The sequence below is a fragment of the Streptomyces sp. NPDC050703 genome (assembly GCF_040654435.1).
Lineage (GTDB): Bacteria > Actinomycetota > Actinomycetes > Streptomycetales > Streptomycetaceae > Streptomyces.
Map to the genome: position 1 here is coordinate 224,383 of NZ_JBFAHX010000001.1, position 57,245 is coordinate 281,627.

The 57,245-nt window shown below is 72.6% G+C and carries 52 protein-coding genes and 1 pseudogene (2 of these 53 only partly in view); 19 read left to right on the forward strand and 34 right to left on the reverse strand.

Annotated elements, in window-relative coordinates; all coding sequences use genetic code 11:
* Both gltB and AB0I16_RS01060 read right to left on the reverse strand, forming a co-directional pair.
* Positions 1–2,610: the 5' portion of a glutamate synthase large subunit gene (gltB, locus tag AB0I16_RS01055; RefSeq protein ID WP_363247160.1), read on the reverse strand. It extends 1,968 nt beyond the left edge of the window; 2,610 of the gene's 4,578 nt are visible here — the first part of the coding sequence; it begins with the start codon at positions 2,608–2,610; the stop codon falls past the left edge of the window.
* 342 nt (positions 2,611–2,952) lie between these two features.
* The gene (locus AB0I16_RS01060; RefSeq protein WP_363247161.1) at positions 2,953–3,684 is read right to left on the reverse strand and encodes a VIT1/CCC1 transporter family protein; all 732 of its coding nucleotides are present in this window, start codon (positions 3,682–3,684) and stop codon (positions 2,953–2,955) included.
* 248 nt (positions 3,685–3,932) lie between these two features.
* On the opposite strand from AB0I16_RS01060, the gene AB0I16_RS01065 reads away from it, so the two are divergent.
* Genes AB0I16_RS01065 through AB0I16_RS01095 form a run of 7 tightly spaced genes read left to right on the forward strand, consistent with a single transcriptional unit; the run spans position 3,933 to position 11,680 of the window.
* Positions 3,933–4,937 carry an ADP-ribosylglycohydrolase family protein gene (locus AB0I16_RS01065; protein ID WP_363247162.1) on the forward strand — a complete coding sequence of 335 codons (1,005 nt, stop codon included), beginning with the start codon at positions 3,933–3,935 and terminating at the stop codon, positions 4,935–4,937.
* Positions 4,934–6,154, forward strand: a complete 1,221-nt coding sequence (locus tag AB0I16_RS01070; RefSeq protein ID WP_363247163.1) for an ADP-ribosylglycohydrolase family protein — start codon at positions 4,934–4,936, stop codon at positions 6,152–6,154. The genes AB0I16_RS01065 and AB0I16_RS01070 overlap by 4 nt, the downstream gene beginning before the upstream one ends.
* A complete protein-coding gene (locus AB0I16_RS01075; RefSeq protein ID WP_363247164.1) occupies positions 6,138–7,340 on the forward strand; it encodes an ADP-ribosylglycohydrolase family protein in 1,203 nt (400 codons plus the stop codon). The genes AB0I16_RS01070 and AB0I16_RS01075 overlap by 17 nt, the downstream gene beginning before the upstream one ends.
* The gene (locus tag AB0I16_RS01080; RefSeq protein WP_363247165.1) at positions 7,337–8,701 is read left to right on the forward strand and encodes an ADP-ribosylglycohydrolase family protein; all 1,365 of its coding nucleotides are present in this window, start codon (positions 7,337–7,339) and stop codon (positions 8,699–8,701) included. Before AB0I16_RS01075 ends, AB0I16_RS01080 begins: the two co-directional genes overlap by 4 nt.
* Positions 8,698–9,624 carry a ribokinase gene (gene rbsK, locus AB0I16_RS01085; protein WP_363247166.1) on the forward strand — a complete coding sequence of 309 codons (927 nt, stop codon included), beginning with the start codon at positions 8,698–8,700 and terminating at the stop codon, positions 9,622–9,624. Before AB0I16_RS01080 ends, rbsK begins: the two co-directional genes overlap by 4 nt.
* Positions 9,621–10,838 carry a CoA transferase gene (locus AB0I16_RS01090; protein WP_363247167.1) on the forward strand — a complete coding sequence of 406 codons (1,218 nt, stop codon included), beginning with the start codon at positions 9,621–9,623 and terminating at the stop codon, positions 10,836–10,838. The genes rbsK and AB0I16_RS01090 overlap by 4 nt, the downstream gene beginning before the upstream one ends.
* Positions 10,835–11,680 carry a CoA ester lyase gene (locus AB0I16_RS01095; RefSeq protein WP_363247168.1) on the forward strand — a complete coding sequence of 282 codons (846 nt, stop codon included), beginning with the start codon at positions 10,835–10,837 and terminating at the stop codon, positions 11,678–11,680. Before AB0I16_RS01090 ends, AB0I16_RS01095 begins: the two co-directional genes overlap by 4 nt.
* 455 nt (positions 11,681–12,135) lie before the next feature.
* Here AB0I16_RS01095 and lgt read toward each other — a convergent pair.
* The 10 genes and pseudogenes from lgt to hisI all read right to left on the reverse strand — a co-directional run.
* Positions 12,136–12,945: pseudogene (gene lgt, locus AB0I16_RS01100) on the reverse strand (prolipoprotein diacylglyceryl transferase); the annotation flags it as partial.
* 81 nt (positions 12,946–13,026) lie between these two features.
* Complete coding sequence (locus AB0I16_RS01105) at positions 13,027–13,806, reverse strand: thioredoxin domain-containing protein (RefSeq protein WP_363247170.1); 780 nt, start codon at positions 13,804–13,806, stop codon at positions 13,027–13,029.
* 95 nt (positions 13,807–13,901) lie between these two features.
* Entirely contained in the window at positions 13,902–14,717 is an 816-nt protein-coding gene (gene trpA / locus AB0I16_RS01110) for a tryptophan synthase subunit alpha (RefSeq protein ID WP_363247171.1), read from the reverse strand.
* Entirely contained in the window at positions 14,714–15,997 is a 1,284-nt protein-coding gene (gene trpB / locus AB0I16_RS01115; protein ID WP_363247172.1) for a tryptophan synthase subunit beta, read from the reverse strand. Before trpB ends, trpA begins: the two co-directional genes overlap by 4 nt.
* Positions 15,998–16,294: 297 nt before the next feature.
* Positions 16,295–17,104, reverse strand: a complete 810-nt coding sequence (gene trpC, locus AB0I16_RS01120) for an indole-3-glycerol phosphate synthase TrpC (RefSeq protein ID WP_363247173.1) — start codon at positions 17,102–17,104, stop codon at positions 16,295–16,297.
* A 141-nt stretch (positions 17,105–17,245) separates the two neighbouring features.
* Entirely contained in the window at positions 17,246–17,704 is a 459-nt protein-coding gene (locus tag AB0I16_RS01125) for a DUF2752 domain-containing protein (RefSeq protein WP_363247311.1), read from the reverse strand.
* Positions 17,705–17,853: 149 nt separating this feature from the next.
* Entirely contained in the window at positions 17,854–18,087 is a 234-nt protein-coding gene (locus AB0I16_RS01130) for an HGxxPAAW family protein (RefSeq protein WP_363247174.1), read from the reverse strand.
* 106 nt (positions 18,088–18,193) lie between these two features.
* Entirely contained in the window at positions 18,194–18,844 is a 651-nt protein-coding gene (locus AB0I16_RS01135) for a TIGR02234 family membrane protein (RefSeq protein WP_363247175.1), read from the reverse strand.
* A gap of 7 nt (positions 18,845–18,851) precedes the next feature.
* A complete protein-coding gene (locus AB0I16_RS01140) occupies positions 18,852–20,360 on the reverse strand; it encodes an anthranilate synthase component I (RefSeq protein WP_363247176.1) in 1,509 nt (502 codons plus the stop codon).
* An 11-nt stretch (positions 20,361–20,371) separates the two neighbouring features.
* Positions 20,372–20,791: a phosphoribosyl-AMP cyclohydrolase gene (hisI, locus tag AB0I16_RS01145; RefSeq protein WP_363247177.1), complete on the reverse strand. Its 420-nt coding sequence runs from the start codon at positions 20,789–20,791 to the stop codon at positions 20,372–20,374.
* An 82-nt stretch (positions 20,792–20,873) separates the two neighbouring features.
* Between hisI and AB0I16_RS01150 the strand changes: the two genes are divergently transcribed.
* Positions 20,874–21,509, forward strand: coding sequence for a TIGR03085 family metal-binding protein (locus AB0I16_RS01150; protein ID WP_363247178.1), 636 nt, complete (start codon positions 20,874–20,876; stop codon positions 21,507–21,509).
* Between the two features lie 67 nt (positions 21,510–21,576).
* Here AB0I16_RS01150 and hisF read toward each other — a convergent pair whose 3' ends face one another.
* Genes hisF through hisD form a run of 8 tightly spaced genes read right to left on the reverse strand, consistent with a single transcriptional unit; the run spans position 21,577 to position 27,336 of the window.
* Complete coding sequence (gene hisF, locus AB0I16_RS01155) at positions 21,577–22,332, reverse strand: imidazole glycerol phosphate synthase subunit HisF (protein WP_363247179.1); 756 nt, start codon at positions 22,330–22,332, stop codon at positions 21,577–21,579.
* Positions 22,329–22,733 carry a RidA family protein gene (locus tag AB0I16_RS01160; protein WP_363247180.1) on the reverse strand — a complete coding sequence of 135 codons (405 nt, stop codon included), beginning with the start codon at positions 22,731–22,733 and terminating at the stop codon, positions 22,329–22,331. The genes hisF and AB0I16_RS01160 overlap by 4 nt, the downstream gene beginning before the upstream one ends.
* A complete protein-coding gene (gene priA, locus AB0I16_RS01165) occupies positions 22,730–23,458 on the reverse strand; it encodes a bifunctional 1-(5-phosphoribosyl)-5-((5-phosphoribosylamino)methylideneamino)imidazole-4-carboxamide isomerase/phosphoribosylanthranilate isomerase PriA (RefSeq protein ID WP_363247181.1) in 729 nt (242 codons plus the stop codon). The genes AB0I16_RS01160 and priA overlap by 4 nt, the downstream gene beginning before the upstream one ends.
* Complete coding sequence (gene hisH, locus AB0I16_RS01170) at positions 23,455–24,096, reverse strand: imidazole glycerol phosphate synthase subunit HisH (protein ID WP_363247182.1); 642 nt, start codon at positions 24,094–24,096, stop codon at positions 23,455–23,457. Before hisH ends, priA begins: the two co-directional genes overlap by 4 nt.
* Positions 24,097–24,112: 16 nt before the next feature.
* Positions 24,113–24,277: a hypothetical protein gene (locus AB0I16_RS01175; RefSeq protein WP_363247183.1), complete on the reverse strand. Its 165-nt coding sequence runs from the start codon at positions 24,275–24,277 to the stop codon at positions 24,113–24,115.
* 4 nt (positions 24,278–24,281) lie between these two features.
* Positions 24,282–24,875 (reverse strand): imidazoleglycerol-phosphate dehydratase HisB, encoded by a 594-nt coding sequence (gene hisB / locus AB0I16_RS01180; RefSeq protein WP_062781230.1) that lies wholly within the window; start codon positions 24,873–24,875, stop codon positions 24,282–24,284.
* Complete coding sequence (locus AB0I16_RS01185; RefSeq protein ID WP_363247184.1) at positions 24,872–26,005, reverse strand: histidinol-phosphate transaminase; 1,134 nt, start codon at positions 26,003–26,005, stop codon at positions 24,872–24,874. Before AB0I16_RS01185 ends, hisB begins: the two co-directional genes overlap by 4 nt.
* Complete coding sequence (gene hisD, locus AB0I16_RS01190; protein ID WP_363247185.1) at positions 26,002–27,336, reverse strand: histidinol dehydrogenase; 1,335 nt, start codon at positions 27,334–27,336, stop codon at positions 26,002–26,004. Before hisD ends, AB0I16_RS01185 begins: the two co-directional genes overlap by 4 nt.
* Positions 27,337–27,559: 223 nt before the next feature.
* On the opposite strand from hisD, the gene AB0I16_RS01195 reads away from it, so the two are divergent.
* The 4 genes from AB0I16_RS01195 to ybaK all read left to right on the forward strand — a co-directional run bounded on the left by AB0I16_RS01195 (position 27,560) and on the right by ybaK (position 31,536).
* Positions 27,560–29,074, forward strand: a complete 1,515-nt coding sequence (locus AB0I16_RS01195) for an oxidoreductase (protein ID WP_363247312.1) — start codon at positions 27,560–27,562, stop codon at positions 29,072–29,074.
* Positions 29,075–29,280: 206 nt separating this feature from the next.
* On the forward strand, positions 29,281–30,252 hold the full coding sequence (locus AB0I16_RS01200) for a hypothetical protein (RefSeq protein WP_363247313.1): 972 nt from the start codon (positions 29,281–29,283) through the stop codon (positions 30,250–30,252).
* A 2-nt stretch (positions 30,253–30,254) separates the two neighbouring features.
* Complete coding sequence (locus AB0I16_RS01205) at positions 30,255–31,001, forward strand: LON peptidase substrate-binding domain-containing protein (RefSeq protein ID WP_363247186.1); 747 nt, start codon at positions 30,255–30,257, stop codon at positions 30,999–31,001.
* Positions 31,002–31,029: 28 nt separating this feature from the next.
* Positions 31,030–31,536, forward strand: coding sequence for a Cys-tRNA(Pro) deacylase (gene ybaK / locus AB0I16_RS01210; protein ID WP_363247187.1), 507 nt, complete (start codon positions 31,030–31,032; stop codon positions 31,534–31,536).
* A 148-nt stretch (positions 31,537–31,684) separates the two neighbouring features.
* Here ybaK and AB0I16_RS01215 read toward each other — a convergent pair whose 3' ends face one another.
* The 4 genes from AB0I16_RS01215 to AB0I16_RS01230 form a co-directional block, all read right to left on the reverse strand.
* A complete protein-coding gene (locus AB0I16_RS01215) occupies positions 31,685–32,353 on the reverse strand; it encodes a DUF2567 domain-containing protein (RefSeq protein WP_363247188.1) in 669 nt (222 codons plus the stop codon).
* 34 nt (positions 32,354–32,387) lie between these two features.
* Positions 32,388–33,182: an ABC transporter permease gene (locus AB0I16_RS01220; RefSeq protein ID WP_363247314.1), complete on the reverse strand. Its 795-nt coding sequence runs from the start codon at positions 33,180–33,182 to the stop codon at positions 32,388–32,390.
* Between the two features lie 96 nt (positions 33,183–33,278).
* Complete coding sequence (locus AB0I16_RS01225) at positions 33,279–34,313, reverse strand: ABC transporter ATP-binding protein (protein ID WP_363247189.1); 1,035 nt, start codon at positions 34,311–34,313, stop codon at positions 33,279–33,281.
* Positions 34,314–34,376: 63 nt separating this feature from the next.
* Positions 34,377–35,618 carry an NYN domain-containing protein gene (locus AB0I16_RS01230; protein ID WP_363247190.1) on the reverse strand — a complete coding sequence of 414 codons (1,242 nt, stop codon included), beginning with the start codon at positions 35,616–35,618 and terminating at the stop codon, positions 34,377–34,379.
* 320 nt (positions 35,619–35,938) lie between these two features.
* Between AB0I16_RS01230 and AB0I16_RS01235 the strand changes: the two genes are divergently transcribed.
* Entirely contained in the window at positions 35,939–36,118 is a 180-nt protein-coding gene (locus tag AB0I16_RS01235; protein WP_363247191.1) for a hypothetical protein, read from the forward strand.
* An 87-nt stretch (positions 36,119–36,205) separates the two neighbouring features.
* Here AB0I16_RS01235 and dnaE read toward each other — a convergent pair whose 3' ends face one another.
* The gene (gene dnaE, locus AB0I16_RS01240) at positions 36,206–39,748 is read right to left on the reverse strand and encodes a DNA polymerase III subunit alpha (RefSeq protein ID WP_363247192.1); all 3,543 of its coding nucleotides are present in this window, start codon (positions 39,746–39,748) and stop codon (positions 36,206–36,208) included.
* A gap of 241 nt (positions 39,749–39,989) precedes the next feature.
* Between dnaE and AB0I16_RS01245 the strand changes: the two genes are divergently transcribed.
* The 4 genes from AB0I16_RS01245 (at position 39,990) to AB0I16_RS01260 (ending at position 44,769) form a co-directional block, all read left to right on the forward strand.
* Positions 39,990–41,318, forward strand: coding sequence for a DUF2252 domain-containing protein (locus AB0I16_RS01245; protein WP_363247193.1), 1,329 nt, complete (start codon positions 39,990–39,992; stop codon positions 41,316–41,318).
* A 115-nt stretch (positions 41,319–41,433) separates the two neighbouring features.
* Entirely contained in the window at positions 41,434–42,120 is a 687-nt protein-coding gene (locus tag AB0I16_RS01250; RefSeq protein WP_363247194.1) for a hypothetical protein, read from the forward strand.
* 42 nt (positions 42,121–42,162) lie between these two features.
* Positions 42,163–42,981, forward strand: coding sequence for a thioredoxin domain-containing protein (locus AB0I16_RS01255; protein ID WP_363247195.1), 819 nt, complete (start codon positions 42,163–42,165; stop codon positions 42,979–42,981).
* 108 nt (positions 42,982–43,089) lie between these two features.
* Complete coding sequence (locus tag AB0I16_RS01260) at positions 43,090–44,769, forward strand: alkaline phosphatase D family protein (protein ID WP_363247196.1); 1,680 nt, start codon at positions 43,090–43,092, stop codon at positions 44,767–44,769.
* A 36-nt stretch (positions 44,770–44,805) separates the two neighbouring features.
* Here AB0I16_RS01260 and AB0I16_RS01265 read toward each other — a convergent pair whose 3' ends face one another.
* Entirely contained in the window at positions 44,806–45,375 is a 570-nt protein-coding gene (locus tag AB0I16_RS01265) for a dienelactone hydrolase family protein (RefSeq protein WP_363247197.1), read from the reverse strand.
* A gap of 73 nt (positions 45,376–45,448) precedes the next feature.
* Between AB0I16_RS01265 and AB0I16_RS01270 the strand changes: the two genes are divergently transcribed.
* Positions 45,449–46,558 (forward strand): mechanosensitive ion channel domain-containing protein, encoded by a 1,110-nt coding sequence (locus AB0I16_RS01270; protein WP_363247198.1) that lies wholly within the window; start codon positions 45,449–45,451, stop codon positions 46,556–46,558.
* 33 nt (positions 46,559–46,591) lie between these two features.
* On the opposite strand, the gene AB0I16_RS01275 is transcribed toward AB0I16_RS01270, so the two are convergent.
* The 5 genes from AB0I16_RS01275 to AB0I16_RS01295 form a co-directional block, all read right to left on the reverse strand.
* Positions 46,592–48,178 (reverse strand): Na+/H+ antiporter, encoded by a 1,587-nt coding sequence (locus tag AB0I16_RS01275; RefSeq protein WP_363247200.1) that lies wholly within the window; start codon positions 48,176–48,178, stop codon positions 46,592–46,594.
* 122 nt (positions 48,179–48,300) lie between these two features.
* Positions 48,301–48,768 carry a GNAT family N-acetyltransferase gene (locus AB0I16_RS01280; protein ID WP_363247201.1) on the reverse strand — a complete coding sequence of 156 codons (468 nt, stop codon included), beginning with the start codon at positions 48,766–48,768 and terminating at the stop codon, positions 48,301–48,303.
* On the reverse strand, positions 48,765–49,706 hold the full coding sequence (locus AB0I16_RS01285) for an RluA family pseudouridine synthase (RefSeq protein ID WP_363247202.1): 942 nt from the start codon (positions 49,704–49,706) through the stop codon (positions 48,765–48,767). Before AB0I16_RS01285 ends, AB0I16_RS01280 begins: the two co-directional genes overlap by 4 nt.
* Positions 49,707–49,788: 82 nt before the next feature.
* Positions 49,789–50,454, reverse strand: a complete 666-nt coding sequence (gene lspA, locus AB0I16_RS01290) for a signal peptidase II (protein WP_363247203.1) — start codon at positions 50,452–50,454, stop codon at positions 49,789–49,791.
* A 79-nt stretch (positions 50,455–50,533) separates the two neighbouring features.
* Positions 50,534–51,688: a TraR/DksA C4-type zinc finger protein gene (locus tag AB0I16_RS01295; protein WP_363247204.1), complete on the reverse strand. Its 1,155-nt coding sequence runs from the start codon at positions 51,686–51,688 to the stop codon at positions 50,534–50,536.
* Positions 51,689–52,281: 593 nt separating this feature from the next.
* Between AB0I16_RS01295 and ileS the strand changes: the two genes are divergently transcribed.
* Positions 52,282–55,428: an isoleucine--tRNA ligase gene (gene ileS / locus AB0I16_RS01300; protein WP_363247205.1), complete on the forward strand. Its 3,147-nt coding sequence runs from the start codon at positions 52,282–52,284 to the stop codon at positions 55,426–55,428.
* A gap of 209 nt (positions 55,429–55,637) precedes the next feature.
* Here ileS and AB0I16_RS01305 read toward each other — a convergent pair whose 3' ends face one another.
* The 3 genes from AB0I16_RS01305 to sepF form a co-directional block, all read right to left on the reverse strand.
* Positions 55,638–56,720 (reverse strand): DivIVA domain-containing protein, encoded by a 1,083-nt coding sequence (locus AB0I16_RS01305; RefSeq protein ID WP_363247206.1) that lies wholly within the window; start codon positions 56,718–56,720, stop codon positions 55,638–55,640.
* A 55-nt stretch (positions 56,721–56,775) separates the two neighbouring features.
* A complete protein-coding gene (locus AB0I16_RS01310; protein WP_062781180.1) occupies positions 56,776–57,060 on the reverse strand; it encodes a YggT family protein in 285 nt (94 codons plus the stop codon).
* A gap of 82 nt (positions 57,061–57,142) precedes the next feature.
* Positions 57,143–57,245, reverse strand: the end of a protein-coding gene (sepF, locus tag AB0I16_RS01315) for a cell division protein SepF (RefSeq protein WP_363247207.1). The gene runs 524 nt beyond the window's last position; 103 of the gene's 627 nt are visible here — the last part of the coding sequence; its start codon lies off the right edge, out of view; the stop codon is at positions 57,143–57,145.

Consider the following 57,245-nt stretch of genomic DNA (forward strand, 5'->3'; position numbering starts at 1 on the left):
GATCGAGGGGCGGTTCGCCTTGAAGCCGAAGAGTCCGCGCAGGGTCATCAGCCGCTCGGACTGCTCGTTCACGCGGCCCGTGTACTGCTTGAAGATGTCGTAGCGGCGGCTGCGCGTGGAGTGCTGGAGGCGGAAGACCGTCTCGGGGTCGAACAGGTGCGGCTCGCCCTCGCGGCGCCACTGGTACTCGCCGCCGATGTCCAGGGCGCGGTGCGCCGAGGGGACGCCGGAGGCCGGGTACGCCTTGGCGTGCCGGGCGGCGACCTCCTGGGCGATGACGTCGAGTCCGGCGCCGCCGATCTTCGTCGTCGTCCCGCTGAAGTACCGCTCCACGAAGGACTGTTCGAGGCCGACGGCCTCGAAGACCTGGGCGCCGCGGTAGGAGGCGACGGTGGAGATGCCCATCTTGGACATGACCTTGAGGACGCCCTTGCCGAGGGCGTGGATGAGGTTGCGGATGGCCTGCTCGGCCCCGCCGTCGACGGCCTGCAGGAACGTGCCCGCGCGGACGAGGTCCTCGACGGACTCCATCGCCAGGTAGGGGTTGACCGCCGCGGCGCCGTAGCCGATGAGGAGGGCCACGTGGTGGACCTCGCGCACGTCGCCCGCCTCCACGAGCAGGCCCACCTGGGTGCGCTGCTTGGTCCGGATGAGGTGGTGGTGGACGGCCGCGGTGAGCAGCAGCGAGGGGATCGGCGCGTGCTCGGCGTCGGAGTGCCGGTCGGAGAGCACGATCAGGCGGGCGCCGGCCTCGATGGCGGCGTCGGCCTCGGCGCAGATCTCGTCGATGCGGGCGGCGAGGGCCCGGCCGCCGTCGCCGACGCGGTAGAGGCCCGAGAGCGTCGCGGCCTTCATGCCGGGCATGTCGCCGTCGGCGTTGATGTGGATGAGCTTGGCCAGCTCGTCGTTGTCGATCACCGGGAAGGGCAGCGTGACGCTGCGACAGGACGCGGCGGTCGGTTCGAGCAGGTTGCCCTGCGGGCCGAGCGAGCTGTGCAGGGAGGTGACGAGCTCTTCACGGATGGCGTCGAGCGGCGGGTTGGTGACCTGCGCGAAGAGCTGCGTGAAGTAGTCGAAGATCAGCCGGGGGCGCTCGGAGAGGGCCGCGATCGGGGTGTCCGTGCCCATGGAGCCGAGCGGCTCGCCGCCGGTCTTGGCCATGGGCGCGAGGATGATGCGCAGCTCTTCCTCGGTGTAGCCGAAGGTCTGCTGGCGGCGTGTGACGGAGGCGTGCGTGTGCACGATGTGCTCGCGCTCGGGCAGGTCGGACAGCTCGATCTCGCCGGCCTCCAGCCACTCCTGGTAGGGCTTCTCCGCGGCGAGGCCCGCCTTGATCTCGTCGTCCTCGACGATGCGGTGTTCGGCGGTGTCGACGAGGAACATGCGGCCGGGCTGGAGGCGGCCCTTGCGGACGACCTTCGCGGGGTCGATGTCGAGGACGCCGACCTCGGAGCCGAGGACGACGAGGCCGTCGTCGGTGACCCAGTAGCGGCCGGGGCGCAGACCGTTGCGGTCGAGCACGGCGCCGACCTGGGTGCCGTCGGTGAAGGTGACGCAGGCGGGGCCGTCCCAGGGCTCCATCATCGTGGAGTGGTACTGGTAGAAGGCGCGCCGTGCCGGGTCCATCGAGGCGTGGTTCTCCCAGGCCTCGGGGATCATCATCAGGACGGAGTGCGGGAGCGAGCGGCCGCCGAGGTGCAGGAGTTCGAGGACCTCGTCGAAGGACGCCGAGTCGGAGGCGTCGGGCGTGCAAATCGGGAAGACGCGGTCGAGGCTCTTGTCCGTGCCGAACAGGTCGGAGGCGAGCTGCGACTCGCGGGCCCGCATCCAGTTGCGGTTGCCCTTGACGGTGTTGATCTCGCCGTTGTGCGCGACGAAGCGGTACGGGTGTGCGAGCGGCCAGCTCGGGAACGTGTTCGTCGAGAAGCGGGAGTGGACGAGCGCGACGGCCGTGGCGAAGCGGCGGTCGGACAGGTCGGGGAAGAACGGCTCCAGCTGGCCGGTGGTCAGCATGCCCTTGTAGACGATCGTGCGGGCGGAGAGCGAGGGGAAGTAGGTGCCCGCCTCGCGCTCGGCGCGCTTGCGCAGCACGAACGCCTTGCGGTCGAGGGCCAGGCCGGTGTTCTCGCCGTCGGCCACGAAGATCTGCCGGAAGACGGGCATCGTCGAGCGGGCGGTGGCGCCGAGCAGCTCGGGGGCGACGGGGACCTCGCGCCAGCCGAGGACGGTCAGGCCCTCCTCCGAGGCGATCGTCTCGATCTGTGAGACGGCGGCGTCGGTGGTGCCGGCGGTGTCGACGGGCAGGAAGGCGATGCCTACCGCATAGGCACCGGCCGCGGGGAGTTCGAATCCGGCCACCTCGCGGAGGAACGCGTCAGGGACCTGGAGCAGGATGCCCGCGCCGTCGCCGGAGTCGGGCTCGGACCCGGTGGCGCCCCGGTGTTCGAGGTTGCGCAGTACCGTCAGCGCCTGTTCGACCAGCTCATGGCTGGCAACACCGGTGAGGGTGGCCACGAACCCGACACCGCAGGCGTCGTGCTCGTTACGGGGGTCGTACATGCCCTGGGGGGCGGGGCGACCATCCATGGGCGACCAGGCGTGGGTACGCATCGGCACTCCCGTCGTCGTCGTGGCTGGGAACCTCCCAGGCCGCTCGGGCTCTGGGGGTACGTGTGGCGAGGGACGACTTTGGCCCTGGCGAAATTTCGTGCAGGTTACATGATGGAACGCTTCTCGAAAAGCGGATACTTCATTCCAACATGTGGACACCGCCCGCGCAGCTGGGGCGGTGCGGAAGGGGCTCGGCGGACAGATCGGTGACCGGCGGCCCAGAGCGACACAGGCCTCATTGCCCGCAGCGCTTACGGCTCATGCCCACTGGCCACAGAGTCGAAACCGCTGATTAACGGTTACTTATGCGAGTGCTCGCATAGCCCTGCGGCGCGCGGCGGCTCATCCTACGGCCGTACCGAACAGTGTGCCCAGGGCGTACGTCACACCGGCCGCCGCACCGCCGAGCGCGAGCTGCCGCAGACCGCTGAACCACCAGGACCGCGCGGTCACCTTGGCGACCACGGCGCCACAGGCGAAGAGCCCGATCAGGGCGAGCAGCAGGGCGGGCCAGAGGGCGGTCGCGCCGAGCAGGTACGGCAGGACGGGAAGTAGGGCGCCGAGCGCGAAGGCGCCGAAGGAGGACACCGCGGCCACGGCCGGCGAGGGGAGGTCACCGGGGTCGATGCCGAGCTCCTCGCGGGCGTGGATCTCCAGGGCCCGCTCGGGGTCCGCGGAGAGCTGCCGGGCGACCTCGCGGGCGAGACCGGGCTCGACGCCGCGCGACTCGTACAGCGCGGCGAGCTCCTTCTCCTCGTCCTTGGGGTGCTTGCGCAGCTCCCTGCGCTCGACGTCCAGCTCGGCCTGGACCAGCTCGCGCTGGGAGGCGACGGAGGTGTACTCGCCCGCCGCCATCGAGAAGGCGCCGGCCGCGAGACCGGCGAGCCCGGTGATGACGATGGTCTGATGGGCGACGGAGCCGCCGGCGACACCGGTCATCAGCGCCAGGTTGGACACGAGCCCGTCCATCGCCCCGAAGACGGCGGGGCGCAGCCAGCCGCCGTTCACGTCCCGGTGCGTGTGGTTGTCGCGGTGCGCCTCGTGCAGCGTCGCTTCGGTCTCGATGATCGCCATGGTGGATGGACCCCCTCAATGTTTGGACAAGGTCGAACGTACGCTCCAAAAATCCCTCCCGCCAGCAAGGAAGGCCGTACTTACCTGCGAAAACGCGCCTCGGGCGGGGTCCGCGGGACCCCGTTCCGGAGGGGGTCCGGAGCACGGCGAAGGGGTGATCCGGGCCCGCTCGTGCTCGGGTGAGCGGCTTACGTGGCAAGCATGCAGGGACGCGCGGTCCATCCGTCCGCGCGACAGGGAGGCACGGCATGGCATCCAGCGCATGCGTCACGTCGGTCCCGGCGCCGGGCGGCGCCGCGGAGCTCCGCGAGCGGGCACGGGGCGCGCTCCTCGGCCTGGCGGTCGGTGACGCGCTCGGCGCGCCCGCGGAGAACATGAAGCCGTCCGAGATCCGCGCCCGCTGGGGGCGCATCACCGGTTACGTCGCCGAGCACCCGGCGGGCACCGACGACACCGAGTACGCGATCTTCTCGGGGCTACTGCTGGCCCGGCACGGGTCCGCGCTGACCGTCGCCCACGTCGAGGCGGCCTGGCACCAGTGGATCGCCGACCTGGACGTCCCCTTCCGGGGCGCGGGCTTCTCCGAGCGCGGCACGCTGGAGAACCTGCGGCGCGGGCTCGCCGCGCCCATCTCCGCCCAGCACCGGCACGCCTGGAGCGACGGGCTCGCGATGCGGGCCGCCCCCTTCGGCGTCTTCGCCGCGGGGCGCCCCGCGGAGGCGGCGCGGCTCATCGCCGTCGACGGCTCCGTCAGCCACGACGGCGAGGGCATCTACGGCGGCCAGGCGGTCGCCGCGGGGGTCGCGGCGGCGATGGGCGGCGCCCGGGTCGACGGCGTCGTGGCGGCGGCGCTCTCCGCTGTCCCCGAGGACAGCTGGACCTCGCGGTCGCTGCGGCGGGCGGTGGCCGTGGCGCACCGGGGCGAGCGCGCGGTCCGCTCGGCCGTGGTCGTCGGGGGGTACCCGTGGACCGACCTCGCCCCCGAGGCGGTGGGGCTCGCCTTCGGCGCGTACGCGGCGGCGCGCGGGGACTTCCGGTGCGCGGTGCTCTCCGCGGTGAACATGGGGCGGGACGCCGACACCACAGGGGCCGTGGCGGGGGCGCTGGCCGGGGCCACGTGCGGCGTCTCGGCCATCCCCGCCGCCTGGGCGTCCGCCGTCGGGGCGGCCCGCGGGAGCTGCCTGCCGTCCATGCGGGGGCACCACGTACTGGACGTGGCCGATCTGCTCGTACCGGAGGGGGAGGCGGCGTGAGCCCGGACGGGGCCGCCGCCGCGCGACCGGTCCCCGCCGCCGGTTTCGCCCCCCACGCCGGCCGCCGTCCCGGCCGGAGCCGGTCCCGCACCGAAGGGCTGCTCATCGGCCTCGCCGCGGGGGACGCCGCCGGGTGGCCCGCCGCCCGGCACCGCGCGGCCCGGATGCCGGAGTGGACCCGGCGGCTCACCCGCGAGCTGGACACCTTCGCCGAGCAGAACGCCACCACCACGCTCCCCGTCCCGATCGCCCTGAACCAGCCGCCCGAGCCGCTGCGCCTCGGCCCGTCGGACGACGCCGAATGGGCGGCGTTCACCGCCGAGTCCCTGCTGCGGGCCGCGGGCGGCGGGCCCGGCCAGGGGCCGCCTTCGGACCGCCGGGTCCGCGCGGCGCTCGACCTCGCCTGGTCGGCGCTGGCCGCCGAAGTGGCCGACGCGGCGGCCCGCGCCCCCGAGGTGGAGTCCGCCGTCCTGCCGCTGCGCGCCCGCATCTCCGTCCGCGCCGGACTCGGCAACCTCGCCGCGGGGCTGCGCCCGCCCGCCACCGGCCACGACAACCCGCACTTCTTCGACGACGCCGCCTGCGTACGGGCCTGCGTGCTCGCCCTGGTCCACCCCGGCGACCCCGAAAGGGCCGCCCGCCTCGCGGAGTTCGACGCCCGCTACACCCAGGACGGCGACGGCGTCCACGGCGCCCGCGCCATGGCCGCGGCCATCGCGGCGGCCCTCGGCGGCGCGGGCGTCACCGCGGCCGTGGACGCCGCGCTCGCCCGGCTCCCCGCGCACACGGAGATCGGCCGCAACGCCCGGCACGCGGTGAAGCTCGCCCAGGACGCCAGTTGCGCCTTCGACCTCGTACCGCTGCTCGAACACCAGATCGTCGACCACGTCTACAGCTACGGGATCGCCGCCGCCGAGACGGTCCCCGTGGCCCTCGCCCTGGCCACCGCCGCCCGGGGCCGCATCCGCGAGGCGGTGCCCGCCGCCGCATGCCTGTCCCGCGTCGCCGACTCGGCGCCCGCCCTGGCCGGTGCGCTGACCGGGGCGCTCGGCACGGCCGCCGCGATCCCCGAGGCGTGGCGCGACGCCTGCCGGACCCTCTCCGGGTGCGCGCTGCCCCGCCTCGCCGGCACCGACCTGGTGGAACTCGCCGGGCACCTGGCAGCCACGGAACGGGCCACTCCAGGTGGACAATCCCGACATGACGCCCACATCTAGCCGCCTCACGGCCGTTGCCCCGCCCGCCGGCTCCCCCGTACCCGGCACCCTCGCCGACCGCATCACCGGCAGCCTCGTCGGCGCGGCCGTCGGTGACGCGCTCGGCGGGCCCGTCGAGGGGTACTCCCCCGAACAGATCGGCGAGCGGCACGGCGGCCGCGTCGACGGCATCGTCGGCCCCTGGAACGGCGAGCGGTGGCGCACGGCCCGGCCCCTCGCGCCGTACCACAAGGGCGACGGGCACATCACCGACGACACCTTGATGACCCACGCGCTCGTCCGGGTCTACGCCACCGTCCGCGACCACCTCGACGCGTACGCGGTCGCCGACCACCTGGTGCCGGACCTGATGACGACCCCGCGCTGGATTCCGGAGCTGGAGGCCGAGGCGCTCCCCCTGCACCGGATCTTCCTCGCCGAGAAGTGGCTCGTCGCCCGCCTCCACTACGGGCACGTCGACCCGCGCGAGGCCGGTTCGGGCAACATCGTCAACTGCGGGGCCGCGATGTACATGGCGCCGGTCGGCCTGGTCAACGCGGCCGATCCCGCCCGCGCCTACGCCGAGGCCCTGGACATCGCGGGCGCCCACCAGTCCTCGTACGGCCGGGAGGCGGCGGGCGTGTTCGCGGCGGCGGTCGCCGCGGCCTGCGCGCCCGGCGCCACGGCGGCCTCGGTGGTCGAGACGTGCCTGGCCCTCGCGAAGGACGGCACGCGCGCGGCGATCGAGGCGGTCGCGGACGTGGCCGGGCGCCACCACGACACCGAGGCGGCCATCCGGCCGCTGCGCGCCGCCGTCACCCCCTTCGACACCGTGGGACCCGACTACCGCGCCCCCTCCCTCGGCGCCCGCCGCCCCTCCCGGCTGCACTCCGTCGAGGAGCTGCCCATCGCCCTCGGCATGCTCCTGGTGGGCGGCTCCGACTACCGCCGCACGGTCCTCGGTTCCGTCAACTACGGCCGTGACTGCGACTCCATCGCGACGATGAGCGGTGCCCTCGTGGGCGCGCTGCACGGCGAGGAGGCCGTCCCCGCCTCGTGGGCGGACGCGGTCTCCGAGGCGAGCCGCACCGACCTGCGCTCCCCCGGCGCGGTCCTCACGGAGGTCGCCAGGGAGGTCTTCGCGCGGGACGTACGCCGTCGCCGCGCCCACGAGGCGGCCTTCACGGCGCTGGCGGCCGCCCCGTGAACCGCGTGACCTGGGTCCAGCCCGAGGACCTGATCGGCCATGAGCTGCGCCAGGCCGACGAGGACGGCAGGGACGCCTCCGCCGTGCGCGCCCGCTGGCTCGCGGCGGGCGGCCACCCGGCCCCGGACCGGGCGGGCGCCTCCCCCGTCCCCGCGCCGCCGCCCCTGCGGGCCCTGGCCGAGCGGCTGCTCGACGAGCTGGCGTCGCTGCCCTGCCCCGACGGGGAGCAGGCTTCGGAAGCACCGGAGACCGCGGACGCCGGACCGCCGACGGCCGTCGCCCCCGGGCTGCGCGACCGGCTGCACGCCGCCTGGCTGGGCAGGGCCGCGGGCTGCGTGCTCGGCAAGCCGGTGGAGAAACTGCCCCTCGACGGCATCCGCGCGCTCGCCGCGGCGACCGGAAACTGGCCGCTGACCAGCTGGTTCACCGAGCGGGGCGTGCCGCACGCGCTGATGGCCGCGTACCCCTGGAACAGGCGCTCGGCGGCCACCTGCCTCGCCGAGAACATCGACGGGACGCCGGAGGACGACGACCTCGACCACCCGCTCATCGGCCTCCTCCTGCTCCAGCGCCACGGCAGGTCCTTCACCACCGGGGACGTGGCGCGGCTCTGGCTGGACGAGCTGCCCGCGGGCCGCACCTTCACCGCCGAACGCGTCGCGTACCGCAACCTCCTCCAGGGCATCGAGCCACCGCACACCGCCCGGCACCGCAACCCGTTCCGCGAGTGGATCGGCGCCCTGATCCGCGCCGACGTACACGGCTGGACCAACCCCGGCGACCCCGCGGCCGCCGCCCGGCAGGCCTGGCGTGACGCGCGGTTGAGCCATACGGTGAACGGCGTGTACGGCGCGATGTTCGCGGCGGCCACCATCGCCGCGGCGGCCGGCGGGCGCGCCGACGTCCACCAGTGCCTGCGGGCGGGCCTCGCCGCCGTACCGGCGCGCTCCCGCCTGGCCCGCGCGGTCCGCGACGCCGTCCGGCTCGCCTCCACCACCCGGCACTTCGACGACGTGGTGGACCTGCTGCACGCCGCCCACGGCCACCACCACTGGGTGCACGTCGTCCCCAACGCCGCCCTGCTCGCCGCCGCCCTCACCCACGCCGACGGGGACTTCCACGGCTCCATCACACGGGCGGTCTCCGGCGGCTGGGACACCGACTCCAACGGCGCGACCGCGGGCTCGGTCGCGGGCCTGCTCGCCGGGCACCCGGACGCGCTCCCCGAATGCTGGACGGCGCCCCTGAAGAACCGGCTCGCCACCACCGTCGCCGGCTTCGACGGCATCGGCTTCGACACCCTCGCGGACCTCACCGCCGCGCTCACCGCACCCACCGTCCCGGAGGCACCCCGCCCATGACGCACACCCCCCACATCGCCGTCCTCGGCAGCGCCAACATGGACCTCGTCACCTACGTCGCCAGGGCCCCGCGGCGCGGTGAGACCGTGACGGGCCGCGAGTTCCGTACGATCCCCGGCGGCAAGGGCGTCAACCAGGCCGTCTCGGCGGCCCGCGCGGGCGCGACCGTCTCGATGATCGGCGCGGTCGGCACCGACTCCTACGGCACCCAGATCCGCTGCGCCCTCGCGCAGTCCGGCGTCGACACGGACCTGCTGCGCACCGTCGACGCCCAGTCGGGCACCGCGCACATCGTCGTCGACGACGAGGGCGGCAACGCCATCGTCGTCATCCCCGGAGCCAACGGCACCGTCGACGAACTCTCCGCGGCGGACGAAGCCGTGATCGCCGCCGCCGACGCCCTGCTCCTCCAGCTGGAGATCCCGGTCGACGGGGTGCTCGCCGCCGCGCGGGCGGCCCGCGGCCACGGCGTCCGCACGATCCTCACCCCGGCCCCCGCCCAGCCGCTGCCGGAAGCGCTCCTCGCGGCGACCGACCTCCTGCTGCCCAACGAACACGAGGTCCGCACGCTCACCGGCATCTCCGACGACCCGCGCGCCGCCGCGCTCGCCCTGCTCCCGCACGTCCCCGAGGTCGTCGTCACCCTCGGCTCACGCGGCAGCCTCTACGCGGCACGGGGCGCCGAACCGGTCACGGTCCCCGCCCGCGCGACCACGGCGGTCGACACCACCGGCGCGGGCGACACCTTCGCCGGGGCCCTGGCCGTGGCGCTCGCCGAGGGCAGGCCGATGACCGACGCGCTCGGCTGGGCGTCGGCGGCGGCAGCGCTCTCCGTCCAGCGGCCCGGCGCCTCGGCCTCCATGCCGTACCGCAAGGAGATCGACGCCAGGACGTCCGGCGCGGCGGAGGGCTCCCCCTCATGACGGAGCCCCTGACGACCGGGCCGCCCACGACGAAGCCCCTCACCGGACTGCGCGTCCTCGACCTCGCGACCCTCTTCGCGGGGCCGCTCGCCGCCACGATGCTCGGCGACTTCGGCGCGGACGTCGTCAAGGTCGAGCACCCCACGCGCCCCGACCCCTCCCGCGGCCACGGCCCCTCGAAGGACGGCGTCGGCCTGTGGTGGAAGCTGCTCGGCCGCAACAAGCGGACGATGACACTGGACCTCTCGACGCCCGGCGGCGGCGAGACGCTCCTCCGCCTCGCCGCCACCGCCGACGTGGTCGTCGAGAACTTCCGCCCCGGCACCCTGGAGAAGTGGGACCTGGGGTGGGAGGAGCTGAGCGCGGCCAACCCCCGGCTCGTCCTCACCCGCGTCACCGGCTTCGGCCAGTTCGGCCCCTACGCCCGCCGCCCCGGCTTCGGCACCCTCGCCGAGGCGATGAGCGGCTTCGCCGCGATCACCGGCGATCCGCAGGGCCCGCCCACACTGCCGCCCTTCGGACTCGCCGACTCCATCGCCGGGCTCGCGACCGCGTACGCGGTGCTGACGGCGCTCGCCGCCCGCGACCGCACGGGGCGCGGACAGGTGGTGGACATGGCGATCATCGAACCGATCCTCACGGTCCTCGGTCCGCAGCCGCTCTGGTACGACCAGCTCGGCCACGTGCAGCCGCGCACCGGCAACCGCTCCACGAACAACGCGCCCCGCAACACCTACCGCACCGCCGACGGCGGCTGGGTCGCGGTCTCCACCTCCGCGCAGTCCATCGCCGAACGGGTGATGCGCCTGGTCGGCCGCCCCGAACTGACCGCCGAGCCGTGGTTCGGCACGGGCGCGGGCCGGGCCCGCCACGCGGACGTCCTCGACGGGGCGGTCGGCGCCTGGATCGCCCGGCACAGCCGCGCCGAGGTGATCGACGCCTTCGAGAAGGCGGAGGCGGCCGTCGCCCCCGTCCAGGACGTCACGGACGTGATGACCGACCCCCAGTACGCGGCCCTCGACACGATCACCACCGTCGACGACCCGGAGCTGGGCCCGCTGCGCATGCAGAACGTCCTCTTCCGGCTCTCGGAGACACCGGGCGGCATCGGCTGGGCGGGCCGCCCGCACGGCGCGGACACCGACGCCGTCCTCACCGAGCTGGGCCTGTCCCGGGCGGAGATCACCGCCCTGCGCAAGGAGGGCGCCCTGTGATCGCACCGCACCCCCACCCCCTGACCTGGCTGTACGTCCCCGGCGACCGGCCCGCGGTGGTGGCCAAGGCCCTGCGCGCGGGCGCCGACGTGGTGATCGTCGACCTGGAGGACGCGGTCGCCCCCGACCGCAAGGAGTACGCGCGCGCGGCCACCGCCGAACTCCTCTCCGAGCCCCGGCCGCACGGCGTGCCCGTCCACGTCCGGGTGAACGCCCTCGACGGCCCCTTCGCCGAGGCCGACCTCCGCACGATCGCCCCGCTCCCCGGCCTCGCGGGGCTGCGGCTGCCCAAGGTCACCTCGCGCGCCGAGGTCGTCCGGGTCGCGGACCGCGCCGTGCCGTCCGACGGCGGCGCCCCCATCCTGCACGCCCTGCTCGAATCGGCGCTCGGCCTGGAGCACGCCTTCGCCATCGCCTCCGCGCACCCGGCCCTGCACGGCATCTCCCTCGGCGAGGCCGACCTCCACGCGGACCTGGGCGTACGGGAGGACGCGGGCCTGGACTGGGCGCGCTCCCGCGTGGTGGTGGCGGCGCGCGCGGCGGGCCTCGCGCCGCCCGCCCAGTCGGTCCACCCGGACATCCGCGATCTGGCGGGCCTTGCCGCGTCCTGCGCCAGGGGCCGTTCGCTCGGCTTCCTCGGCCGCGCGGCGATCCACCCCCGGCAGCTCCCGGTGATCGAACGGGCCTATCTGCCGACCCCCGTCGAGATCGAACAGGCGGAAGAGATCATCGAGGCGGCGGCGGGCGAGGCGGGCGCCCAGGCCCTGCCGGGCGGCCGCTTCGTGGACAGAGCGGTGGTGGAGGGCGCCCAACGGGTCCTGGCGCTGGCCGAGCGTGCGTAAGCCTGCCCGAAGGCCTCGGGCGGCGGACCACGCGTGAGCCTCGGAAGCCGACCGCTCGCACGGCCTCCGGCCGCTTCCGGCCACCGCGGCACGTTTCCGCCGCGGCACGTTTCCGCCGCGGCGGCGGAAGGCCGAACACACCCTTTCGGCGGTGCCGAACTGCCGCGTCCCGCTCCTGCTCCCACCCCATACGAGACGGAGCCGTCGGATCAACCGATCCGGCGGCCCCGTCGACGTACGACCGGCAGACGTCAGCTCTTCTCGGCCGACTCGGGCTTCGTCTCCTGCTTCGGCTCCGACTTCGGCTTCGGCTCCGATGCCTTCGGCGCCTTCGCCTCCGGGACCGAGGCCGGCTCCGCCTCGCCATCCTTGCCCTTGGCGAGCTTCGAGGCCCCGTCACGCTGCTTCGCCTCCCCGGCAGGGGGCTCGTCACCGCCCGCCCCGCCGGAGGCGACGGGCTCGACGACCTCCTCGCGCCCCGGACGCATCCGGGCGGAGAGGACCAGGTAGACCACCGCGAGCACGAAGACCGCGATGGCGGTCCACACGTTCAGGCGCACGCCGAGCACGTGGTGGGCGTCGTCCACCCGCATGTACTCGATCCAGCCGCGCCCGGCGCAGTACGCGGCGACGTACAGCGCGAACGCCCGCCCGTGGCCGAGCTTGAAGCGGCGGTCGGCCCAGATGACGAGCACGGCGACACCGACGCACCACAGCGACTCGTACAGGAACGTCGGGTGGTAGGTGCCCGGGACCCGGCCGTCCTCCGCGGAGGTGATCTTCAGCGCCCAGGGCACGTCCGTGGCCTTGCCGTACAGCTCCTGGTTGAACCAGTTGCCCCAGCGGCCGATGGCCTGGGCGAGGACGATGCCGGGGGCCAGCGCGTCGGCCCAGGCGGGCAGCGGGATGCCCCGCCTGCGGCAGCCGATCCACGCGCCGACCGCGCCGAGCGCGATCGCGCCCCAGATGCCGAGGCCGCCCTCCCAGATCTTGAAGGCGTCCACCCAGTTCCGGCCCTCGCTGAAGTACAGCTGGTAGTCCGTGATCACGTGGTAGAGACGCCCGCCGACGAGGCCGAACGGCACGGCCCACACGGCGATGTCGGCCACGGTGCCGGGCTGGCCTCCGCGGGCGACCCACCGCTTGTTGCCGAGCCAGACGGCCACGAAGACGCCGATGATGATGCAGAACGCGTAGCCACGCAGCGGAATGGGGCCGAGTTCGACCACACCGCGCGAGGGACTGGGGATGAAGGCAAGGTCCATGGCAGGACCGACGCTACCGTGCCGGGCGGCGCGGACGGGAACCAGCCCGGCTACGGGTCCATAACAGGCGCCCCCCCGCCCCTAGGACTTGTCGGCGTCCAGCACCATCTGCCGCAGCTTCGCCGGGGTCAGCGGATTGCTCTGGTCTCCGAAGATGCTCTTGCCGTTGAGCTGCACGGTCGGCGTGCCCTGGAGCTTGGCGTCCTGGAAGGCCTGGTGGGACTTGGCGACCCACTTGTCGTGCTTGCCGTCGTTCACACACTTCTTGAACGTGTCCGTGGCGAGGCCGTCGACCTCACCGGCCAGCTCGATCAGCTTGTCGTTCTTCCCGAAGGCGTCGTCCGGCTCGGCGGGCTGGTTCTTGAAGAGCACGTCGTGGTACTCGGTGAACTTGCCCGCGTCCTGGGCGCAGCCCGCGGCATTGGCGGCGCGGAGGGAGCCGCTGCCGCCCATGTTCCCGTCGATGAGCGTGGCCAGGTGATACTCGACCTTGAGCCGGCCCTGGTCGGCCAGCTCGTGGATCGTCGAGCGATAGCTGTCCTCGAAGCCCTTGCAGGCCGGGCAGCGGAAGTCCTCCCAGATGGTGAGCGTCGACGTGGCGCTCTCCTTGCCCAGCGGGATCGTCAGCGAGTCCTTGCCCGTCGCCCCCTTGGGGACGCTCACCGGACCCGATGTGTCGCTCTTGTCGTCGCCGGAGCCGGCGGCGAGCAGACCCACCACGGCGGCGAGACCGAGGACGCCGACCACCGCGGCGCCCACGATCAGCGCACGGCGCCGCTTGTCGCGCGCCCTCTGCCGCTCTCGCTCCGCGGCCACCCGCTCGCGGGCCGTTCGCTTTCCCTCACTGTTCTTCTCACTCACACCCCGCCAACGAACCGGGGAGGCACGAGCGTGCCTCCCCGGTCCAGGTCCACCCGTACGAGTGAGGGCCCGCGGCGGGGCCCCGGCGCGGGCCCTTACGCCGTGCCGCGGACCCCGTCGGCGAGTTCGGCGGCGAGCGCGCGCACGGCGGCGAGCCCGGCGGCCTCGTCCTCGGCGTCCAGCATCCGCTGCACGAAGGCCGAGCCGACGATCACGCCGTCGGCGAAGCCCGCGACCTGTGCGGCCTGGCGCGCGTTGGAGACGCCGAGGCCGACGCAGACCGGCAGATCGGTGGTGGCCCTGGTGCGCCGCACCAGCTCCTGCGCCTGTTCGCCGACGGACTCGCGGGTGCCCGTGACGCCCATCAACGACGCCGCGTACACGAAGCCGGAGCCCGCCGCCGTGATCGTGGCGAGCCGCTCGTCCCTGCTGCTCGGCGCGACGACGAAGACGGTGGCGAGGCCGTGCTTCTCCGCGTGCTCACGCCACAAGCCTGACTCCTGGACCGGCAGGTCGGGCAGGATGCACCCGGCGCCGCCCGCCTCGGCGAGTTCGGCGGTGAAGCGCTCGACGCCGTAGCGGTCGATGGGGTTCCAGTACGTCATGACCAGCACCGGCTTGCCGGTCGCCGCGTACGCCTCGCGGACCGTGCGCAGCACGTCGCGGATCTTGAGGCCGCCGCGCAGGGCGATGTCGTCGGCGGTCTGGATGACCGGGCCGTCGAGCACCGGGTCGCTGTGCGGAAGGCCGACCTCGACCACGTCGGCGCCGCCGTCGAAGACCGCCTTGACCGCCGCGATGCCGCCGTCGACCGTCGGGAACCCCGCGGGCAGATAGGCGATGAGCGCGGAGCGTCCCTCGGCCTTCGCGGCGGCCAGGGTCTCGTCCAACAGCCGGATGTTGCCGCTCACTTGGCGTCCCCCTCGATCTCCGCGGTGGCCGCCGCGTCCGCCTCGACGGCGGCGTCCGTGTCGTACAGGCCGAAGTACCGCGCGGCCGTGTCCATGTCCTTGTCGCCGCGCCCGGAGAGGTTGACGACGATCAGCCCGTCCTCGCCGAGCTCCTCGCCGACCTCGATGGCGCCGGCGAGCGCGTGGGCGCTCTCGATGGCCGGGATGATGCCCTCGGTCCTGGAGAGCAGCCGCAGCGCCTGCATGGCCGCGTCGTCGGTGACCGCCCGGTACTCGCCGCGCCCGCTGTCCTTGAGGTAGGCGTGCTCGGGGCCGATGCCGGGGTAGTCGAGTCCGGCCGAGATCGAGTAGGGCTCGGTGATCTGGCCCTCCTCGTCCTGGAGGACGTAGCTGCGGGAGCCGTGCAGGATGCCCGGCTCGCCCGCGGTCAGCGTGGCCGCGTGCTCGCCCGTCTCGACGCCGTGCCCTGCGGGCTCGCAGCCGACGAGGCGGACACCGGCGTCCGGGATGAACGCGTGGAAGAGGCCGATGGCGTTGGAGCCGCCGCCCACGCAGGCGACGGCGGCGTCGGGCAGCCGCCCGGCGCGCTCCAGGATCTGCCGCCTGGCCTCCACACCGATCACGCGGTGGAAGTCGCGCACCATGGCGGGGAAGGGGTGCGGTCCCGCCACGGTCCCGAAGAGGTAATGGGTGCGGTCGACGTTGGCGACCCAGTCGCGGAACGCCTCGTTGATGGCGTCCTTGAGGGTGCGGCTGCCGGACTTCACGGCGATGACCTCGGCGCCGAGCATGCGCATCCGGGCCACGTTCAGGGCCTGGCGCTCGGTGTCGATCTCGCCCATGTAGATGGTGCATTCAAGGCCGAAGAGCGCGCAGGCGGTGGCGGTGGCGACGCCGTGCTGGCCCGCGCCGGTCTCGGCGATGACGCGGGTCTTGCCCATGCGCTTGGTGAGCAGGGCCTGGCCGAGCACGTTGTTGATCTTGTGCGAGCCGGTGTGGTTGAGGTCCTCGCGCTTGAGGAAGATCCGGGCGCCGCCCGCGTGCTCCGCGAAGCGGGGGACCTCGGTGAGGCTGCTGGGCCTCCCGGTGTAGTCGACCAGGAGGGCGTCCAGTTCGCGGGCGAACTCGGGGTCGCTCTTGGCCTTGTCGTACTCGACGGCGACCTCGTCCACGGCGGCGACGAGGGCCTCCGGGATGAACTTGCCGCCGAACGCGCCGAAGTAGCCTTCGGCGCTGGGGACCTGACCCTCGGGGTCCGGGATGAAGAACTCGCTGGGCATGGCTGATCCTTGTCAGAACTGGCGATGGCAACGGGGGCACTGGTGCGCCCCCTTCAGGGGCGCGGGGAACTGCGCGAGAAGCCCACGACGGGCCGCGGTCGCGACGAAACCCTGGCCGGCGACGGCGCGAGGGCCCTTCAGCTCAGGCGCCGCCGTGCCATCGCATCCCGGGGATCTGGCCCGGCTCCGAGCCGATGTGGTAGCGCACCCGCCTGCCCCGCACACGCCGCGCGGGCGCACGGCAGCCGCGGGGGCGGCAGCCGGGGGCGAGGCGGGCGGAGATCGGCATCGGGAGGGTCAGCTCCGTCCGTGGCGGAGGGCCGGGTGGGCGCCCGCCGCGACGAGGTCGGAGACCGCCGACTTCGGGTCGCGCCCGGTGACCAGGGACTCGCCCACGAGCACCGCGTCGGCGCCCGCGTTGGCGAAGGCGATCAGGTCGTGCGGCCCGCGGACACCGGACTCGGCGATCTTGACGACGCTGTCCGGCAGCTCGGGCGCGATGCGCTCGAAGGTGGAGCGGTCGACCTTGAGGGTCTTGAGGTCGCGGTTGTTGACGCCGATGACCCGGGCGCCCGCGTCGACGGCGCGCTCGGCCTCCTCCTCGTCGTGCACCTCGACGATCGGCGTGAGGCCGATCGACTCGGCGCGCTCGATGAGGGACTCCAGGGCGGGCTGCTCAAGCGCGGCCACGATGAGCAGCGCGACGTCGGCGCCGTACGCCCTGGCCTCCCACAGCTGGTAGGAGGTGACGATGAAGTCCTTGCGCAGGACGGGGACGTCGACCTTGGCGCGGACGGCCTCCAGGTCGGCGAGCGAGCCGCCGAAGCGGCGCTCCTCGGTGAGCACGGAGATGACGGCCGCGCCGCCCGCCTCGTAGTCCGCGGCGAGCCCGGCGGGGTCGGCGATCGCGGCGAGCGCGCCCTTGGAGGGGCTGGAGCGCTTCACCTCGCAGATGACCTTGACGCCGTCGCCGCGGAGGGCCGCCGCGCCGTCCCTGGCCGCGGGAGCCTTGGCCGCGCGCTCCTTGAGCTCGTCGAGGCTGACGCGCGCCTGCCGCTCAGCGAGGTCGGCACGGACTCCGTCGATGATCTCGTCGAGCACACTCACGCGAGCGGTCCCCTTCCCTGACGGTTGAAGCTGACGTTCAAGCTGGTCACTGCGATGGTATCCGCAGCAGGCCGAAGCCCCCGCATCCGGTTGACACCCGTCCCAGGACCTGGACACGCGCCACCCGCGCTGCCTGCGGTTTCAGGGATGCAGCCAGGAGCCGAACGGCAGGTTCCTCACGAGGGTGAAGACCGCGACCAGGGCGCCGAGGCCCCACAGCGGCACCGGGCCCCACGCGAGGCGCAGGGGTCGTCCGCGCACCGCGTGAATCACCCAGACGGACCAGAGGGCGGCGAAGGCGACGTAGCCGGCGACGGCGAGGGCGTTGGCGCCGAGGGCCGCGGTGAGGTCGCCGTGGGCGAAGGCGTGGGCGCTGCGCAGGCCGCCGCAGCCGGGGCAGTAGATGCCGGTGAGGCGCAGGAGCGGGCAGGCGGGGTAGTGGCCGGGTTCGTTCGGGTCGACGGCGCCGACGTAGGCGAAGGCCCCGGCGACCGCGGCGAGCAGACCGGCGGGGACGAGCAGCCGGCCGAGGACGCCGGCCTCCGGCCGCTCCCCGGAGGGGCCTGGCGCGGCGCCTCGCGGAAGGTCGCTCCCCTGCATGGCACTCACGCTCCCGGCTCCGGTGCCCGCGCTCTCGGTTTCGGCGGTCATCCGTGCATTCTGCCCCGCGGGCGGGCCCGCCGCCCGGGCCCCGGCATGCCGGGAGGCGGCCCCGGCGACCGCCGGACCGCCTCCGGGCGTACGGATGCTCAGGCTTCGGCGCGCCGGACCTCGCGCTGCGGGCGCTTCTCCTGGCCGAGACCCATGAGGCGCATGATGCCGCCCACGATGCCGCCGATCGCGATGACGGCCATGCCGGCCCAGAAGCCGGGCACGTTGGCCATCACCATGAAGGCGCCCGCGACGCAGAAACCGATGAAGGCGATGATGACACCGGTCCAGGCGGCCGGGGTGTGTCCGTGTCCGTGGCTGCTGCCCGCCATGACTTGCTCCTATTTGCTGTATGCGTGGTGATGGGTGGGAAGCCCACCGCGAGTCGGACGCTCGCCGACATTGTCCCGTACCCGTGCGTATCGCGTGAGGTCGGGGTCACGCTTCGCGCGTCGGGTCCTCGCCGCGGTCGAGGGCCTTCCACAGCTCCTCGGGCCGCTCCGGGTCCGGGGCGCGGCGCGCCTTGCGGGGGCTCGGTGAGCCGTCGCGTTCGTACCGGCCCGACATCGCGGGCCACGTACGGCCGTAGGTGAGCGCGAGGAGTCCCGCGAGCAGGATCAGGCCGCCCGCGGCCGCGGCGGCGTACGGCCATCCGGTGTGGGAGAGGCCGTCGATGGTGGTGGCGGCGTCGCCGGACGCCGTGGCGGCCTTCTCGTCGAGCGCGGAGGCGTCGTCGGCGCCGAGCAGGGCGGCGGCCACGATGCCCGCGCCGCTCAGCGTGAGCAGCAGGGAGACCAGGACGCGTCCGGCGCGGCGGACCGCGAAGACCGCGACCAGGGCGGCGAGGCCGACTATCGCGAGCGCCGCGGGGACGCCCGTGACGTCGCTGCCCTTGGCGGTCAGCGGGAGGGCGCCGCCCGCCACCGAGGCGGTCCCGTGGGCCCAGTCCTGGCGGGAGGCGAGGAGCGCGAGGGCCGCGCCGAGGGCGCCGAGCAGCAGCGCGGCGCCGACGGTGCGCCTGCTGCCGCGCTGGGCCGGGGTCTCGGCGGTCGGCGCGTCGGTACGGGGCGGTGGTACTGCGGAAGTCACCTGTCCACTATCCCTCACCGCTTCCGGCGGCGCGCAGGCGGTTCGCCGTGTGGATGGCGCGGAGCACCGCGGCGGCCTTGTTGCGGCACTCGGTGTCCTCGGCCACGGGGTCGGAGTCGGCGACGACACCGGCTCCGGCCTGCACGTACGCCGTGCCGTCGCGGAGCAGGGCAGTACGGATGGCGATGGCGGTGTCGGAATCGCCCGCGAAGTCGAGGTAGCCGACGCAGCCGCCGTAGAGCCCGCGGCGGGACGGTTCGAGCTCGTCGATGATCTGCATGGCGCGGGGCTTGGGGGCACCGGAGAGGGTGCCCGCGGGGAAGCAGGCGGTGAGCACGTCGAAGGCGGTGCGGCCCTGGGCGACCTGGCCGGTGACCGTGGAGACGATGTGCATGACGTGGGAGTACTTCTCGATGGACATGAAGTCGACCACCTCGACGGAGCCCGGTTCGCAGACCCGGCCCAGGTCGTTGCGGCCGAGGTCGACGAGCATCAGGTGCTCGGCGCGCTCCTTGGGGTCGGCGAGCAGCTCGTCGGCGAGCGCCTGGTCCTCTCGCGGGGTGGCGCCGCGGTGGCGGGTGCCCGCGATGGGGTGCAGCAGGGCCCGCCCGTCCTCGACCTTGACGAGGGCTTCGGGGCTGGAGCCGACCACGTCGAAGCCGTCGAGGCGGAGGAGGTACATGTACGGCGACGGGTTGGTGGCCCGCAGTACCCGGTAGACGTCGAGCGCGCTCGCCGTGCAGGGGGTCTCGAAGCGCTGCGAGGGCACGACCTGGAAGGCCTCGCCGGCGCGGATGCGCTCCTTGATGTCCTCGACGGCGTCCTGGTACTGCTCGCCGCCCCACAGCGCGGTGAACTCGGGCAGTTCGGAGGCGGGCAGCGCGGCCGGGGGCTGGGCGACGGGCCGGGAGAGGTCGGCCTCCATGGCGTCGAGGCGGGCGACGGCGTCGGCGTACGCCTCGTCGACACCGGAGTCGAGGTCGTTGTGGTTGATCGCGTTGGCGATCAGCAGGACGGAGCCGTCCCAGTGGTCGAGTACGGCGAGGTCGCTGGTGAGCAGCATGGTCAGCTCGGGGAGCCGCAGGTCGTCCCGCTCGCCGGGGCCGATCCTCTCCAGGCGGCGCACGATGTCGTAGCCGAGGTAGCCGACCATGCCGCCGGTGAAGGGCGGGAGCCCGGCGGCGCCGGCCACGTCGCGTGGGGTGTGCAGTATGGCGATGGTGGCGCGCAGCGCTTCGAGCGGGTCGCCGCTGGTGGGGACGCCGACGGGCGGGGTGCCGAGCCAGTGGGCGGCGCCGTCGCGGACGGTGAGGGTGGCGGCGCTGCGGACGCCGACGAAGGAGTACCGGGACCAGGACCTGCCGTTCTCGGCGGATTCGAGGAGGAACGTGCCGGGGCGTTCGGCGGCGAGCTTGCGGTAGAGGCCGACGGGGGTGTCGCCGTCCGCGAGGAGCTTGCGGCTGACGGGGATGACTCGGCGGTCGGACGCCAGCTTGCGGAAGGTCTTGAGGTCCATGGCAGCAGACCCTACTGACCTGCGGCCGTGTCGCCCGTCGTGTCCGGTGCGCCCGGCGCGGGGACGCCGGAGAGCGGGAGCACATCGGAGTCGAAGCAGGTGCGCGTGCCGGTGTGGCAGGCGGCGCCGACCTGGTCGACCTGGACGAGGACGGTGTCCGCGTCGCAGTCGAGGGCGACTTCCTTGACGTACTGGAAGTGCCCGGAGGTGTCGCCCTTGACCCAGTACTCCTGGCGGCTGCGGGACCAGTAGGTGCAGCGTCCCGTGGTGAGGGTGCGGTGGAGTGCCTCGTCGTCCATCCAGCCGAGCATCAGCACCTCGCCGGTGTCGTACTGCTGGGCGATGGCGGGGAGGAGTCCGTCGGGGCTGCGCTTGAGTCGCGCGGCGATCTCCGGGTCGAGGCCGCTGCTGGGCGGGGGCACGCTGGTCATGCGCCCATTGTGCCGCGCGCGGGGCGGGCTCAGGGCGCCCGTCCACTGTCCGGACCGGGTGCGCGGTCGTAGGCTTGGGCGTATGTCGACCCATGCGAAGCGTGAACGACTTCTCCTCGCCGACCTGTTGGAGGCGGAGGGCCCCGAGTCCCCGACGCTGTGCGAGGGCTGGAGGACCCGTGACCTCGCCGCCCATGTGGTGGTGCGCGAGCGCCGCGCGGACGCCGCGGGCGGACTTCTGATCAAGCAGCTCGCCCCGCGCCTGGAACGGGTGCAGGCCGAGTTCGCCGCGAAGCCGTACGAGGAACTGATCCAGTTGATCAGGACGGGCCCCCCGCGGTTCTCGCCCTTCTCCCTCAAGCAGGTCGACGAGGCCTCGAACGCCGTCGAGTTCTACATCCACACCGAGGACGTGCGCCGCGCGCGCGCCGACTGGGTGCCGCGCGAACTGGACCCGGTCTTCGCGGACGCCCTCTGGTCCCGCCTGGAGCGCACGGCCCGCCTGATCGGCCGCAAGGCCCCGGTGGGCCTGGTGCTGCGCCGCCCCGACGGCCGCACGGCGGTGGCCCACCGCGGCCTCCCGGTGGTGACGGCCACGGGCGAACCCTCCGAACTCCTCCTCTTCGCCTACGGCAGGCAGAGCGTCGCCGAGGTGGAGCTGGACGGCGACAAGTCGGCGATCGCCACCCTGCAGGAGACGAAGCAGCTGGGGTTGTAGGGACGGTCAGCGGGCCCCTGCCTCCCCTCGTGTGGGGAGGCAGGGGCCCGGAAAGCCGTGCCCGGGGCTATCGCACCGGGTGGCCGGTCTCCCGCAGGGTCTGCTTGACCTCTCCGATGCGGAGGTCGCCGAAGTGGAAGACCGAGGCGGCCAGGACCGCGTCGGCGCCCGCTTCGACGGCCGGGGGGAAGTGGGGCAGGGCGCCCGCGCCGCCGGAGGCGATGACGGGGACCGTGACGTGCCGGCGGACGGCGGAGATCATCTCGATGTCGTAGCCGTCCTTGGTGCCGTCGGCGTCCATCGAGTTCAGCAGGATCTCGCCGGCGCCCAGCTCGGCGGCCCGGTGGGCCCACTCCACGGCGTCGGTCCCCGCCGACCTGCGGCCGCCGTGGGTCGTCACCTCGAAGCCGCCGGACGGCGTGCGGCGGGCGTCCACCGAGAGGACGAGGACCTGGCGGCCGAAGCGCTCCGCGATCTCGCGGATCAGGTCGGGGCGGGCGATGGCCGCCGTGTTGACGCCCACCTTGTCGGCGCCCGCGCGAAGCAGCTTGTCGACGTCGTCGGCGGTGCGTACCCCGCCGCCGACCGTGAGCGGGATGAAGACCTGCTCGGCGGTGCGGCGGACCACGTCGTACGTCGTCTCGCGGTTGCCGGACGACGCGGTGATGTCCAGGAAGGTCAGCTCGTCGGCGCCCTCGGCGTCGTAGACCTTGGCCATCTCGACGGGGTCGCCCGCGTCCCGCAGGTTCTGGAAGTTGACGCCCTTGACGACGCGGCCGTTGTCCACGTCGAGGCAGGGGATGACACGTACGGCGAGGGTCATGCCGCACCTGCCCGCGGGCCGTAGGCCTCCACCTCGACCTCGACGACCAGGCTGGGGTCGATGAAGCCGGACACGATGAGCATGGACGCGGCCGGGCGGACGTCGTCGAACAGCTCCTTGTGGGCGCGGCCCACCTCGTCGACGTCCCGCGCGTGCGTGAGGTACATGCGCGTGCGGACCACGTGCTCGCGGCCGAGGCCGAGCTTCTTCAGGGCGTCGAAGGCCGTGGTGAAGGCGTTGACCGTCTGTTCGTAGGGGGTGCCCGCGTCTATGACGCCGTTCACCACGGACGTGCAGCCGGAGACCAGGACCAGGCCGTTCGGCAGCTCGACGGCGCGGGAGTAGCCGATGGCCTCCTCCCAGGGGCCGCCCGAGCTGACCCGGCGTACGGCGTCGCTCATGAGGACGCCACCGCGGCGAGCGCCTCTTCCAGCGTGAACGCCTTGGCGTACAGCGCCTTGCCGACGATCGCGCCCTCGACGCCGAGCGGGACCAGCTCGGAGATGGCGCGCAGGTCGTCCAGGGACGAGACGCCGCCGGAGGCGACGACGGGGCGGTCCGTGGCCGCGCAGACGTTGCGCAGGAGCTCCAGGTTCGGGCCCTGGAGGGTGCCGTCCTTGGCGATGTCCGTGACCACGTACCGCGCGCAGCCCTCGGCGTTCAGGCGCTCCAGGGTTTCGTAGAGGTCGCCGCCGTCGCGGGTCCAGCCGCGACCGCGCAGCGTGGTGCCGCGTACGTCGAGGCCGACCGCGATCTTGTCGCCGTGCTCGGCGATGACCTTGGCGACCCACTCGGGGGTCTCCAGGGCGGCGGTGCCGAGGTTGACGCGGGTGCAGCCCGTGGCGAGGGCGGCGGCGAGCGTGTCGTCGTCGCGGATGCCGCCGGAGAGTTCCACCTTGATGTCCATGGCGGCCGCGACCTCGGCGATCAGGGCGCGGTTGTCGCCGGTGCCGAACGCGGCGTCCAGGTCGACCAGGTGCAGCCACTCGGCGCCCGACCGCTGCCAGGCGAGGGCGGCCTCCAGCGGGGAGCCGTAGGAGGTCTCCGAGCCGGACTCGCCGTGGACGAGGCGTACGGCCTGGCCGTCGCGGACGTCGACGGCGGGGAGGAGTTCGAGGGAGCTCACAGTGTTCCGATCCAGTTGGTGAGGAGCTGGGCACCGGCGTCGCCGGACTTCTCGGGGTGGAACTGGGTGGCGCTCAGGGCGCCGTTCTCGACGGCCGCCACGAAGGGCTCGCCGTGCGTGGACCAGGTGACGTGCGGGGCGCGCATCGCCGGGTTCGCGACTTCGAGTGACCAGTCGTGCACCGCGTAGGAGTGCACGAAGTAGAAGCGGGCGTCGGCGTCGAGGCCGTCGAAGAGGGTGGAGCCGGCCGATGCCTGGACGGTGTTCCAGCCCATGTGCGGGACGACCTCGGCCTTCAGCGGCTCGACCGTGCCGGGCCACTCGTCGAGGCCCTCGGTCTCCACGCCGTGCTCGATGCCGCGCGAGAAGAGGATCTGCATGCCCACGCAGATGCCCATGACCGGGCGTCCGCCGGCGAGGCGGCGCCCGACGATCCAGTCGCCGCGCGCCTCCTTCAGGCCGCGCATGCAGGCGGCGAAGGCGCCGACGCCGGGCACGAGCAGGCCGTCGGCGGCCATGGCCGTGTCGTAGTCACGCGTGATCTCGACGTCCGCGCCCGCGCGCGCGAGGGCGCGCTCGGCGGAGCGGATGTTGCCGAAGCCGTAGTCGAAGACGACGACCTTCTTGGGAGTGCTCATGTCTCGTACGCCCCCGTCAGTTCCAGTAGTCGAGCCGCAGGATGCCCGCCGCCAGGCACATCACGGCGCCGATGGAGAGCAGCGTGATCAGGCCCTTGGGCATCCCCTGCTTGACGAAGGAGATGACGCCGCCGATCAGGAAGAGGCCGACGACGATGAGGATGGTGTTGAGGCCGGTCATGGCTCTACAGGGCGCCCTTCGTGGAGGGGAGGATTCCGGCGGCGCGCGGGTCTCGCTCCGATGCATACCGCAGCGCGCGGGCCAGGGCCTTGAACTGGCACTCCACGATGTGGTGCGCGTTGCGGCCGTAGGGCACGTGGACGTGCAGGGCGATCTGCGCCTGCGCGACGAAGGACTCCAGGATGTGCCGGGTCATCGTCGTGTCGTACGCGCCGATCATCGGCGCCATGTTCTCCGGCTCGGTGTGCACGAGGTAGGGGCGGCCGCTCAGGTCGACGGTCACCTGGGCCAGCGACTCGTCGAGCGGGACCGTGCAGTTGCCGAAGCGGTAGATGCCCACCTTGTCGCCGAGGGCCTGCTTGAAGGCGGCGCCGATGGCGAGCGCGGTGTCCTCGATCGTGTGGTGCGAGTCGATGTGCAGGTCGCCCTCGGTCTTGACGGTGAGGTCGAAGAGGCCGTGGCGGCCGAGCTGGTCGAGCATGTGGTCGTAGAAGCCGACGCCGGTCGACACGTCGACCTTTCCGGTGCCGTCGAGGTCGATCTCGACGACGACCGACGTCTCCTTCGTGGTGCGTTCGACCCGTCCTACGCGGCTCATGCGTGTCGCTCCTTCTTGAGTTCGCGTACCGCATCGAGGAACGCGTCGTTTTCGTCGGGGGTTCCCGCGGTGACCCGCAGCCACCCCGGTACGCCGTTGTCCCTGACCAGGACGCCCCGGTCGAGGATCTTCCGCCACACCTCGTGGGTGGCGCCTTCTCCCTCGAACCGTCCGAACTGCACGAAGTTGGCGTCGGACTCGGTCACCTCGTACCCCGCCGCGCGCAGCTCGGCGACGAGGCGGTCCCGCTCGGCCTTGAGCTGCTCCACGTACTTCAGGAGCGTGCCGGTGTGTTCGAGGGCGGCGAGCGCGGTGGCCTGGGTGACGGCCGAGAGGTGGTACGGCAGGCGCACGAGCTGCACGGCGTCGACGACCGCCGGGTCGGCGGCGAGGTAGCCGAGGCGCAGCCCGGCCGCGCCGAAGGCCTTGGACATGGTCCGTGAGACGACGAGGTTCTGCCGCCCCTCGATCAGGGGGAGCAGCGAAGCGCCGTGACTGAACTCGACGTAGGCCTCGTCGACCACGACCAGGGACGGCTTCGCGGCCTGCGCGGCGTCGTACAGCGCGCGGACCGTCTCGGCGGGGACCGCGGTGCCCGTGGGGTTGTTGGGCGTGGTGATGAAGACGACGTCGGGGCGGTGCTCGGCGAGGGCGCGCTTCGCGGCCTCGACGTCGATGGTGAAGTCGTCGTCGCGGGGGCCCGAGATCCAGCCGGTGCCGGTGCCGCGCGCGATCAGGCCGTGCATCGAGTACGAGGGCTCGAAGCCGATGGCCGTCCTGCCGGGCCCGCCGAAGGTCTGCAGGAGCTGCTGGATGACTTCGTTGGAGCCGTTGGCCGCCCACACGTGGGCGAGGGTGACCTCGTGGCCCGCGGTGTCGCTGAGGTAGCGCGCGAGGGCGGTGCGCAGCTCGACCGCGTCCCGGTCGGGGTAGCGGTTGAGGTCGCGGGCGGCCTCGCGCACCCGCTCGGCGATGCGCTCGACGAGCGGTTCGGGCAGCGGGTAGGGGTTCTCGTTGGTGTTCAGGCGTACGGGTACGTCGAGCTGGGGCGCGCCGTAGGGGGACTTGCCGCGCAGCTCGTCGCGGACGGGGAGTCCGTCCCGGGGCGGCGGGGAGGGGTTCTTCGTCACTTGGCTCCCGGCACCTTCCATCCGAACCTCGCCTTGATCGCCGCGCCGTGCGCCGGGAGGTCCTCGGCCTCGGCGAGCGTCACGACGTGGTGCGCAACGTCGGCGAGGGCCTCGCGGGTGTAGTCGACGATGTGGACGCCGCGCAGGAAGGACTGCACGGACAGGCCCGAGGAGTGGCAGGCGCAGCCGCCGGTGGGCAGGACGTGGTTGGAGCCCGCGCAGTAGTCGCCGAGGGAGACGGGCGACCAGGGGCCCACGAAGATCGCGCCCGCGTTCTTCACGCGGTCCGCGACGGCGGCGGCGTCGGCGGTCTGGATCTCCAGGTGCTCGGCGCCGTACGCGTCGACGACGCGCAGGCCCGCGTCGAGGCCGTCGACCAGGACGATCGCGGACTGGCGGCCCCTGAGCGCGGGCTCGATGCGGTCCTCGACGTGCTTGGTGGCCGCGACCTGCGGCTGGAGCTCCTTCTCCACCGCGTCCGCGAGGGCGGGCGAGTCGGTGACGAGCACGGCGGCGGCGAGCGGGTCGTGCTCGGCCTGGCTGATCAGGTCGGAGGCGACGTGCGCCGCGTCGGCGGTGTCGTCGGCGAGGACCGCGATCTCGGTCGGCCCGGCCTCGGTGTCGATGCCGATGCGGCCGGTGAAGTAGCGCTTGGCCGCGGCGACCCAGATGTTGCCCGGGCCGGTCACCATGTTGGCGGGGGCGCAGCTCTCGGTGCCGTACGCGAACATCGCGACGGCCTGGGCGCCGCCGACCGCGTACACCTCGTCGATGCCGAGGAGGGCGCAGGCGGCGAGGATCGTCGGGTGCGGCAGGCCGCCGAAGTCGGCCTGCGGCGGGGAGGCGAGCGCCATCGACTCGACGCCGGCCTCCTGAGCGGGCACCGCGTTCATGATCACGGAGGACGGGTAGACGGACCGGCCGCCCGGGGCGTAGAGCCCGACGCGCTCGACGGGCACCCACTTCTCGGTGACCGAGCCGCCGGGCACGACCTGGGTGGTGTGCGGGGCGCGGCGCTGCGCGCGGTGGACGGCGCGGGCGCGGCGGATCGACTCCTCCAGTGCCTCGCGCACGGCCGGGTCGAGACCGGCCAGGGCCTCGGTGAGCGCGGCGGCGGGCACCCGGACCTGGTCCAGGCGGACGCCGTCGAACTTCTCCGCGAACCCGATCAGCGCCGCGTCGCCACGATGATGCACGTCCTCGCAGATGGGCCGCACCTTCTCCAGGGCGGCCGCGACGTCGAAGTCGGCACGGGGCAGCAGGGCGCGAAGGGCGGACCCCGACGGAAATTCCGTGAGGGCGTCGCCGCGCAGATCGATTCGAGAGATCACATGGCCAATTCTCTCAGACCTTCTTTCGGTACCCGACGTCTGTATCACTGGCTGATATGGACCCCGGAAGGCGGTGTTCACCACTAGCGTTCAGCCGGTCACACAGCGGGCATGAAACAGGTGTACGAAGTGGTGCGCCGCGGGGACGGAGAGGACGACAGCAGTGGTGGACGACGCCGGTACCGGGGACCCGCCCGACGGGCTGACCGCCGCGGAGATCGGCATGTGGCAGGCCTTCCGCAACGGCACCGTCTACGACCTCAGGTCGGGCGACGCCGCGGCGGACGACCCGCACGGCGGGCACCCGTGGGGGCCCGAGCGCAGCGTGCGGGCGCGCATCGTGTGCTGGCTGCTCCTGGACGGCCCGCCGGCCCTCGCGGGCCGGGTCTCCTCGCTGAAGCTCGCGGGCGTGCAGATCACCGACGCCCTCGACCTGGCGGGCGGCACCGTCGCCCCGTACACCGAGCTGAAGCACTGCCGCTTCGAGAAGGAGGTGCTCCTGCCGGAGTCCCGCTTCGCCACGCTGCGCCTCGTCGACTGCTCGATCCCGCGCATCGAGGCGGCCCGGCTGCACACCGAGGGCGATCTGCACCTGCCGCGCTGCCGGGTGCACAACGGCATCCGCCTCACGGACGCCCAGATCGGCACCGACCTGCTGCTCAACCAGGCGGTGGTCTACCGCGACCGGCGCGGCCGCTCGATCACCGGCGACGGCCTCACCGTCGGCCAGGACCTCCAGGCCGAGATGATGGAGTCGCACGGCGAGCTGAGCATGCGCGGCGCGAAGATCGGCGTCTCGCTGAGCCTGCGCGGCAGCAGCCTGATCAACCAGTACGGCCGGTACGCGCTCAACGCCCCGCAGCTCACGGTCGAGCGCACGCTCTACCTGACCCCGGCCGCCGTCGGCAATCCCCCGCAGACGTCCGGCACCACCCCGGCGCGCGGCACGCGCGTGCAGCGCTTCGCGTGCGAGGGCGGCGTCCGGCTCGACGACGGCCGCTTCGGCGACGCCATCGACTTCGCGCAGGCCGCCTTCGCCCTCCAGAACGACCAGGAGATCTCGCTGCGCCGCGTCCAGACGCCCGAGCTGCGCTTCCTCGGCGAGGCGCCGCAGCGCGGCAAGGTCGTGCTGTCCGGCGCCAAGGTCGTCAACCTCATCGACAGGGCGACGAGCTGGCCGGGCCCCGGCGGCCTCCAGATGGGCGGCTTCACCTACGAGAACCTCGTGCCGCAGGGCAGCTTCACGCTGGAGCGGCGCCTCGCCTGGGTGGCGGCGGCGACCGCCGAGTACAACCCCGAGCCGTACGAGAAGCTGGCCGCCGTGCTGCGCAACGGGGGCGAGGACGCCGACGCCCGCGAGGTGCTCCTCGCCAAGCAGCGCAGGCGCCGCGAGACGCTGCCGCTCGCGGCGAAGCTGTGGGGCTACGCACAGGACTGGACGGTCGCGTACGGCTACCGGCCGGGCAGGGCCGCGGTCTGGATGGCCGTGCTGTGGGCGGTCAGCGCGGTCGCGTTCTCGCGCGCCTCCCATCCGCCCCTCAAGGAGGGCGAGCACCCGAACTGGAACCCCGCGCTCTTCGCCCTGGACCTGCTGCTGCCCGTCATCAACCTCGGCCAGGACACCTACTGGCAGCTCCGCGGCGGCTGGCAGTGGTTCTCCACGGCGCTGATCCTGCTCGGCTGGGTCCTCGCCACGACCGTCGCGGCGGGCGCGACCCGGCTCCTGCGCCGCAACTGAGGGCCCGCGTCACGGCCCGGCCGCCGCCCCTGCCTGCGGCTGAACCGTTATCCGCCCCCGCGCAACCTTCGCCGGCCCTGGACCGTCATCCCAGCGCAGGCAGACAATCGAGCAACCACGAAGGTGACCGGCGGGCCGCGCGAGCGCGCGCCGGTTGAGGCGCAAAGGAGGGCACGGTGCTGCGTGCCTTCATCCGTACCGCCCGCATGGTGCGGCACACCCCGCGCCTTGCCGTCGGTCTCCCGCCGGACGACGAGGTGCTCCTCGACGTACCCGACGAGCGGCTCGCCCCGGCCCTCGTCGCCGCGGGCCGCGGCGACCACGGCCCCGCGGCCAAGCTCCTCGCCATGACCCGCGAGGCCGCCGAGTGGGAGAACCGCGACCGCTACACCACCCGCCTCGCCGCCTTCGCCCGCTCCCGCCCCGAGTGGTTCGACGACTGGCTCTGCGCCTCCCCGCACGACCCCGACCTGCTGCTCCTCAAGGCCGAGCTGGCCGTCGTCCGCGGCTGGGAGTCACCGGCGCGGGCCGAGCTGCTGCGCGAGGTGAGCCCGCTGCTGACCGCCGCGGCCGAGGCCGACCCGCGCGACCCCGTGCCCTGGCGGATCGCCCTGGACCACGCGCGCGGCACCCACGCCCCGCACACGGTCTTCGAGCAGCTCTGGGAGCACGCGGTACGCCGCTCCTCGTACCACTACGGCTGCCACGCCTCGGCCCTGCAGTACCTCTCGGCCGCCTGGTACGGCTCGCACAGCGAGTGCTTCGACTTCGCCGAGCGCGCCGCCGCCGACGCGCTGCCGGGGTCGCTGATACAGGTCCTGCCGGCCCGCGCCGCCTTCGCCTACCTCACCAGTCCCACGGGCAAGGTGCCCCGTGAGCGCCTGGACGCGGCGGCCGACCTCGCCATCGGCCTCTCCCGCGACTACGACGCCGGGGACCCCTGGCCCGCCGAGGTCCGCAACCTCCTCACCTACGTCCTGGTCCGCCTGGAGCGGTGGGACGACGCCCTGGAGCAGCTGCGCCTGATCGGCCCGTACGCCACGTCCTTCCCCTGGGACCGGCTCTCCGACGATCCGCTGGGCCAGTTCCTCGAACTGCGCGACGGCGTGCGCATCGAAGTGGCGTCGATGACGCCGCTGCGCCCTCCGCGCGGACGCGGACGCTCCGACGACCATTAGGCTTGCCGGTCGTGACCATCCGGCTTCCGCTCTTCCCGCTCAACTCGGTGCTGTTCCCCGGCCTCATGCTGCCGCTGAACGTCTTCGAGGAGCGATATCGCGCCATGATGCGCGAGCTGCTCAAGACCCCCGAGGGGGAGCAGCGCCAGTTCGCCGTCGTCGCCATCCGCGACGGCTCGGAGGTGGCGCCGAGCGCGCCAGGGCTCCCCGACCAGACGGCCGTGCCCGTGCACGGCCCCGCCGCGGGCTTCGGCGACGACCCCGCCAGGGCCTTCCACGCCATGGGCTGCGTCGCGGACGCGACGACGATCAGGGAGCGGGAGGACGGCGGCTTCGAGGTCCTCGCCACGGGCACGTCCCGCGTCCGAATCCGTTCGGTCGACGCCTCGGGCGCCTTCCTCACCGCCGAGGTCGAGGAGGTGCCCGAGGAACCCGGCGAGGGGGCGGGCACGCTCGCCGAGGGCGTCCTGCGCGCCTTCAGGTCGTACCAGAAGCGCCTGGCCGGGGCGCGGGAGCGCTCGCTGACCACGGGGGCCGAGCTGCCGGACGAGCCGTCCGTGGTGTCGTACCTGGTCGCCGCGGCGGCCGTGCTCGACACCCCCACCAAGCAGCGGCTCCTGGAGGCGGCGGACACGGCGGCGCGGCTGCGGGACGAGCTGGCCCTGCTGCGCTCGGAGACGGCGATCATCCGCAATCTGCCGTCACTGCCCGCGCCGGAGCTGACCCGCGGGACCACCAGCCTGAACTGACGTACGAGGCGCGAGAGGGCGCGAGACTGTGGCGAAGAAGCAGAAGAAGCAGACGGGCGGCGCGGGCGGCACCCCGGCGACGGTCGCCCTCACCGCGGCGGGCACCGCCTTCACGGTGCACGCCTACGAGCACGACCCGTCCCACCCCTCGTACGGCGAGGAGGCCGCCGAGGCCATGGGCGTGTCCCCGGAGCGGGTCTTCAAGACGCTGGTCGCCGAGGTCGACGGCGAGCTGACCGTGGCCGTGGTGCCCGTCGCGGGCTCGCTCGACCTGAAGGCGCTGGCCGCCGCGGTCTCGGGCAAGCGCGCCGTGCTGGCCGACCCGGCGGCGGCCGAGCGGACCACCGGCTATGTGCGGGGCGGCATCTCCCCGCTCGGCCAGCGCAAGAGGCTGCGCACGGTCCTGGACGACTCCGCCGCGGGGCATCCCACGATCTGCGTCTCGGCGGGCCGCAGGGGCCTTGAGGTGGAGCTGGCACCGGGCGACCTGGCGGAACTCACCTCCGCGGTCCTCGCCCCGATCGGCCGCGCCTGACGGCCCTCCGGCCACCCGCCGCGTACGACGTGAAAGCGCCCTCGACAGGGCCGCGGGGCGCGACTAGTACCGAGGGCATGTCGAAGAAGACGCGGATGCGGAAGTGGCGGGCGAAGAAGCGCAGGGCCAACCACGGCAAGCGCCCCGCCTAGGGTCGGCCCTGCGGGCCCTGGGGGCGGGTGCCGTCGTCGAGGGGCTGCCCGTAGAAGTCCACCGGCGGGTACGGCTCGGGGTCGCGCGGTCCGAACAGCGCGGTGAGGCCGAGGTGCACGGCGAGCGCGGCCACCGGCCAGGCGAGGAGCGTGCCCTTGGCCTTGATCTCCAGCGGGGCGTCGAAGACGACGCCCTTGCCCGCGGCCTTGGCGTGCGCCACGACGTCCGTCTCGGGGCCGAGCCATATCCCGGCCCGCCACGCGAGCACGGCGCCCAGGAGGCTGCCGAGCGCGAGGCCGGCGACCAGCGGTATGCCGCCACGCCTGCGCAGCAGGAAGACGACGACGCCGCTGACGACGCCGAAACCGAGCGCGAGCAGCGTGAACGTTCCGTCGACACCGATGGCCTGCTCGCCCTCGGTGTCCTTCAGGTACACCGCCTCGCCGTCCGAGACGAGCGGCACGCGCGGCGCCAGCCACATCCACAGGAGGCCGAGGACCACTCCGCTGACCGCCACCACGGCCGCGATCACCGCGGCCTGCCGCACTTCCGTCTTCATGCCGGGCCCGTCCTCCTCGTGTCCGGAAGGAGCTGCGGCTCCCGACGGCTGCGCGGGGGCCTGCCAGGGATCGTGCGGGGGTTGCGGTGTCAGCGGTGCGGTCACCCACACATCGTGCCAGTAGTACCTGTGCGGCGCGTCACCGGACGGCCGCCCGGCGGTAGGCCCACGTGGCGACGGCGAGCGAGGCCACGCCGACGCCCGCGCAGACCGCCAGATCCAGGGCGACGAGCGCCCAGTCCGGGTCGGGTCCGAAGGTGTTGGCGAACGCCTCCACGCCGTACGTGGAGGGCAGCAGGTCGCGCGCGTACTGCAGCGGCGTCGGCATGCGGTCCGCCGGCAGGACGCCGAGCAGCAGCGCCGCCGACATGCCCAGCTGGCCGAGGAGCGTGGCCAGCTCGGGGCGCGGCGCGAGGAGCCCGAGGGCGGCGCCGAGCCCCGCGAGGGCGGCTCCGGCGAGCGGGATCACGGCGACGAGCACCCAGAGGTGGGTGAGCGGCAGCCCGAAGAGCCCGCAGCCCACGACCGCCGTGACGATGGTGCCCGGCACCGTGAACGAGGCGTACGCGGCGGCGGCGCCGAGGACCACGGCGGCGGGCGGCACGGGCAGCGTGGCGTAGTGGTCGAGGCCGCCGTCGGCGCGGAGCCGTCCGAAGTACTGGGCGAGCAGGTTGAGCGCGACGAACGCGACGACGAGCACGGAGGAGCCCGCGACCACGGCCCGCGCCTCACCGCCCCCGTCCACGACGCCCCGCATCAGGATCATGATGCCGACGGACTGGAAGGTCGCCACGAAGAGCAGCGGAATCCGCGCGACCCTGGCCCGCGAGAGCTGGGCCCGGTAGACGGCCGCGAGCGCGGGAAACAGCCGGGCGGGCGGCCCGAGGGCCGCGGGACCCGCGGGACGGGCCTCGGTGCGCCCCTCCTCCCGCACCACGGCATCAAGCGGAACGGCACTCACCGCAGAACCCCTCTGTAACTGTCCGTACTCTCCGTACGCGTACGACTCGACACGGGCAACCCGGCTCCCTCACCCCTTCACCAGTCCCCTGCCGCTGCCGCCCAGGGCGAGGTACACGTCCTCCAGGCTGGGCGTCGCCAGGGTGAAGTCGTCGAGGGCGGCGAACGCGGCCCCGCCGGTGACCGCGGCGACGGCGGCACGCGCCTCGTCCGGCGCCAGCCGCAGGGCCCACCGCCGTCCCGACTCCACCGCGGAGGACCGCAGCGCGGCGACCTCGGGGACGTCGAGCGGCGCCCGCTCCCGCCACACCAGCTCCACCCGCACCTCGTCCGCGACCTGCTCCTTGAGGCCGGCCGGGGTGTCGCAGGCGATGACCTTGCCCTCGTCGAGCACGGCGACCCGGTCGAGGACGGTCTCCGCCTCGATGACGTTGTGCGTGACGAGCACCACGGTCGTCCCGCGCTCGGCCCGCCGCGAGTCGATGGCGGTCCAGACGGCCCGCCGGGCCACGGGGTCCATTCCGGTGGTGGGCTCGTCGAGGACGAGCAGCGGCCGCTCCCCCACCAGCGCGGTGGCGAAGCAGGCGAGCCGCCGCTGTCCTCCGGAGAGCTTCTTGAGGGGGCGCGAGGCCAGCGGGGCGAGCCCCAGTTCGCCGAGGACGGCGTCCCGCTCGGCTCGCGCCCGGTGCACGTCGAGCCCGCGCAGCCGCCCGGTCGTCTCGACGGCGAGGGACACGGTCAGCTCGTCGAGGGCGGTGGAGTCCTGTCCGAGGTAGGCGAGGAGCCGCGCGGCCCGCTCGGGGTGGCGCACGATGTCGTGGCCGAGGATGTCGACCCCGCCGCCGTCGGGCCGCATCAGGCCGGTCAGCTGGCGTACGAGGGTGGACTTGCCGGCGCCGTTGGGCCCGAGCAGACCGAAGATCTCGCCGCGCCGCACCGTCAGGGTAATGCCGTCGGTGGCGCGGACCTCGGGGGTCGCGGGCCTGCCGCGCCTGCCACGGGCGGCGGGGTAGGTCTTGACCAGGTCGCGCACCGCGCAGACGGCGTCGATGCCGTGTTCCTTGCGGCTCTCCTGTCGGACTGCCGGTGCCGGGCGCGTACTCACGAAGGACGAGACTACGGGGTCCACGGGTGCGGGCGACGCCCGGGGCGCCCCGTACGCCCCGAATCAGTCTCCTGCCCGGTCCCCCGCGGTGGCGTGCTCGGCGGCCGTGCGCGCGTCGACCTCGCGCCAGAATCCCGCCCGGATCGCGTACCGGTCGTGCTCGTCGATCTGGTCGTCCTTGTGGGCGAGCAGGCCGAAGCGCGCCGCGTACCTGAGGAGCTCGCCGTCGACGCGGTGCGGGATGCGGGGGTACATCGCCGACAGCTTCTGGAGGTTGTGCTGCTCGGGGAGGCGCGCCATCCAGCGCCGCGCGAACACCTGTCCGACCTCGTAGGGGTCGCCGCCGACCGTGGTGATGTCCTCCTCGCGGTCGGCCCAGCGCTGCTCGGCCGTGGTGAGCTGGGCGAGGGTCGGCAGGGCCGCGGCCTCGGGGCCCTCGGGCGCGCCGCCGGGCCGCTCGACCCAGCCCTTGTCGGAGGACCAGCGCAGCGTCGCGCCCGCCGGGTGCTGCGCGGCCTGGGTGCCGGGGCCGCGCAGGGCGGCCAGGTCCTTGGGGGTGGGCACGGTCCTGCCCGCGGGGCCGCGGTGCTCGGCGGCCTCCTGTCCGTTGGCCCCGGTGTCGGGGGTGTGCCCGGCGGGGGTCTCCTCCTCGGTGCGCTGCGCGGCGGCGGCGAGGGCGGACTCCGGGAGCGGCGCGGAGAGGATGGCGGCGATCTCGGGGCGCGGCACGGGCGGCGGCGCGCAGACGCCGGTCAGCTCCTTGGGGCGCACGGCCTTGGTGATCCAGGCCCGGTCGAGCACCCGCCGCTCGTCGGCCTCGGCGACGAGGTCCTCGGACTGGTTGTAGTCGCCGTCGGCGGCCTGCACGGCCCAGAGGTGGACGGCGACGCCGTGCTCCTTGGCCGCCATCATGCCGGGCAGCAGATCGCCGTCGCCGGTGACGAGCACGACGTCGGAGCAGGCGCGGTTGCGGGCCAGCTCGGTCAGTTCGGCGTGCATGGCGGCGTCCACGCCCTTCTGCGCCCACCGTCCGTCGCTGCGGGTCAGGGCGCCGAGGCGGACCGTGACGCGGGGCATGACGCGCAGCCGCCGGTGCTCGGGCTGGGGCACGCGGTCGGGGGCTCCGTCGAACCAGTAGATGCGCAGGAGCGGGCGTTCGGTGTCGGCCTCCGCGCGCTCGCGCAGGCCCTGGACCAGGGCGGTGTGATCGACGGTGATCCGGGACCTGGACGGTTCTCCCGCGAGGAGACTCGCGGCCGCGCCCAGCAGATACCCGGCGTCCACCAGGACGATGCAGCGGTCCACGCGATCCACCCTCTTTCCCTGGCGTTCCCGGGAGTTCCTGAAAAGTGCCCGGAGGTTTCTGGACGTTCCCTCGAAGGCCCACGAACACACCCTGTGACGGCGACGAATCAGGGGTGCGGGTCCGCGTCGGGTTCTGCTTCGAGTCTGCCCGACCCGGCGGAGGTTAACGGGCGGAACTCGATCTTCGGCGTGGCGTATCCACGGTTCCCTCACCGACAGCCCTTATCACGCAGGGTAATTCTCTGAAATGCGGCGTTTGTCCGCCTATGCGAATCTGGACGCGTCATGGCCCCCGGATCCCCTTCAGGAGGAAGATCACCATGGCCAAGAACAAGAATCGCAAGCAGGGCGGCCAGCAGAGCCGTGCCTCATCGGCGGAGCAGGCCTCGGAGCAGGCCAAGTCGACCGCGGTCGAGGCCCAGTCGTCGATGCAGTCGCAGGCCCAGGGCAGTCCTGCTGATGTTGCCCGTAAGCACCAGCGTCGCTTCGGCCACAACTGACGGCCGTACAGGCACGCGTGAGGGGCGCACCCGGTCCGGGTGCGCCCCTCACGTCGTTCACGCGCTCGCGCCTCGCGGCGGCGCCTCTCAGCCCGCCAGGCAGGACGGGCCGAGCAGCACCTTCAGGTCGCCGAAGAGCGCGGGATCGGGCTTCACGCGGTGCCGGTCAAGCCGCAGGACCGTCGTCTTCTGCGCGCCCTGGAGCTTGATGCGCACCTCGCTGTTGCCCCGGTGGTGACTCAGGACCTCACCGAGACGGGTGACCATCGGCGGGCTGACCTTGACCGTCGGAATGGTGATCACCACGGGCGCGTTGGTGCCCGCGTTCGACAGGTCGGGGACCTGGAGCTCCATCGCGACCAGGCGGGGCACGTCCTCGCGCTTGTCGAGGCGGCCCTTGACGAACACCACGGCGTCCTCGACCAGTTGCGTCGACACCAGCTGGTAGGTGGCGGGGAAGAACATGCACTCGATGGAGCCCGCGAGGTCCTCGACGGTGGCGATGGCCCAGGCGTTGCCCTGCTTGGTCATCTTGCGCTGGAGGCCGGAGATGATGCCGCCGATGGTGACGACCGAGCCGTCGGAGAAGTCACCGCCGGTGAGCTGGCCGATGCCCGCGTCGGCCTTGTCGGAGAGCACGTGCTCCAGGCCGAAGAGCGGGTGGTCGGAGACGTACAGGCCGAGCATCTCGCGCTCCTGGGCGAGCAGGTAGGTCTTCTCCCACTCGTCCTCGGAGAACTCCACGTCGAGCCCGAATCCCGGCTCGTCGCCGCCGGTCTCGTCGCCCATGCCGCCGAAGAGGTCGAACTGCCCCTCGGCCTCCTTGCGCTTGACCGCGACCACGTTGTCGATCATCGGCTCGTACTGGGCGGTCAGGCCCTTCCGAGTGTGCCCCATCGTGTCGAAGGCGCCCGCCTTGATGAGCGACTCCGTGGTGCGCTTGTTGCAGGCGGTCGCCTCGACCTTGTCGAGGTAGTCGGGGAAGGAGGTGAACTTCCCCTTCGCCTTGCGCGAGCGGATGATCGACTCCACCACGTTCGTCCCGACGTTGCGCACGGCCTCCAGGCCGAAGAGGATCACGTCGTCGCCCTGGGCGGCGAAGTTGTGCACCGACTCGTTCACGTTCGGCGGGAGCACCTTGATGCCCATGCGGCGGCACTCGTTCAGATAGACGGCCGACTTGTCCTTGTCGTCCTTGACCGAGGTCAGCAGGGCGGCCATGTACTCGGCCGGGTAGTTCGCCTTGAGGTAGGCGGTCCAGTAGGTGACCAGGCCGTACGCGGAGGAGTGCGCCTTGTTGAACGCGTATCCGGCGAAGGGGACGAGGACGTCCCACAGGGCCTGGATCGCCTCGTCCGAGTAGCCGTTCTTCCTGGCGCCGGCCTGGAAGAGGACGAAGTTCTTCTCCAGCTCCTCGGGCTTCTTCTTGCCCATCACGCGGCGCAGGATGTCGGCCTCGCCGAGGGAGTAGCCCGCGACGATCTGGGCGGCCTTCTGCACCTGCTCCTGGTACACGATGAGGCCGTAGGTGAGGCCGAGCGTCTCCTTCAGGGGCTCTTCGAGCTCCGGGTGGATCGGCGTGATCTCCTGGCGGCCGTTCTTGCGCTCGGCGTAGTTCGTGTGCGAGTTCATGCCCATCGGGCCCGGCCGGTACAGGGCCGAGACGGCGGAGATGTCCTCGAAGTTGTCGGGCTGCATCTGGCGCAGCAGCGAGCGCATCGGGCCGCCGTCGAACTGGAAGACGCCGAGCGTGTCACCGCGGCAGAGCAGTTCGAAGGTCTTGGGGTCGTCGAGCGGGAGGGAGAGCATCTCCAGGTCGACGCCCTTGTTCGCCTTCACCATCTTGACGGCGTCGTCCATGATGGTGAGGTTGCGCAGGCCCAGGAAGTCCATCTTGAGCAGGCCGAGCGACTCGCACTGGGGGTAGTCCCACTGCGTGATGGTCACGCCGTCGGTGTGCCGCGTCCAGAGCGGGGCGTGGTCGACGATCGGCTCGCTGGACATGATCACGCCGGCCGCGTGCACGCCCATCTGCCGGACCAGGCCCTCCACGCCCTTGGCGGTGTCGATGACCTTCTTCACGTCCGGCTCGTTCTCGTACATCCCCCGGATCTCGCCCGCCTCGCTGTAGCGCGGGTGCTTGGGGTCGGTGATGCCGGAGAGGTCGATGCCCTTGCCGAGGACGTCGGCGGGCATGGCCTTGGTGAGGCGGTCGCCCATCGCGTACGGATATCCGAGCACGCGCGCGGAGTCCTTGATCGCGTTCTTCGCCTTGATCTTGCCGTACGTGCCGATCATGGCGACCTTGTCGGCGCCGTACTTCTCCGTCACGTACCTGATCACCTCGACGCGCCTGCGCTCGTCGAAGTCGATGTCGACGTCGGGCATGGAGACGCGCTCGGGGTTGAGGAACCGCTCGAAGATCAGGCCGTGCGTGATCGGGTCGAGGTCGGTGATGCCCATGGCGTACGCGACGATCGAACCCGCCGCGGAGCCTCGTCCCGGGCCGACCGCGATGCCGTTGTTCTTGGCCCACATGATGAAGTCGGCGACGACCAGGAAGTACCCCGGGAACCCCATCTGGATGATGATGTCCATCTCGTACTCGGCCTGCTTCTGCCGGTCGTCGGGGACACCGCCCGGGTAGCGGCGCTCCATGCCGCGGCGGACCTCCTCCTGGAACCAGGTGACCTCGGTGAAGCCCTCCGGGATGTCGAACTTCGGCATCAGGTCGCGCTTCTCGAACATGCCGGTGGTGTCGATCTGCTCGGCCACCAGGAGCGTGTTCCTGCAGCCCTCCTGCCACGCGTCGGAGGAGTCGATGGCGTACATCTCGTCCGTCGACTTCAGGTAGTAGCCGGTGCCGTCGAAGCGGAAGCGGTCCGGGTCGGAGAGGTTTTTGCCGGTCTGGATGCAGAGCAGGGCGTCGTGCGCGGTCGACTCGTGGGCGTAGGTGTAGTGCGAGTCGTTCGTCACCAGGGGCGGGATGCCGAGCTTCTTGCCGATCTCCAGGAGCCCGTCGCGGACGCGGCGCTCGATCTCGATGCCGTGGTCCATCAGCTCCAGGAAATACCGGTCCTTGCCGAAGATCTCCTGGTACTCTGCGGCCGACTTCAGCGCCTCGTCGAACTGGCCGAGGCGGAGCCGGGTCTGCAGCTCGCCCGAGGGGCAGCCGGTGGAGGCGATCAGCCCCTCCGACCACTGGGAGATCGTCTCCTTGTCCATGCGGGGCCACTTCTGCAGCCAGCCCTCCGCATAGGCGTCCGAGGAGAGCCGGAAGAGGTTGTGCAGACCCGTCTTGTTCGCCGCCCAGATCGTCTTGTGGGTGTAGCCACCCGAACCGGAGACGTCGTCGCGCTTCTGGTGCGGCTGGCCCCACTGGATCTTCCGCTTGTTCCTGCGGGACTCCGGCGCCACGTACGCCTCGATGCCGATGATCGGCGTCACGCCGGCCTTCTGCGCCGAGTGGAAGAAGTCGTACGCCCCGTGGAGGTTGCCGTGGTCGGACATGGCGATGTGCGTCATGCCCATTTCATTGGCCGCGTTGAACATGTCCTTGAGCCGCGCGGCACCGTCAAGCAGCGAGTACTGGGTGTGCACGTGCAGGTGCGTGAAGGGCGGCTTGGTCACGGCGGAAGGCCTCCGGGGAAACGGTGGACGACAGGCTGCGGGCAGTCTGGGGGGACAGCGACGAAGTCTAATCCGGGGTGCCGACAGCGGACGGGCACTCGGGAGTACGGTCGTGCGTTGAAAGGGCGGAAAGGCCGTGTCGCGGGGCGAGAAGAATCACGCGCCGCACGCGCTTCCGGCCCTTCCGCCGAAGACCCCTCTCCACCCCTTACCACCACCCCGTATCAGGAGGCACCCAGCGATGTCGGTCCCGCAGCCCACGGCTGAGCAGCGCGGCGAGGAGATCCTCGCCGTCTTCGGCACGGCGTTCGGCGAGCTGCTTGCCGCGGACCCCGCCGCGTTCCGGGTCAAGTTCCGGAAGATGGCCTCCTCCGCCTTCGCGTTCTACCGCGGCACGGCCTCCCTGTTCTACGCCGACCTGGAGCGCGAGCAGCACGGCGGGCCCTACCTCGACGACCGCACGGGCCGGGTGTGGATCCACGGCGACCTGCACGCCGAGAACTTCGGCACGTACATGGACGCCCAGGGCCGCCTGATCTTCAACGTGAACGACTTCGACGAGGCGTACGTCGGCCCCTTCACCTGGGACCTCAAGCGCTTCGCCGCCTCCGTGGCCCTGATCGGGTACTCGAAGGCGCTCAGCGACGAGCAGATCACCGACCTCGTGCGGATCTACGCCGCGGCCTACCGCGAGCGCATCCACGACCTCGCCACGGGCGCCAAGAGCGACGAGGTGCCGCCCTTCACGCTGGACACCGCCCAGGGGCCCCTCCTGGACGCCCTGCGCGACGCCCGCTCCCTGACCCGCTTCGGGCTGCTCGACTCGATGACGGAGATCCGCGACTTCGAGCGCCGCTTCGCCGCGGGCGGCGGCTCCATCGAGCTCGACGCCGCCACGCGGTACAAGGTGCTCGCCGCCTTCGACGGCTATCTGGAGACCCTGCCCGAGTCCTCCCTGACCCGCCCCGACTCCTACCGCGTCAAGGACGTCGTGGGCCGGCGCGGCATCGGCATCGGCTCCGCGGGCCTGCCGTCGTACAACATCCTCCTGGAGGGCAACAGCGACGCCCTGGAGAACGACGTCGTGATCTACCTCAAGCAGGCGCAGACCCCGGCGGTCTCGCGCCACATCACCGACCCGGCGGTCCGCGGCTACTTCCGGCACGAGGGGCACCGCACGGTCATCTCGCAGCGCGCGCTCCAGGCGCACGCCGACCCCTGGCTCGGCTGGACCGAGCTGGACGGCGCGGGCCAGCTCGTCGCCGAGGTCTCGCCGTACGCGGTGGACCTGGACTGGTCCGACATCGACGAGATCGAGGAGATCGCCTCCGTCATCGCGGACCTGGGCCGCGCCACCGCGACGATGCACGCCGCCGCGGACGACGAGAGCGGCCACTCCGACCTGGTGCCGTTCTCCACGGAGCGCGCCATCGACGCCGCCATCGCGGCCGACGAGGCGGGCTTCGGCGACCTGCTCGTGGACTTCGCGCACGCGTACGGCGCGCGGGCCCGGTCCGACCACCAGATCTTCGTCGACCTCTTCCGCAACGGGCGCATCCCGGGCCTGTGAGCCTCCGGAGGCGGTCTCCGGGGCTGGTCTCCGGGGGCGGTCTCCGGGGCCGTGCGGAATTCACAGGCCCCCTTTAAGGACCCCCTACGGGAACACGTGACACACTCCTGTCGCGATGGACATATCCGGGACCCAGCTACGAGCCGTGCGCGCGGCGCTCTTCACGGCGCTCGTCGTGACGCTCTCCGCCGCGTCCCACGTGCTGCTCTCCCGGGTCCCCCTGCCGCTGACGACGGTGGCGGCCATCGCCGCCGCCGTCTTCGTCCTCGCGTACGCGCTGGCGGGCCGCGAGCGGGGCTTCGGGCGGATCGCCGCCCTGCTGATCCCGCTGGAACTGGCCGCGGACACGGTGTTCACCGCGGGCCAGCACGTCTGCTACGGCGAGGCGGGCGGCCCCGTGGCGGGCCCCCTGCGCTCCGTCGGCTTCGACGTGCTGTGCGGCGGTACGCCGATCGGTACGCCGCTGGCGCGGATGACCGCCGAGGGGCACGGCGGCGCCGCGGCCCTCATCGCCGAGGCCGACCCGGGCGCCGCCTGGCTGCTCCTCGGGGCGCACGTCGGCGTGGGGCTCCTCGCGGCGGCCTGGCTGCGGCGCGGCGAGCGGGCGCTCGCCCAGCTGCTGGGCGCCGTCGCGGCGGCCACGTTCCGGCCGCTGCTGCTCGCGACCGCCACGGTGGCGGCGGCCGGGCCTCCCGCGCGGCGGCTGCCGCGCCCCGAGCGGCGGGCCCACGCCCTGCGTACGCGGCTGCTCGTGCACTTCGTGGGGCGGCGTGGACCGCCGTGCTCGGTCCGCACCGCCTGAGCACGTCACACCCCACGCAGTAACCACACGGAGAAACGCATCATGAGCAAGCGCAACAGCCAGGCCGCCAAGTCCGCCGCCCGCGAGCGCATCCGCGCCCAGCAGGAAGCCGAGCGCAAGCGCGAGAAGCGCAAGCGGGCGACGATCGTCGGCGTCTCGATCGTCGCGGTCCTCGCGATAGCCGGCGGCGTCGGCTACGCGGTCATGCAGTCCAACGAGCCGGGCGCGTGGGAGGCCGCCGAGGACGCCAAGCTGGTCAAGCCGGCGAACGCCACGGGCGAGAACGGCACGACCGTCGTGATCGGCAAGGACTCCGCGAAGAAGACCCTCAAGGTCTACGAGGACCCGCGCTGCCCGATCTGCGCCTCCTTCGAGCAGACCGTCGGCCCGACGGTCGAGAAGGACGTGAAGGACGGCAAGTACAAGATCCAGTTCATCGGTGCCACCTTCCTGGACCGCAACATCCCTGGCGAGGGTTCGCGCAACGCCCTCAGCGCGCTCGGCGCGGCGCTGAACGTCAGCGACGAGGCGTTCATGGAGTACAAGAAGACCCTCTTCTCCGCGGACTTCCACCCGGCGGAGCAGGACGACAAGTTCAAGGACGACGCCGTCCTCCTGAAGGCGGCCGCCGAGGTGCCCGCCCTGAAGAACAACGACAAGTTCGAGAAGGACGTCAAGGACGGCACCTTCGACCGCTGGGCCATCGAGATGTCGAAGGAGTTCGACGACAACAAGGACGGCGTCCAGGGCACGCCCTCGTTCGTCATGGACGGCAAGCCGGTGACCGCGCCGGGCTCGAAGAACGCCCCCAGCACGGTCGAGGACTACAAGACGGCGATCGACAAGGCCCTCAAGGGCTGACCCCGGGCGGACGGACCCCGCCTCCCGGCGGGGCGCGTGAGGAAAGAGCGGGCGAACTTCTCGGTTTCGCCCGCTCTTTGCGATTACCCCTGAGTAAGGTGATCGCCCGTGACCAGTCGAAACGATCTTTCTCAGCCGCTCGGCTCCACGGCGCCGAGCCGCCGTACCGTCGTCAAGGCCGCCGCCGCCACCGCCGCGCTCGGCGTCCCCCTCGCCGCGGCCCCCGCGCACGCCGTGGAGGGGCCCGCCTTCCACCACGGGGTCGCCTCCGGGGACCCGCTGCCCGACGGCGTCCTGCTGTGGACCCGGGTGACGCCCACCCCTGACGCCGTGCCCGGGTCGGGGAAGGGGCCCGACGTCACGGTGCGCTGGGAGATAGCCGAGGACAAGGGGTTCACCCGGGTCGTCGGCCGCGGCGGCACCACCGCGCGAGCGGCGTCGGACCACACCGTCAAGGCCGATGTCAGGGGCCTGCGCCCGGCGGCCACCTATTACTTCCGGTTCTCGGTGAGCGGCACGGGCGGCGACGCCGAGGAGGTCCGCTCCCCCGTCGGCCGCACCCGCACCACCCCCGCGCACGACGCCGCCGCGCCCGGCGTCCGCTTCGGCGTGGTCTCCTGCGCCAACTGGGAGGCCGGCTACTTCTCCGCCTACCGCCACCTCGCGGCCCGCACCGAACTCGACGCGGTCCTGCACCTCGGGGACTACCTCTACGAGTACAGGAGCGGCGAGTACCCCTCCGCCGAGAACGTCGTACGGCCGCACGAGCCTCGGCACGAGATCGTCACGCTCGCCGACTACCGCACCCGGCACGGCGCCCACAAGACCGACCCGGACGCGCGGGCCATGCACGCCACGCACCCGGTCATCGCGATGTGGGACGACCACGAGTTCGCCGACAACGCCTGGTCGGGCGGTGGCGTGAACCACTCGCCGGAGACCGAGGGCCCCTGGGAGCGGCGCATGGCGGCGGCCAAGCAGGCGTACTTCGAGTGGATGCCCGTACGCCCCTCCACCGAGGGCACCGTCTACCGCCGCGTCCGCTACGGCAGGCTCGCCGATCTGCACCTGCTCGACCTGCGGTCCTTCCGCTCCGAGCAGGCGGGCACCGGCAGCGGCGAGGTCGACGCCCCGGACCGTACGATCACGGGCCGCGCCCAGCTCGACTGGCTGAAGGCGGGCCTCGCCTCGTCCGACGCCGCCTGGAAGCTGGTCGGCACCTCGGTGATGATCTCGCCGGTCGCCTTCGGCTCGCTCCCCGCCCACCTCCTCGAACCGCTCGCGGAACTGCTCGGCCTGCCCAAGGAGGGCATCGCCGTCAACGTCGACCAGTGGGACGGCTACACCGACGACCGCAAGGAACTCATCTCCCACCTGCGGGACAACGACATCCGCAACACGGTCTTCCTGACCGGCGACATCCACATGGCGTGGGCCAACAACGTGCCCGTGAAGGCCGCCACGTACCCCCTGTCGCCCTCGGCCGCCACGGAGTTCGTGGTCACCTCGGTCACCTCCGACAACGTCGACGACATGCTGAACGTCGCCCCGCACACGGTCTCGCTGGTGGCGGTGGCCGCCGTCAAGGCCGCCAACCGCCATGTGAGGTGGCTGGACATGGACTCGCACGGCTACGGCGTCCTCGACGTCACCGCCGAGCGCTCGCAGATGGACTACTACGCCCTCTCCGACCGCACCGACCCCGACGCGACGTCCTCGTGGCTCCGCTCCTACCGCACGCTCAGCGGCACGCAGAGGGTCGAACGGGCGGACGCCCCGGTGCGCTGAGGCCCCGGGGTTCCGGCCGGCCCCGGGAGCCGGGGCTCAGAGCGTCTCCAGGAAGCCGAGTGCCGTGCGCCACGTCGCCTCCGCGGCCCGGGCGTCGTAGTCGTCCAGGCCGGGGTCGGTGTAGAGGTGCCCGGCGCCGGCGTAGCGGTAGATCTCCACGTCGGCTCCGGCCCGGCCCATCCGCAGGTACCAGGCGCTCAGCCAGTCGTCCGTCTCGAACGGGTCGGGCTCCGCCACGTGCAGCTGCACCGGCAGGTCGTCCGCCGAGGCGTTCTCCGCGATGTCGGAGGTGCCGTGCAGCAGGAGCAGGCCGCGCGCCTTGGCGTCACCGAGGGCCAGGGTCTGCGCGGTCGCGGCGCCGAGGGAGAAGCCCGCGTAGACGAGTCCGCGCTCGGAGTAGGGCGCGGCGGCGAGGATCGCCCGCTTCAGGAGCTCGTCCTTGCCGACCTCCGCGCTGTACGCCCTTCCCGACTCGACGTCGTCGAACGTGCGGCCCGCGAAGAGGTCGGGGGTCCACACCTCGTGGCCCGCGGCGCGCAGCCGGTCGGCGGCCGCGTGCACGGCGGGCCGCGGCCCGTACGTCGAGTGGAAAAGCATGATGTTCATGGGCCCATCGTGCCATCCGGGGCGGCCACCCTCCCCGACCAGGCTTCGCGCCGGTACCCCTACCCTCGGAGGCATGGAGAACGTACTGCGTCCGTTGATCGTGATCGGCGGCTCGGTCGTGCTCACGGTGGTCGTCGGCTGGCTGGCCGACGTGCTGCTGCGCCGAGCCGACCAGCGGCACCACGACACCCCGCTCTGGGGGCTGCTGCGCCGCTGCCGCGTCCCCCTTCACCTCACCCTGTGCACCGCCCTGCTGCGAGGCTCCTACGACCAGGCCGATCTCACCCACAGGCACTCGACGGCCGTGGGCCAGATCCTGAGCCTCGTCCTCATCGGCTCCGCCGCCTGGCTGGTGATACGTATCTCCGCCGCGGTCGTCGAATCCTCGTACGCCCGTTACGCGGCGGCCCACCGCGACCCGGCGCGGGTCCGCCGGGTGCGTACGCAGGTCACGCTCATCCAGCGCGTGGTCGCGGCCATCGTCGGGACCGTGGCCGTCGGCGCGATGCTGCTGACCTTCCCCGCGATGAAGGCGGCGGGCACCTCGCTCCTCGCCTCCGCGGGCATCATCGGCATCGTCGCCGGTGTCGCCGCCCAGTCCACCCTCGGCAACCTCTTCGCCGGCCTGCAGATCGCCTTCGGCGACATGGTCCGCATCGGCGACACCGTCGTCGTGGACGGCGAGTGGGGCACCGTCGAGGAGATCACGCTGACCTTCCTCGCCGTGCGCACCTGGGACGAGCGCCGGATCACGATGCCCGTCTCGTACTTCACGTCCAAGCCCTTCGAGAACTGGTCGCGCGGTGGCGCGCAGATGACCGGCACCGTCTTCTTCCACCTGGACCACTCGGCGCCGGTCCACCAGATGCGCGACAAGCTCAGGGACATCCTGCGGGACTGCGCGGCCTGGGACGGCAGGGACTGGGGCCTCGCCGTGACGGACACCACACCGACCACGATGCAGGTACGCGCCCTCGTCACCGCGAAGGACGCCGACGACATCTGGACGGTGCGGGTCACGGTGCGCGAGCAGCTCATCCAGTGGCTGACCGCGCACCACCCCTACGCGCTGCCGCGGGTCACCACGGCCTTCGCCGAGCCGTCACCGGACGCGCGGCCCTCCGACAACGGCCACGGCCCGCGCTCCGCCTCCGTGCGGGCGCCGCGCACGGGCCGCGGCTGACCCCGCCCGCACCGCCCGCGGTCCTCGCCCCGGTCAGCGCAGACTGCGCACGTCCAGGTGGTGCAGCACCCGGTCGACGACCTCGGGGTCGGCGCCGGGTTCGCTGCGCGCGGCGAGGACCTCGTGGCGGGCGGCCGACATCATCTCCCGCTGGATGCGCTGCACGGCCTTCAGGCGGTCCACGCGCTTGGCGTACCGCTCACGCCGCTCGTCGTCGATCATGTCGGGGCTGATCCTCGCCCCGATGTCGAAGGCGCCGCGCTGCAGTCGCTCGGAGACGTCCTCGGGCAGCTCCTCGACCTCCTCGATCTCCTTGAGGCGGCGCTTGGCGGCCCTGGCGGCGCGCAGCGCGAGGTCGCGCTCGATCTGCCGCTCCACGTCGCCGTCGGCGCGCACCCCGAGCTTCTTGACCAGCAGCGGCAGCGTGAGGCCCTGCACGACGAGGGTCGCCATGATGACGCAGAACGCGATGAAGACGATCTCGTCGCGGGCCGGGAACGGCGAGCCGTCGTCCGTCTTGAGCGGAATGGCGAGCGCCAGGGCCACGGACGCCACGCCGCGCATGCCGGCCCACCACATCACGACGGTCTCGCGCCAGGTCGTCGGGATCTCCTCGTCGATGTCCCTGCGCTTGTGCAGCCGCTTGGCGAGCCAGGTCGCGGGCAGCAGCCACAGCAGCCGTACGCCGACGACGGCCCCCACGATCGCCGCGCCCCAGCCGGCCATCTCCCACTCGCGGCCGCTCGCGACCCCGAAGACGTTGTGCAGTTCCAGGCCGATGAGGCCGAAGGCGGCGCCGGTCACCAGGGTGTCGACGATCTGCCAGAAGGTCTGGCCGGTGATGCGGCCGAGCACGTCGTCGGCGTCGACGGCGTTCTCGGCGAGGTAGAGCGCGGTGGTCAGGACGGCGAGCACACCGGAGCCGAGCAGCTCCTCGGCGAGGACGTAGCTGACGAACGGCACGAGCAGCGACAGGCCCGTCTGGAGCGTGGCGTCGCCGAGCAGCCCCATGACCTTGTTGGTGATCCAGCCGAGGACGAGCCCCACGAGCACGGCGACCACGGCGGACAGCACGAGCCGGCCCACCGCGGACGGCCAGGAGAAGGTGCCGCTCACCGCCGCCGCGATCGCCACGTGGTAGAGCACGATCGCCGTGACGTCGTTGAAGAGCCCCTCGCCCTCCAGGATCGACACGAGCCTGCGGGGCAGTCCGAGCGAGCCCGCCACGGCGGTCGCGGCGACCGGGTCGGGCGGCGCGACGAGCGCCCCGAGCGCGACGGCGGCGGCGATGGGCAGGCCGGGTACGACGGTGCCCGCCACGGCGGCGACCACCGCGGTCGTCACGAACACCAGCGCCACGGCGAGCAGGAAGATGGGCCTCCGGTTGGCCGCGAACTGCCGCCACGAGGTGCGCTGCACGGCGGCGTAGAGCAGCGGCGGCAGGACCAGCGGAAGGATGTAGTCCGGCGGGATCTCCACATTGGGCACGAACGGCAGCAGGGCCATGCCGATACCCGCCAGCGTCATCAGGACCGGCGCGGGCAGCCCCAGCCGGTCCCCGAGGGGCACGGTGACCACGGCACCCAGCAACAGGATGAGCAGCAGCGCCAGCTGGTCCACGGTGCGCCCTCCGGCGGTTCGTAGCAGGGACGATCAGGACCTCAACCCTGCCACGCCGCGCCCGTGAACCGGATCAATGCCCCCCGTTTACCCGCTCGCGCCGACGGCCCGCGGGGCAGGCCCTAGCGCAGCGCCTTGCGCATGGCGCGGTGCGGGATGCCCGCGTCGGGGAACTCCGGGCCGTAGACCTCATACCCCAGACGTTCGTAGAAACCCAGGGCGTGGGTCTGGGCGTGCAGGTCCACCGCCGTCAGACCGCGCGCGCGTGCCGCGTCCTCGATGGCCGCGACCAGCCGCGCGCCGACGCCGAGCCCGCGCGCGGTCCGGCGCACCGCGAGCCGTCCGAGCGCGCCGATGCCCTTCTCGCCGCCGTTCTTGGCGGCGGCAGCGGCGCCGGTCAGGAGGCGGCCCGTGCCGAGCGGCGTGCCGTCGTCGCGCACGGCGAGGACGTGGACCGCGCCGGCGTCGTACGCGTCGTACTCAAGGTCCTCGGGGACCTGCTGCTCGACCACGAAGACCTCCTTGCGGACCGCGAAGCAGGCCTCCAGTTCGTCGGGGCCCTCGGCGGTCCTGACCGTCACCTCGCTCACGAGCTCTCCGCCCGCACCCGGTCGAGGGCCTGCTGGAGGTCGTCGGGGTAGCGGCTCTCGAACTCGGCCCACCGGCCGTCGCCCGGGTGCTCGAAGCCGAGCCGGACGGCGTGCAGCCACTGGCGGGTGAGGCCGAGCCGCTTGGCGAGCGTGGGGTCCGCGCCGTACGTCAGGTCGCCGACGCAGGGGTGGCGGTGTGCCGACATGTGGACGCGGATCTGGTGCGTGCGGCCCGTCTCCAGCTTGATGTCGAGCAGGGAGGCGGCGCGGAACGCCTCGATGAGGTCGTAGTGCGTCACGGAGGGCTTGCCCTCGGCCGTGACCGCCCACTTGTAGTCGTGGTTCGGGTGGCGGCCGATGGGGGCGTCGATGGTGCCGCTCATGGGGTCGGGGTGGCCCTGCACCAGCGCGTTGTACCGCTTGTCGACCGTGCGCTCCTTGAACTGGCGCTTCAGCGACGTGTACGCCCGCTCGGACTTGGCGACCACCATCAGGCCCGAGGTGCCGACGTCGAGGCGGTGCACGATGCCCTGGCGCTCGGCGGCGCCGGAGGTCGAGATGCGGTACCCCGCGGCGGCGAGGCCGCCGATCACGGTCGTCCCCGTCCAGCCGGGGCTCGGGTGCGCGGCCACGCCGACCGGCTTGACGATCACGACGATGTCGTCGTCGTCGTGCACGATCTCCATGCCCTCGACGGGCTCGGCCACGATCTGCACCGGAGCGGCGGCCTGCGGCATCTCCACTTCCAGCCAGGCGCCGCCGTGCACCCGCTCGGACTTGCCGACCACCGAGCCGTCGACCGAGACCTTCCCCGCCGCGGCGAGCTCGGCGGCCTTCGTGCGGGAGAAACCGAACATGCGCGAGATGGCGGCGTCGACGCGCTCGCCCTCCAGGCCGTCCGGCACGGGCAGGGTGCGGATCTCGGGAATCGTGCTCACCCATTGAGTATGCAGGAGCCCAGCGGCACTCCCGCACCTCAGTCCTCCGCGACGGGCCCGCCGCGGGCTCGCGCCGGGGGCCTCAGTCCTTGTGGACGGTGCCGTCCGGGTCGAGTCCGCGGAAGGAGAGCAGCACGATCAGGATGCCGCCGCAGACGATCGCCGAGTCCGCGAGGTTGAAGACCGCGAAGCCCTTGGGGGCGATGAAGTCCACCACCGCGCCCTCGAACACGCCGGGCGCGCGGAAGATCCGGTCGGTGAGGTTGCCGAGCGCCCCGCCGAGGAGCAGGCCGAGCGCGATGGCCCAGGGCAGGCTGTAGAGCTTGCGGGCGAGCCGGGCGATCACCACGATGACGCCCGCGGCGATGCAGGTGAAGATGATGGTGAAGGCCTCGCCGAAGCCGAAGGCGGCGCCCGCGTTGCGGATGGCGTTGAAGCGCAGCCACTCGCCGAGGATGTCGATCGGCTCGTGGTGCTCCAGCTTCGCGACCACGATCATCTTGCTGATCAGGTCGAGGGCGTACGCGACGGCAGCCACGGTGAAGAGCACGGCGATCCTGCGCCTGCCCCTGGACGCCGGCCGGTCCCGGCCCGCGTCCCCGTCCGGCTCCTCCGCCGTGGCGTCGCCGGACGGGTCGCCGGGGGTGCCCGCCGCCTTCCCGTCCGCGTCCGGACCGGACCGCTCCGGCTCGGGCCCGGCCGTCCCGGGGATGTCCGGCGTACCGATGATGCGCTCCGCCTCTGCCACGTGAGTCCCTCAACCTTAGGTACCTGACTGGGGACGAGGGTACGGCACACGCGTGCGGGCGCAGGTGCCAAGGCCGCGCTCAGTAGCGCCGTTCCTGCTTCTGCTTGCACTCCACGCACAGGGTCGCGCGCGGGAAGGCCTGCATGCGCGCCTTGCCGATGGGGTTGCCGCAGTTCTCGCAGAGCCCGTACGTGCCCGCGTCGAGCCGTTCCATGGCCCGCTCGGTCTGCTCCAGCATCTCGCGCGCGTTGGCGGCGAGCGCCATCTCGTGCTCCCGCGTGATGTTCTTCGTGCCGGTGTCCGCCTCGTCGTCGCCCGCACCGTCGCCCGAGTCCCGCATCAGCCCCGCGAGTGCCGCCTCCGAGGACGCGATCTCGCTGGTCAGCCGCTGGGTCTCGCCCTGGAGCCCCGCGCGGGCCTCCTCGACCTCGTCCGGGGTCCACGGGTCCTCGCCCGGACGGACCGCGAGCTCGCCGGGCTCCACCGCGGCGGCACGCGCCTTGGGAACCGCCGTCGGCTTCTTCGCCGCGGTCGCCGTGCCCGGAGTCTTCTTCGCAACCACTGTCGTGGCTCCCGTCGTCTCCGCGGCCTCAGCCGCACCTTCGGCCGCGGACGCGGCCGACTCCTCCGGGCTCCGCCCGGCCCCACGTGTCCTGCCCCGGCCCTGCCCGTCCTTCTCGGCCCGGCCCGTCCCCGCACCGCTCCTCCCGGCGGTGCCGCCGCCCGACTGTCCCGTGTCCGGCTCCTCGGCCGCGCCGCTCTCGACGGCCGCCCTCTTCACCGGGCCCGGTGCCGGGGCCTCGCGCCCGGGGACCGCGTCCGCCGCCGCGACCTGCGTACTCGCGTCCACGATGGCCGCGTCCCCGGCGTCGGCTCCGCTGGACGCCGCTCCGCCGTGCGGGGCCTCAGCCGGTGAGTGCTTCTTGGCGGCGGCCTTCTTGGCGGTGGCTTTGGCGGTGGCTTTGGCCGTGGTCTTCTTGGCGGTGGTCTTCTGTGCGGCGGCCGTCTTGCCCGCGGCCTTCTTCCCCGCGGCCTTGGGTGAAACCTTCTTGGCCGCGGTCTTCCCCACCGCGGTCCTCCCGGCCGTCGCCTTACCGGGCGGCGCCTTGCTGCCCGCCGGCTGCTCGGCGCCCGCCGGCTCCCCGGCGGCACCCTCGCCGGCCGGAGCACCCCCGCCGGGCACGGTGGATCTGCCGGACGCCGACTGCTGTACGGCGGTCTTCTTCGCCACCATGGCCGCGGCCCCTTCACATATTGTGATCTTGCACGCGAATCGTGCTGGGACGATAAATCGACTCCAGGCCCGCGGCAACGGGGCACGCCGCCCGATCCGCCCGCCGCGCGGCTCCCGCGCGGCGAGTCTGCAAGCGTTGTGCCCAGCTCTCCGGCGGGTAATCCGCCGCCCGGCGCTCGCGGCGATCACCTCGCCCCGCATGTCGCCATTCGGGTCACCCGGCACCCCGGCCCCCGCGCCCCGCCCGGCTCCCGGAAAACCGGTCGGCCGCGCCTCCGCGGGCGCCGTACACTGGGCGGCAGCGAGAAGCGTGGATGGGGACGAGTAGCGGCGTACGCAGCCATGAGCGACCCGGGGACGGTGTGAGCCCGGGGGCCCGCGCGACGTGAAGATCACCCCGGAGCCGCCGGAAGAACGCCGAAGCGTCACAGCGGAGGTCAGTAGAGCCGGTTTCGCGACCCCAATGAGGGGGCTCACCGGCACGGACCTCGTGCCGGAGGGCCAAGGAGGGTGGTACCGCGGGAGCGCGCCGCACGAGGCGCACACGGCTCTCGTCCCTCCGACGGAAGGCAGCACATCCGCCGGAGGACTCGTTGAACACGCCGCCGCAGTACCGCCAGGTGCCCGCCCAGGTCGACCTGCCCGCCCTTGAGCACGCCGTGCTCGACTTCTGGCGCGAGCAGAAGATCTTCGCCAAGAGCCTCGACCAGTCCGAGGGGCGCCCCGAGTGGGTGTTCTACGAGGGCCCGCCGACCGCCAACGGCATGCCGGGTGCCCACCACATCGAGGCCCGCGTCTTCAAGGACGTCTTCCCGCGCTTCCGCACCATGCGGGGCTACCACGTGGCCCGCAAGGCCGGCTGGGACTGCCACGGCCTCCCCGTGGAGCTCGCGGTCGAGAAGGAGCTGGGGTTCAACGGCAAGAAGGACATCGAGGCGTACGGCATCGCGGCGTTCAACGCCAAGTGCCGCGAGTCCGTCACCCGGCACACCGACGCCTTCGTCGAGCTGACGACCCGCATGGGGTACTGGGTCGACCTCGACGACGCGTACCGCACGATGGACCCCGAGTACGTCGAGTCGGTGTGGTGGTCCCTGAAGGAGATCTTCGACAAGGACCTGCTCGTCCAGGACCACCGCGTCGCCCCCTGGTGCCCGCGCTGCGGCACGGGCCTGTCCGACCACGAGCTGGCGCAGGGCTACGAAACGGTCGTCGACCCTTCCGTCTACGTCCGTTTCCCCCTCACCTCCGGTCCCCTCGCGGGCGAGGCCGCCCTCCTGGTCTGGACGACGACCCCCTGGACCCTCGTCTCCAACACCGCCGTCGCCGCGCACCCCGACGTCACGTACGTCGTCGCGACGGACGGCGAGGAGAAGCTGGTCGTCGCCCAGCCGCTCGTCGAGAAGGCCCTCGGCGAGGGATGGGAGACCACCGGCGAGACCTTCACCGGCGCCGAGATGGAGCGCTGGAACTACCAACGTCCCTTCGAGCTCGTGGAGTTCCCGGCCCCCGCGCACTACGTGGTGAACGCCGCGTACGTCACCACCGAGGACGGCACCGGTCTGGTCCACCAGTCCCCCGCCTTCGGTGAGGACGACCTCAAGGTCTGCCGGTCGTACGGACTGCCGGTCGTCAACCCGGTGCGCCCCGACGGCACCTTCGAGGAGGACGTCCCGCTCGTGGGCGGCGTCTTCTTCAAGAAGGCCGACGAGGCCCTCACCAAGGACCTGGACGAGCGCGGCCTGCTCTTCCGGCACATCGCGTACGAGCACAGCTACCCGCACTGCTGGCGCTGCCACACGGCGCTGCTGTACTACGCGCAGCCGTCCTGGTACATCCGCACCACGGCCATCAAGGACCGCCTCCTCCAGGAGAACGAGAAGACCAACTGGTTCCCCGACTCGGTCAAGCACGGCCGCTTCGGCGACTGGCTGACCAACAACGTCGACTGGGCCCTCTCCCGCAACCGCTACTGGGGCACCCCGCTGCCCATCTGGCGCTGCGAGGAGTCCCACCTGACCTGCGTCGGCTCACGCGCGGAACTCTCCGAGCTGACGGGCACCGACCAGTCGGACCTCGACCCGCACCGCCCGTTCATCGACGGGATCACCTTCGCCTGCCCGCAGGAGGGCTGCGGCTCGACGGCCACGCGCGTGCCCGAGGTCATCGACGCCTGGTACGACTCGGGTTCGATGCCGTTCGCCCAGTACGGCTACCCGTACAAGAACAAGGAGCTGTTCGAGAGCCGCTACCCGGCGCAGTTCATCTCCGAGGCCATCGACCAGACGCGCGGCTGGTTCTACACGATGATGGCCGTCGGCACCCTGGTCTTCGACAAGTCGTCCTACGAGAACGTGGTCTGCCTCGGCCACATCCTCGCCGAGGACGGCCGCAAGATGTCCAAGCACCTCGGGAACATCCTCCAGCCGATCCCGCTCATGGACCAGCACGGCGCCGACGCGGTCCGCTGGTTCATGGCGGCCGGCGGCTCCCCGTGGGCGGCCCGCCGCGTGGGCCACGGCACCATCCAGGAGGTCGTCCGCAAGACGCTCCTCACGTACTGGAACACGGTGGCCTTCCAGGCGCTGTACGCGCGTACGTCGAAGTGGGCCCCCAGCGACGCCGACCCGGCGCCCGCCGACCGCCCGCTCCTCGACCGCTGGCTGCTCAGTGAGCTGCACGCGCTCACCGACCAGGTCACCCAGGCCCTTGAGTCCTACGACACCCAGCGCGCGGGCAAGCTCCTGTCCGTCTTCGTGGACAACCTCTCCAACTGGTACGTACGCCGCTCGCGCCGCCGCTTCTGGCAGGGCGACAAGGCGGCCCTGCGCACCCTGCACGAGGTCGTCGAGACGGTCACGCGCCTGATGGCCCCGCTGACACCGTTCATCACCGAGCGTGTCTGGCAGGACCTGGTCGTGCCCGTCACCCCGGACGCGCCGGAGTCGGTCCACCTGTCCTCGTGGCCCGAGGCCGACCTGTCGGCGATCGACCCGGAGCTCTCGCAGCAGATGGTCCTCGTGCGCCGCCTGGTGGAGCTGGGCCGCGCCACGCGCGCGGAGTCCGGCGTCAAGACCCGCCAGCCGCTGTCCCGCGCGCTGGTGGCGGCCTCCGGCTTCGAGGCGCTCAACCCCGAGCTGCACACCCAGATCACCGAGGAGCTGAACGTCTCCTCCCTGGCGTCGCTCTCCGAAGTCGGCGGCTCCCTGGTCGACACCACCGCGAAGGCCAACTTCCGGGCGCTCGGCAAGCGGTTCGGCAAGGGCGTCCAGGCGGTCGCCAAGGCCGTGGCCGAGGCCGACGCCGCCGCGCTCTCCCTCGCGCTGCGTGAGGGCACCGCGTCGGTCGAGGTCGACGGCGAGACCGTGACGCTCGCCCCGGACGAGGTGATCATCACGGAGACCCCGCGCGAGGGCTGGTCCGTGGCGTCCGACTCCGGGGCCACGGTCGCGCTCGACCTGGAGATCACCGAGGAGCTGCGCAGGGCCGGGCTGGCCCGCGACGCGATCCGCCTGATCCAGGAGGCCCGCAAGAACAGCGGCCTCGACGTCGCCGACCGCATCGCCCTGCGCTGGACCTCGACGGACCCGGCGGTGCTCACGGCGCTGGCCGAGCACGCCGAGCTGATCGCGGACGAGGTCCTCGCGACCGACTTCGCGCAGGGTGAGGCGGACGACACCTACGGTCAGCCGTTCACGGACGAACCCCTGAAGCTGACCTTCCGCCTCCGCAAGGCGTAAGCGTCCACGGGAACGACGCGAAAGGCCCGGCCCCTGGGATTCGCCGAGGGGGCCGGGCCTTTCGCGTTGCCCCGCCCGACAACGCCCCGCAGCGCCCCGCGCCCCGCAGCGCCCCGCAAGCGCCTCACGGCACAAAAGGGCCGGGCCCCCAGAAATCTGGGGGCCCGGCCCTGAACGCTGCCGACGCCTCTACGGCGTGGGATCGCCCGTCAGTTGTCGTCCTCGTCGATGAGGAAGCCACGCATCGGGGACGGAGCCTGCTGCATGGGCTGCTGGCCCTGCGGCCGCACCGGTGCCATCGGCTGCGTCATCGCCGGGGACATCTGCTGCTGGCCGCCGTAGGACGGACCGCCGGCGCCCTGGTTGCCGCCGTAGGACGGGGCACCCGCACCGGCCGGAGCCATCGACGGCGCCGGGGACGGCGGCAGCGAGGCGGTGGCCGGAGTACGCGGCGGGGCCAGGGAGTCGTCGGCCTGGGTCTCCAGCTGACGGAGCTGCGACTCCAGGTACGACTTCAGACGCGTGCGGTACTCGCGCTCGAAGCCGCGCAGGTCCTCGACCTTGCGCTCCAGCGTGGCGCGGGCGGACTCCAGGGAGCCCATCGCGACGCGGTGCTTCTCCTGCGCGTCCCGCTCCAGGGCGTCGGCCTTGGCACGGGCGTCACGCTCAAGGCCCTCGGCGCGCGAGCGGGCCTCGCCGACGATCTTGTTGGCCTCGGAGCGGGCCTCCGCGATCGCCTGGTCGGCGGTCTGCTGCGCCAGGGAGAGCACCCGGGCGGCACTGTCGCCACCGGGGCCCTGACCGGGCTGCGGCATCTGCGGAGGACCACCGTGGCCGCCCATGGGACCGCCCATGGGGCCACCCATCGGACCCTGGCCCATCGGACCGGGACCCTGCGGACCGCCCTGGGGGCCGTGACCGCTCGGACCTGCGGGCAGCTGGGGTGCGCCGCCGGGCAGCTGGGGCGGGCCGCCCATGGGGCCACCCATCTGCTGCTGCGGCGGGACCGGCTGCGGGCCCGATATGGCGGCGGGTACCGGGGCACCGGGACCTCGCTGGTCCTGCGGCGGCCCGTCGGGACCCTTGCGCATCCCGCCCTGCTGCTGGTTCTGAGCCGCGGCACGAGTGGCGGCGGCCAGCTTGGCGCGCAGGTCCTCGTTCTCGCGGAGCAGGCGGGTCAGTTCGGCTTCGACCTCGTCGAGGAAGGCATCGACCTCGTCCTCGTCATAGCCTTCTCGGAGGCGGACGGTTGTGAACTGCTTGTTCCGCACGTCCTCGGGGGTCAACGGCATCTCTTCACCTCAACGTAGTCGTCGGCATTCGGCAAGAACGTAGCTGACATCGAGCTCACAGCTGCCTCACGACGGAGATCAGGATGTAGACGATGATCATCAGTACGAAGAAGGACAGGTCGAGCGCCACGCCCCCGAGACGCAGCGGCGGAATGAACCGCCGCAGAAGCTTGAGCGGTGGATCAGTGACAGTGTAGGTGGCCTCCAGAACGACCACCATCGCCTTGCCGGGTTGCCACGAGCGGGCGAACTGGAAGACGTAGTCCATGACCAACCGGAAGATCAGCACGATGAGGAAGCACATCAGCGCGATGTAGAGCACCTGCAAGAACACGCTCATGTCCGCGTTTCCCTCTCCCCTGCCAACTCGTGCTTCGTCGTTCCGGTACTGCGTCTACGGCAACCGCTGCGGCCACTGGGCCTCAGCTCTGGTTGAAGAACCCGCCCTCTGCGATGCGAGCCTTGTCCTCCGCCGTTACATCGACGTTAGCAGGCGACAACAGGAACACCTTCTGCGTCACGCGT

Coding starts and splice junctions, on each gene's coding strand:
- AB0I16_RS01250 (WP_363247194.1), top strand. CDS start 41,434: ATGGACATATCCGGGACCCAGCTACGAGCCGTGCGCGCGGCGCTCTTC.
- AB0I16_RS01270 (WP_363247198.1), top strand. CDS start 45,449: ATGGAGAACGTACTGCGTCCGTTGATCGTGATCGGCGGCTCGGTCGTG.
- hisF (WP_363247179.1), bottom strand. CDS start 22,332: ATGACCCTCGCCGTACGTGTCATCCCCTGCCTCGACGTGGACAACGGC.
- AB0I16_RS01235 (WP_363247191.1), top strand. CDS start 35,939: ATGGCCAAGAACAAGAATCGCAAGCAGGGCGGCCAGCAGAGCCGTGCC.
- trpB (WP_363247172.1), bottom strand. CDS start 15,997: ATGCCCAGCGAGTTCTTCATCCCGGACCCCGAGGGTCAGGTCCCCAGC.
- AB0I16_RS01060 (WP_363247161.1), bottom strand. CDS start 3,684: ATGGCGATCATCGAGACCGAAGCGACGCTGCACGAGGCGCACCGCGAC.
- AB0I16_RS01265 (WP_363247197.1), bottom strand. CDS start 45,375: ATGAACATCATGCTTTTCCACTCGACGTACGGGCCGCGGCCCGCCGTG.
- AB0I16_RS01075 (WP_363247164.1), top strand. CDS start 6,138: ATGACGCCCACATCTAGCCGCCTCACGGCCGTTGCCCCGCCCGCCGGC.
- hisB (WP_062781230.1), bottom strand. CDS start 24,875: ATGAGCCGCGTAGGACGGGTCGAACGCACCACGAAGGAGACGTCGGTC.
- AB0I16_RS01160 (WP_363247180.1), bottom strand. CDS start 22,733: ATGAGCGACGCCGTACGCCGGGTCAGCTCGGGCGGCCCCTGGGAGGAG.
- AB0I16_RS01065 (WP_363247162.1), top strand. CDS start 3,933: ATGGCATCCAGCGCATGCGTCACGTCGGTCCCGGCGCCGGGCGGCGCC.
- AB0I16_RS01255 (WP_363247195.1), top strand. CDS start 42,163: ATGAGCAAGCGCAACAGCCAGGCCGCCAAGTCCGCCGCCCGCGAGCGC.
- AB0I16_RS01305 (WP_363247206.1), bottom strand. CDS start 56,720: ATGCCGTTGACCCCCGAGGACGTGCGGAACAAGCAGTTCACAACCGTC.
- AB0I16_RS01310 (WP_062781180.1), bottom strand. CDS start 57,060: ATGAGCGTGTTCTTGCAGGTGCTCTACATCGCGCTGATGTGCTTCCTC.
- AB0I16_RS01295 (WP_363247204.1), bottom strand. CDS start 51,688: ATGGTGGCGAAGAAGACCGCCGTACAGCAGTCGGCGTCCGGCAGATCC.
- AB0I16_RS01195 (WP_363247312.1), top strand. CDS start 27,560: ATGTGGCAGGCCTTCCGCAACGGCACCGTCTACGACCTCAGGTCGGGC.
- AB0I16_RS01175 (WP_363247183.1), bottom strand. CDS start 24,277: ATGACCGGCCTCAACACCATCCTCATCGTCGTCGGCCTCTTCCTGATC.
- AB0I16_RS01150 (WP_363247178.1), top strand. CDS start 20,874: ATGTCGACCCATGCGAAGCGTGAACGACTTCTCCTCGCCGACCTGTTG.
- AB0I16_RS01090 (WP_363247167.1), top strand. CDS start 9,621: ATGACGGAGCCCCTGACGACCGGGCCGCCCACGACGAAGCCCCTCACC.
- AB0I16_RS01245 (WP_363247193.1), top strand. CDS start 39,990: ATGTCGGTCCCGCAGCCCACGGCTGAGCAGCGCGGCGAGGAGATCCTC.
- hisI (WP_363247177.1), bottom strand. CDS start 20,791: ATGACCAGCGTGCCCCCGCCCAGCAGCGGCCTCGACCCGGAGATCGCC.
- rbsK (WP_363247166.1), top strand. CDS start 8,698: ATGACGCACACCCCCCACATCGCCGTCCTCGGCAGCGCCAACATGGAC.
- hisH (WP_363247182.1), bottom strand. CDS start 24,096: ATGAGCACTCCCAAGAAGGTCGTCGTCTTCGACTACGGCTTCGGCAAC.
- AB0I16_RS01130 (WP_363247174.1), bottom strand. CDS start 18,087: ATGGCGGGCAGCAGCCACGGACACGGACACACCCCGGCCGCCTGGACC.
- AB0I16_RS01200 (WP_363247313.1), top strand. CDS start 29,281: ATGGTGCGGCACACCCCGCGCCTTGCCGTCGGTCTCCCGCCGGACGAC.
- AB0I16_RS01140 (WP_363247176.1), bottom strand. CDS start 20,360: ATGGACCTCAAGACCTTCCGCAAGCTGGCGTCCGACCGCCGAGTCATC.
- AB0I16_RS01125 (WP_363247311.1), bottom strand. CDS start 17,704: ATGCAGGGGAGCGACCTTCCGCGAGGCGCCGCGCCAGGCCCCTCCGGG.